We start from the raw sequence: 57,671 nt of genomic DNA on the forward strand, positions 1-57,671 counted from the left end.
GTTCAGCAGGCAATTCTTTAGTAATTTGGGGAATTCTCTCAAATCCTGAAGATAGAATTTCTAAATGACGCGACTCTAATTCTTTTTGTATGGCACCGAAACTTCCAAATGGGCCATAAATTAAGATACCGTCCTCGTCCTCAAAAATTTCTTCTGCGCCAAAATCAATTAATTCTAATTCTAATTCTTCAGGATCAATTCCTTCTTTTGGAATTCGAAAATTGCACGTATGATCAAACATAAATTCGACAGATCCTTGCGTGCCCATAGTTCCATTACATTTGTTGAAATAACTTCTAATGTTGGCAACCGTTCTATTGTTATTGTCTGACGCTGTTTCAATCAAAATCGCAATTCCATGAGGCGCATACCCTTCAAATAGTATTTCTTTATAATTTGCAGTGTCTTTATTACTTGCGTTTTTTATAGCTCGCTCAACATTGTCCTTAGGCATATTTGCAGCCTTTGCATTTTGTATAACTGCTCTTAATCTAGAGTTTGCGTCGGGATTTGGACCACCTTCTTTAACAGCCATTACAATGTCTTTACCAAGTCTAGTAAATGTTTTAGCCATTGCAGCCCAACGTTTCATTTTTCTTCCTTTTCTAAATTCAAACGCTCTTCCCATTTTTTATTTATTTAATTGTGTTGCAAAAATACGTCTAATACTTTTTTTTCAAAGTAAAAGCTGTTCTTTTTTTACGGATTTTTGTCTTCATCGTCAAATTAGCGTGAAGTATTATAATCATTAATAATATTTACTGCTTCATTTAGATATGGATTGTTTTTTAAATTATCTATTTGATATTGGTTGATCGTTTTTTCTGTTGGATAAATTCCTAATAAGAATTTGTTGATTGTCGAATTATATACGTCCAGCGGATTACTTGTAGCGTCATATTTATTTATTTGCTCCCACAAATCTGCCGTTATTAGATTTTGCTTTTGAATTGCCAATAATGTCATTGGTAATTCTGTTTTAGAACGATCCAATAATTCATTTATAGTATGGTTAATACTTTTTATGTTTTTAAAATAGTCGTCGGCTGCAACGCGTTTTGCACTGTTTTGAGCTAAATGATTAATTAGATCGCGCTTTACAAAAGGTTTAAATTTTACAGATGGAATAATGCTGTCATTTTTTATGGCCGTTGGAAAATTATTTTCTTTTTGATAAATATTTTCATAGAATTCCGGTAAAATAACATCTGGGTCTACTCCATTGTATTGATGGCTCTTGCCTGTAATTCGGTAGAACTTGTTGATTGTTAATTTTAAAAAATCTGTCATTTTATTTTCTTCTAAAGGCAATATGGTTTGCATTGTTGCTTTTCCAAGTGTTGAACTGCCTAAAAGTAGAGCGCGATTGTAGTCTTGCATTATTGCAGAGAAGAATTCGCTAGCCGAAGCCGTGTTGCTATTTACTAAAACTACAATTGGTCCTTTGTATAGCATTCCTTTATAAGGATCATTAATTAATAATTGCTTTTGTGTTTTATCAACTACAATAGAAATAATGCCTGTATTAATAAACATTCCAGCTAATTTTATAGCTTCTTCCATTGATCCACCGCCATTATCAATTAAGTCAATTACAAGGCCTTTAATATTGTCTTTTTTTAATTTGTACACTTCTTTAGCAACATCTTCGGCACATCCAGCCGCACCAGTTCCATCAAGGTCTGCATAAAAGGTCGGAATCTTAATGTAACCCACTTTGCTTTCTTCTCCGATAATGAAACTAAATACAGAGTTTTCTTCATCCTTCATTATTTTTTTCTCGACAAAAACATCAAATATTTTACCCGAATTTCGCTGTAAAGAAAGCGTAATTTTTTTGTTACTTTCTGAGGTGATCATATTGGAAATCGCTTGCAAAGAAGAGCATGACACTTCTAGTTTTTCTTTTTGATTAAAAACTGCAGTAATTTTATCACCTTTTTTTAATTTTCCAGTCTCAAAAGCAGGGCCGTTTGGATTGATCTCTGAAATAATTATTTCATTCATTTCATTTAAACTTACAGTCAACCCCATAGAAAAATGTTCTTTGGATAAAGAAGCGACAAAAGTAGATTTTGAATCGTTACTAAAATAGGAGGTGTGTGGGTCAAAGTACAAGCAGAAAAAATTATACAAACTTTCTTCTGGTTTAGACTCAGTGGCTAGTAAAGAATTGGTTTGACAAATTTCATTACTAATAATTTTTTCTTTTGCGGCGGGCTCCAAGGTTATAAAGTTTGCCTGTAAAGAATCTAAATTGCTAGAACTGCTTGCAATTTCATTTAATACTTCAAAACGAATTTTTTTATTCCATACTTTCTCGATTTCATTTTCTTTCATATAAATAGGAAAAGATTTTTTATAAAAGCGAATTGTATCGTTTTGATTGTAATTCAATGTCTTTAATTGCAATTGCTCTAACGCTAGTTTTTTTCTCTCTAACCCATTTCTGTACAAAGAAACCATCTCATTTAAAAACGAACAATCGTTTTTTAAAATTAGGTTGTCAATATTGAGACGGTATTTTTTAGCAAGCAAGTTGTATTCTGATCTTAAGAAAATATTTCTTGAAGGATCGTATTGATCTATTAAATTGTCAAAAACGAAAACAGATAAACTGTCATCAATTGGTTTCGGACTTACATGCTCTTTTTGAATCAGTTTGTTGATTTTGTTGACAACCTCGCAAGCAGTTTTGGAGTTTTGAGCCAAAAGCATTGTGGGCAGTAGAAGAAGAAGTGTATATAATTTTTTCATAAAAGGATAAGCATCGTTTCTACTAAATTTACACTATTTTACGTCAAGAAAGTGCTTTTAAACTACTATTTTTTTAAACGAAAAATGGTAGCGTTGATTACTCAAGCTACCATCTTAATTTTTACAGAAGTTTTACTTCTACTTATATTTTCCTATTTTTTATAAAAAGGTAATTTTACCACCTTAGCAGGAACATCATTTTTTCTAACTCTAATATAAATGTCCGAATCAACTGCACTGTTTTCTTTAGTTACATAGCCTAAACCTATTCCGACATTCATAGATGGAGACATGGTGCCAGAAGTTACAATTCCAATTACAGCGCCAGTTGCATCCACAATTTCGTAGTCATGTCTCGGCACGGCACGTTCTTGCATTTCAAAAGCAACCAATTTTCTTCCGACACCAGCTTCTTTTTGCGCTTTCAAGTTCTCAGAATTTGTAAATTCTTTAGTGAATTTAGTAATCCAGCCTAAACCAGCTTCAAAAGGAGAAGTAGTATCGTTAATATCGTTTCCGTACAAACAAAATCCCATTTCTAAACGTAACGTGTCGCGAGCAGCCAAACCAATTGGTTTAATTCCGTAGGCAGCACCCGCTTCAAAAACTTTATTCCAAATTGCCTCAGCATCTGCATTTTTACAATAAATTTCAAAGCCACCTGAACCAGTGTAGCCTGTCGCTGAAATTATAACATCATCAAAACCTGCAAAATCAGCAACGACAAAATGATAGTTGACAATAGCCGCTAAATCTACAGAAGACAACGATTGCATTGCTTCAACTGCTTTTGGCCCTTGAATCGCTAATAACGAATATTCGTCAGATAGATTTTTCATCGGAACATTCAAATCATTATGTTGTGAAATCCATTCCCAATCCTTGTCAATATTCGACGCATTTACTACTAATAAATACTCTTCTTCTTTCATTTTATAAATGATCAAATCATCTACAATTCCACCATCGTTGTTGGGTAAATACGAATACTGTGCTTTTCCTACAGTTAGCAAACTCGCATCATTAGAGGTTACTTTCTGAATCAAATGCAACGCATTCGGTCCTGTTAGTAAAAACTCACCCATGTGCGAAACGTCAAATACACCAACGCTACTGCGCACTGTTTCGTGTTCAGCATTAATGCCTTCGTATGTAATGGGCATGTTATAACCAGCAAAAGGAAGCATTTTTGCTCCCAAACTTTCATGTATGTGCGTTAGTGCAGTATTTTTCATTGTGTCAAATTATTAGTTTTGAAATACAAATTTATTCAAAAAATAAGATAAGCAAGCATCAAAAATTATAAAATTCGCAATATTTAGGAGCTATTTCCTGCTATCCGCTATATCTTTGTGTTTTTGGAGCAAAAATACAAAGGATGCCGCTTTTATCAGGGCTATAGGTAAGTTTTTCAACTCAACAATTTATTTTTAAAACTGAAGTTAATACCTAAATCCCTTAAAATAATTGATTTCTGATTCTAGTCTCTTTTTTTTAATTTTTGAAGTATAAATTCAAATGAAATATAAGGTACAATTCAATTCTAAAGAATTTTTGTAATTTTAAGCAAAAGTTACTCTTCATGAAAAGTCCTGTTTTAGTTGAAATAAATGATATTCTTCAATTTTATAAGAAAACAAATCCCAAAACACACAAAGGATTGCAAGGGCATGTGCTACTTATTGCAGGCAGTTATGGAAAAATTGGTGCGGCCGTATTAGCATCTAAAGCGGCATTAAAATCAGGTTGCGGATTGGTTACTGCTTATATTCCTAAATGTGGCTACGATATTCTGCAAATTTCGATTCCAGAAGTAATGATCATTACGGATGAAAACGAAAAATTTATTTCTAAAATTGCGGTAGAGTTACAAGTGCAAGCAATCGGAATTGGTCCCGGACTTGGACAAGAAAACGACACTCGAATAGCTTTTCATGATTTTTTAAAAAGTAATAAAATACCATTACTAATAGATGCGGATGCTTTAAATATTTTAGCCCAAAACAAAGCGTGGTTAAATTTACTACAGCGTAAAACCATTCTAACTCCACATCCAAAAGAATTGGAGCGTTTAATTGGTACATGGAAATCTGAAGAAGAAAAGTTTCAAAAAACAATGCAGTTCTCCACACAATTTGATGTTATAATTGTGATGAAAGGAGCACCAACTTTTATAATTGATCAAAACGAAGTGTTTCAAAATACTACTGGTAACGCAGCTTTGGCGACCGCTGGAAGTGGAGATACCTTGACCGGAATAATTACAAGTTTTCTTGCACAAGGTTACCAAGCAGTAGAAGCTGCCAAATTGGGTGTATTTATTCATGGTTTAACAGCCGATTTGGCAATTTCTCAAACAGGCGCGCAAGCTTTTATTGCATCAGATATTAGTGCTTATTTAGGAAAAGCATTTTTACATCTTGAATTATAAAAAAGCCCTTTTTTTTTGATCTTTTAATGTGTCAATTGAGATACTCACAAACGCAATGTTTTTATCTTTATATTGTTTTTCTAATTTCTGAAGACATGGTATTTCTTTAATGCACGGGCTGCACCAAGTTGTCCAAAGCTCTATATAAACGTACTTTCCTTTTAAACTTTCCAAAGAGGTTTTTCCTCCTTTTTGATTTTCATAATCAAATTTTGCAGAGGGTTTTCCAGGCTGCATTATGCTTCTGAGTTAGCTCTTCTTTTAATTCCGAATCTGTTGCAATCGATAAAAAATCATGATTTGTTTTTTCGTAATTAGCATTGCTCATATATATATATATATATATATATTCTATTGAGTTTTCAATTAGACGATTTTTTATGTTTTGACTTTTGAGAGCTTAGATTTCTGGAATTACATCTTTCGCTGTGAGGTTAGATTTGTTATTATCTTTGTTAGTTAATTCGTAGAATTGATTCAGCACAATTTGCTTATATTCATTAGTAAATAAAAAATCAGACTCAGGGTCTAAATCCCATTTCTCATCGGCTTTTGAAAAATTTGCGGCTATTTTGAAATTGTTTAAGCTAGCAAAAAAGAGATGTACTTTTGGGTACTATATTATATACAGTTGTTCCAGAAAAAATATGTTTTTGATTTCTTTTTCTTTGAAATAAGCATTTGTAAATTTTGTTTGATTATGTAAAGTGTGAATGTTATTTTTAATTTCTTTGATTTTCTTCAAAAATTGATTTTCGTCTAGTTTATAAGGATCTTCATTTGAAATTGTAGAAGTTGATTTTTGATACTTCGTTTGCCATTATATTTTAATGTGGTACTGAAGTTTTTATCATCAGCGCTTATCATCATTTTTCATTCTTTTAACAAATAGAGAGGGATGCTATTTTTAGCTATTGCAATCGTATACAGTCCTTCATATTTGATCTTTAAATTTTCTGAAAAACTACGATTAGTTTTTAATTTGATTTCTTTATCAAATGATTCTCCTTTAATTCTAATTTTTTCATCCTCTGTATTTGTGATTTTTCCTAAAACCGTTATTGTTTCTTTTAAAGTTGTGAATGAGGCTAAAAGTAAAATTAGTAATAGATACATGTTTTTTTTATTTTAATTATTTTTTTAGAGTTATTCAAATTTAATTATTCTTAATGCATTGGTTTTAAGTGTTTTGTTTTTAATTGTTCTTTTTTAATCCATAGAACGTTTAATGGCTATTTTCTATAATTTATTTTGAATTTATACAATCGTCAGAAATAGCATCACAGCCGATAAAAACCAACACAGTTATTTGTAAATTTGTAATGGCGGAAAATGCGTCATTAATAGTAGGTTATGAAAAATAATTTTGATCTTAGAGCGGTTACGGTTACTCGATACATCACGCCGCTGCGAGAAGGTGGTTCGCTACCTGCTTTGGCAGAAGCCGATGATGACTTTAAATACGTACTAAAATTTAAAGGCGCAGGTCACGGTGTTAAGGCATTAATTGCCGAATTAATTGGCGGTCAAGTTGCCAAAGCACTGGGTTTGCAATTGCCAGAATTAGTTTTTGCGCACTTAGATGAAGCTTTTGGCCGTACAGAAGCCGATGAGGAAATTCAGGATTTATTACAATTTAGTCAAGGACTTAATTTGGCGTTGCATTTTTTATCGGGAGCAATTACTTTTGACCCTGTTGTAACGCAGGTCGATGCAAAGTTGGCTTCGCAAATTGTTTGGTTAGACGCTTTTATTACCAATGTCGATCGAACATTCAAAAATACCAATATGTTAATTTGGCATAAAGAACTGTGGCTTATAGATCATGGTGCTTGTTTGTATTTCCACCACTCTTGGACAAATTGGGAGCAACATGCTGTTAGTCCGTTTAAATTGATCAAGGATCACGTATTATTACCGCAAGCTTCGGTGTTAGATGAAGTAGATGCCGAATTTAAAAAACTATTATCTGCTACAATTCTAACGGACATTGTCAACACAATTCCTGAGGAATGGTTGCAATGGGAAGATACCGATGAAACGCCAGAAATGCTAAGAAATGTGTATTTGAAGTTTTTGACGACGAGATTAAATCATTCAGAAATTTTTGTAAATGAGGCAAAAAATGCAAGATAATCACTTATATGAATATGCCGTTATTCGTGTCGTTCCAAGGGTAGAACGCGAAGAATTCGTTAATATCGGAATCATTTTATTTTGCAAAAGGGCTAAATTTATTAAAGTGCTTTTTCATTTGAATGGAAATAAAATCCAATCATTATCAGTTGATTTTGATGTCGATCAATTAGCGTGCAATTTGACTTCTTTACAAAAAATAGCAGAAGGGACCAAAGACGGTGGACCAATTTCAGAAATGGATATTCCGTCACGTTTTCGATGGTTAACGGCAATTCGAAGTTCAGCAATTCAAACCTCAAGACCGCATCCAGGATTAAGTAAAGATTTAGACCAAACAATTCAACGATTGTTTGCAGAGCTGGTATTGTAGATTACGGCTTAAAGTTTAAGAGATTCAAAGTTCTTGACCGCAATAGTATGTACTTTACGAGACACTTTTTTCTAAGAAAATAAATTCTAAGGGTTCTTTAGCAATTGAAATGTGAATATCATTTTCAGGAAATGGTTCACGAACCCCTGTATCACTATAACCGTTTCGTTTGTACCATGCGATAAGTTCTTCTCGAACTGAAATTACTGTCATTACAATACTGTTTAATTGTAATGTTTTGGCATGGTTTTCCGCTGCGACTAAAAGTTTTTTACCAATTCCGGTATTTTGTATTTCAGGAGAAACAGTAAGCATTCCTAAATACAATTGGTTCTGTTTTGTTGTCAATAGCACAGAACCAATGATTGAATTTGCATTGGTAAATTTAAGAATGGTATTCTTGTGATCATCGAGAGCTTCTTTGAGCTCAGCCTCAGTAGTTCTTTTTCCCTCCAGAATAAATGCTTCAGTTGTCCATCCTTTTTTGGAAGTTTCGCCGCGATAGGCTGAATTAATTAGAAAAGTTAATTGCGGAATATCTTCTATAGTTGCTATCGTAATCATAAGTGTCGTTGAACCAGTTTTAAACTTTAATTAATTTCGTCAAAAGTAGTTCCTTGGCGAATGTCGCCTGTAGTATATCCTTTTTTAAACCAATAAATTCTTTGTTCTGATGTTCCGTGTGTAAAGGAATCAGGAACAACTTGTCCCTGCATTTTTTTCTGAATGGCATCGTCACCAACCGCATTGGCAGCACTTAAAGCTTCGTCAATGTCACCTGCTTCCAGATTTTCCTTATTATGATGTGCCCAGACACCCGCATAAAAGTCCGCTTGAAGCTCAAGAGCAACCGAGAGTTTGTTGGCTTCTGCTTGACTTTTTCCTTCTTGCATTTGTCTCATTCGATCCGAAGTGCCTAATAAAGTTTGAATGTGGTGGCCAATTTCATGTGAAATTACGTAAGCAATGGCAAAATCACCTCCTTTTGCTCCAAAGCGAGTTTGTAATTCCTCAAAAAAGGCTAAATCCATATATACTTTTTGATCTCCAGGACAATAAAAAGGTCCCGATGCAGACGAAGCTCCACCGCAAGCGGTCTGAACCGACTCTCTAAAAAGAACTATTTCTGGTTGTTTATAATTCATCCCGTTATCAGAAAATATTTTGCCCCAAATGTCTTCGTTGTCCGCAACCACTACACGCACATAATTTCCCAATTCTTCGTCTTCTTTGCTCAAAGCAACTGCTTCTGTTTGCGTTGACTGTTTTCCTTGCAATTGCTCAAGAACTGGAGTGATTAATTGAGCATTATCTCCACCAAAAACATTTACAAGTAAAATGATAATTCCGATAATTCCACCACCAGCAACTAATTTTCCACCAGACACCGATCGTCGATCATCTACATTGCTACTTTGTCTTCTGCCTTGCCATTTCATATTATTTTATTTTTAGTGAGTTTGTTTATAAAACATGTACTAACGAATTTAAAGTATTTTTTTTGTAATTAAAAGCAGTGTCTTATTTTTCTGATTCATTTGTATTGAAAAACTGAATAACGGTGTTCTCAATATGTCCTTTTATAATCGGTTTTGAAATGTAATGGTTCATACCGGCCTTTAAACATTTATTTTTTTCTTCTTTTTCGACCCCTGCAGTAACTGCAATTATTGGTGTTTTATCGCCAAAAGGTAGTTTTCTAATTGCTTTGGTCGCTTCATAACCGTTCATGATTGGCATTTCAATATCCATAAAAACCATATCAGGATTGATAATTTTAAACAGCTCAACACCCTCGTGACCGTTATTGGCGTGAAAAATAATACAATTCACAAACAGGTTTTTAAGTGTAGTTTTAAGCAGTAGCATATTAACATGATTGTCTTCAACAATTAAAAAAGTCATGACGCGATTCGCAGTTCCATTTTTTAAAATGTCATAGACTATTTCAGGTTTATTGCCTTCAAAATTCACGAATTCATCACAAGTACTTAAAATGATCTCAAAATAAAAAGTACTACCAATATCAACTTGACTGTCGAGGTTTAACTCACTGTCCATCAATTTTAGTAATTTATTCGAAATGGTAAGTCCCAAACCAGTGCCACCAAATTTTCTTGTCGTCGAGCTATCTTCTTGAGAAAAAGCCTTAAAAATTTTTTTCTTGTTTTCTTCTAGAATTCCAATTCCGGTATCGGTAACAGCAAAACGCAATTTAAAGTGCTCTGCATCAATTTTCTCCACAATAGCAACCGACAGCGTAATTGTTCCTGTTTCTGTAAATTTTACTGCGTTGGATAGTAAATTAATTAATATTTGTTTGATTCTAACCACATCAAAACAAAAGTAAGTTGGTAAACTGCTGTCAATTTTTAAATCAAGCTTAAGGTTTTTTACTGTTGATTCGTACGAGATTAAATCGATAACCTGACTTAATATTTCTTTTATACTGTATTTGTCAATGTTGAGTTCTAATTTCCCTGCTTCAATTTTAGAGAAATCTAGAATATCATTTATAATTTCGAGTAAAGTTTGAGCCGACTGATTTACCGTCGTTAAATACTTTTCTTGAATACTTTCCAGCTGTGTTTTCAATAGTAAATCGGTAAAACCAATAATTCCGTTCAAAGGTGTCCTAATTTCATGCGACATGTTCGCAAGAAATTTTGACTTTGATTTACTCGCACTTTCTGCTATCTTCTTGGCTTTTATCGCATCTTCTGAGTCCTTTTTGTGTGTGATGTCAAAATAGATCCCACCAACATAATCAATTTCATTACCTCTTTTAATCACATCAGCGTATTCTTCAATCCATACATATTGACCATTTTTCTTTTTGATTTGATATGTAGAATGAACTGGTTTTCCGTTTTTTAAATCGCGTTTTTGTTTTTTTACAACGTTCTCTCTTTGCTGTGGGTGAATCAAAGACAAGAATGATATTTTATTTTCTAGGAAATCAGTTTTACAATAACCAGTCAGTTTTTCTATTTCATCATTTAGAAAAATTTTGGTCGAAAAATCATCATATTTTGAAAGGTAAACGGTGCCAGGAATGTTGTTAGCAATAAGATCAAATTTTTCTTCACTCTGAATGATTCTTTCTTGTCCCTTTATTTTTTCTAAAAAAGTCGAAATATTATTGGTTAAACTTTGAAATACATACAAATCATCACCCGACCAAGTGCGTTCGTTTTTACAATCGTCCACTGCAATAAATCCTGTAAACTCTTCATTAATGTACAAGGGTAAAATTAAAATTGATTTAATTTCATTTTCAAATAATGCCTGCTTTAAATATCCTTCTTCTAATTTGCTTGTTATAATTTGTGAAACTAATTTTTGCTTACCTCTTTCAATAATTCCAGCCATATTTTCCGGAGTATGAAGTCGCAGCGGTCTTACCGCATCTACAATTCCAGGTCTAGTGTATTTTACTTTTTGGGTAATTAACTTAGTTTCTGGATCTTGTTCGTAATAAAAAACATGGTCGGACTTGCTCGCTTTTCCGATAATCGAAAACGTTTGTTTGAACATGTCGATTGGCGCTTTATTCGACAAAAATTTCTCAGTACATAGCGCTAGTGCAGAAAGCAATTTGCTTTTATATTTTAGTTTCTTTTCTCTTTTTAAACTTATTTGAGTAGCAATTGCTAATGAAAGAATGTCTGACACGGTTTTGGCAAAATTTGCAGCATCACCATCCCATTCTTTTTCATTTTTACTTTCAAAGCAGACAATACCGTAAAGCTGTCCGTTAACGTAAATTGCAGAATCAATAAGAGATTTGTTACCGCTTGCATTAAGATAATCATGATCGAACTCAGATGTTTCGTATTTGCTCAAAGAATCATTAACGATAATTTGATTTTTACTTTCTATTGATTTAAAATAGATAGGATAATCTTCTTTTAAGAAAATACTATTTAATCGTTGTTCACTAATTTGGACATTAGCATAAATGTATTTGCACTTAATTTGTTTAGAATTGTATCTCCAAAAACTAACTGCATCGATGGAAGTGCTTTTAGCTGCTTCTTTTATAATGTGCGCTATAACGCTTTTGCTGCTTTGATATGTTTTGTAATTGGTTGTAGAGAGATTTTTTAATGCTTCGTTGTATTGATTGATCTTTATCAAACGCGCTGTATTTTCAGTTTCCTGTTTTCGTTGATTGCTAATGTCTCTTGCGATACCAGAGTAGCCAATTATTTCGCCTTGGTCATTTTTGCGAACAATTACTTTTTGAGAAACCCAGATTTCTTGTCCATTTTTTTTGAGTAAAGGAATCTCGATAATCGGAAAGTCATCTCCAATTTTTTCTAAACCTTCATAAAAATCGTACGTTATTTTTTGATAATTAGCGGGTATCAATAAGTTGTAGTGTAGACCTAAAACTTCAGTAGCCGTATATTGAAGTTTTTTGACAGCAAAATCATTGACAAACGTAAAGTGACCTTTGTCGTCTAGATCAAATATAATGTCGGATGCAGATTGAATTAAATTTTTGAATTGTGTATTCGTTATGTATTGTTCTGTAATATCTTGACCAATTCCAATAATTAGATTCTCGCTAAAACGTTTGTCTTTCCACAGGATGTATTTATACTCGCCATTTTTACATTTTAGTTTTCGAGTGTATAAATTAGTTTCGTCATGATTTTCGAAATATTTTATACCAACGAACTCTGTGTCTTCGGTTAAACGCCAATATTCCATTCCTAAAACTTCGTCAGGAGTATAGCCCAATATTTCTTGAATAGATTCGCTACAGAAAATAAACTCACCTTTTTGGTTGCAAACTACCGTCAGTGAATTGGCTTTTTGTATGATCTCGTTTGCAAAACGAAACTTATCTTTAATATTTAGACTGATAATGTGTCTTATTTGGTTGATTACCAAGATAGTTATGCTAAAATTGAGTAGAATAATGGCCTTGTCGGAAGGTATGACGCCGAAGAGTAAAACAGTAATAAGAAAGAGAAATACAAAGGCAGTAAAAATAAAATAAAGCTTTACAGGTTTTATGAAATTGTAAGCAAAGAAAAATAAAACCAAAAAAGACATGGTCGGAATGACTTCAGTAGTTTTTACAATTAAATTTCGACAGACATACATGAAAAATAGTATGATGCAAAAAGTAAATATTTTTTGAATTCGATCAAAGATAAAAAGATATTTTTGAGAAAGATAATAGATAAAAAACATTGCAGAACCAATTATAGTATTGGTTGCTAACATGCTAGTGCTACGAATGCTAAACACCTCGTAAATTAGTTCAGATAAAACAATTGTAATCGCTATAAACAGAAAATACAATTGATACTCTTTACTCGTAATTTCCTTTTCTTGATACTTCACAAAGTAATTCGCCTTCAGCTCGGTGCTAAGGTGTGAAAATTTATAAAATAACAAAAGGCTCAAGCTAAAAATACCAACTGCTATTATTGCAAAGAGCGGAATATCATAACCATATTTGTTAATAAAGTCATTGATTTCGTGACTTTGCATAAAATCGTACCCGAGAATCGAGTTCCATTTTAAACTAGAAAAAACAAAGTTTTGAATAATAGTTACCAACATATATATGGTAATTTTTAATTTTTATTGATTGAAGTATACTTATTCTTCGATCGTGCCAATAGAATCAATAGGATCTATTTTTATTTTTTTAATAATGTTAGAATAGATGCAGTAAATCATAGAGTAGTTAAAAGGTATTGTAAAGAAAACTCCAATACAAAATGCAAAAATGCCCAACATAGAAGCTAAGAAAGCGGTGATGATTAAACCTAAAATTACTGCGGGTTTTTTAGAGATAATTACTATGCTTCCTTTAATTGCGTCAATTGCTTTTAGATCTCCAAAAATGATTAATGGAACAGCCATGGCGCTGTAAAAAGAAATTAGTAATCCTAAAACCATCGTAGCCGATTGCAATCCTACTTGTTCTAAAATCGTACTAAGCACCACACTTAAAGACGTGATTAATAGTGTAGCAATAAAAATTTGTATGAAATACTGGCTTTTATAGTAATAGAACATTGTTGAAACATTAAATGTTTCGTCATTTTCTGCGGCGTCAGCCATTTTATAGTAACCAGCCCCGATAGGACTCAAAATAGCAGTAATAAACACTTGAGCAGCGAGTACAATTAAAAGTGTTACACCAGTCGGATTCATTTGAGCCAATTCTTGAATAAGGTCGCCACTTAATGCTGCAACACCATATATTGCGATAAGTACGCCAATAACCACAAAAGTAGCAACAATGCTAAAGACTAATAATATTAGCCCAGCGTAAAGCGCTATTTTTTTATAATTCTGAATAGCATGATTAAAGACGGTAGAAAAGTCTAATTCGTAACCATTGTTTTTAATGTTTTCAATCTGGTTTTGTGTAGTAGGTTGCATGAGTAAGAGTATATTTTTTAAGACATTAGGGCATTTAGGCCGTAAATATACTATTTTTTAAAATACTATAAAGTGTTTAAAATGAGCGCGCTTTTTATTTAAAAGAAAAGTCATTTTTTGTGAATAAAGCAGTTTTTTTATGAATCGTGGACTGTTTTTAATTCTAAATCCAGTCGAGTATTTTTTTTATAAAAGCAAGTTTATCTTTGTAAGGTGCGTAGCGTAACGGTAAATCAAGCCAATTTCCTTTTTTTACAATTGCTTTATGGTGCGAAAACAATTCAAAACTCAGTTTGCCATGGTAAGCACCAACACCGCTGTGACCTACTCCCCCAAAAGGCAAACGTTTATTTGAGAAATGAATAATAGTATCGTTAATGCATCCGCCGCCAAACGAAAATTTTGCAATCATTTTTTCTGCAAATTCCCTACTATCGCTAAAAACATATAAGGATAGTGGTTTTTCGTACTTTTTAATAATTGACTCGAGATCGGCCTCTGTTTTGTATGTAAGGATAGGAAGTAAAGGACCGAAAATTTCATCCTTCATAATTAACGAATCTAAATGCTCTTCATTGATCAAGGTCGGAGCAATATATAAATCATTTGCATCGCTTTGTCCACCAAAAATCACTTTATTTTCATCTATCAGTTCGATCAATCGCAACCAGTTTTTGGTATTAATAATTCGCGTATAATCAGGTGATTTCTCCGGCGAAATACCGTAAGCTTTGGTTATCTCTTCTTTTAAAAAACCAATTAAATGATGCTTCATTTCTTTTTGAACCAAAATATAATCTGGTGCAATGCACGTTTGACCCGCATTTATAAATTTACCCCAAACAATTCGTTTGGCTGCTAGTTTTAAATTGGCTGTTTCATCAATAATACACGGATTTTTTCCCCCTAATTCTAATGTTGTTGGGGTTAAATGCTCTGCAGCAGCTTTGGCTACTATTTTACCAACAGCGACACTTCCGGTAAAAAAGATATAATCCCAACGTTTTTTTAATAATTCTTCAGAAACTTCAACACCACCTTGAACAACTTCTACATGATTGATATGAAAAGTTTCCTGAATTATTTTAGCAATAATTTTAGAGGTATTTGGTGTTAATTCGGAAGGTTTTAAAACCACTTGATTTCCTGCGGCGACTGCTGAAACCAATGGTGTCAATGCGAGCTGAAACGGATAATTCCAAGGAGCAATTATTAGTACTTTTCCGTAAGGTTCTTTATAAATATAATCGGAAGAAGGAAAATTAACTAGAGTAGGAGTAACTTGTTGGACTTTTGACCACGACCGAATATTTTTAATGGTGTCTTTTAGTTCGCTAATGACGTAACTCGTTTCGGTAAGAACAGCTTCAAAAGCGGGCTTTTTAAAATCATCATACAAAGCTTTAATAATTAAATCTTCGTTTTGTTGTACAGAAAATAGTAACTTTTTGAGTGTTTCTTTTCTGAATTTGATGTCGTTTTTATAATCCATTGTAAAAATTAGGGTTGGTCTCTATGCAAGTTAATTTTTAAAATCGGTATTATTTGTAAATTCATCATAAAATTAGACCGCGTTCCAAATAGGATCTTCAGGCGTCGGTGCGACTATCGTAAGGTTTTCTTTAGTAACAGGATGCACGAAGGAAAGTTTGCGGGCATGCAAGTGAATTCCGCCATCTGGATTACTACGATCAGCTCCGTATTTTAAGTCTCCTTTTATAGGAGATCCAATTGCAGAAAGCTGCGCTCTAATTTGATGGTGGCGCCCAGTATATAAGTTTATTTCTAAAGCAGCGTAATTTTGAAGTTCCTTAATTACAGTATAATCCAATCGTGCTAATTTACTTTCAGGAACTTCTTTTACATGCGCTTTTGAGGTATTGTTTTTTTCGTTTCTTTTTAAGAAATGCACTAATTCATCACTACTTTTGGTTGGTTTGTTTTTTACAACTGCCCAATATGTCTTTTTTGTTTCTCGATTGCTAAACAATTCGTTCATACGACTTAAAGCCTTGCTTGTTCGGGCAAAAGCTACAATTCCGCTAGTTGGTCTGTCTAGACGATGAATAACACCCAAGAAAACTTCGCCAGGTTTATTGTACTTTTCTTTAATATATTCTTTTACAATATCCGATAATGGTTTGTCTCCCGTTTTGTCTCCTTGAACCAAATCGCCTACACGCTTATTAACCACAATTAAGTGATTGTCTTCGTGCAGGACTTGTAAATTATTTTTGTCTGAAAGTATTTTCATTAATCTAAAAATTCGGTCTAGTAGTAAGAGTATAAAAATAAAGCACTGTATTGGCGGATCGCTTTTGTCCGTTCAAAAATAAATTAATACTGTTCGTTTTCGTTCGGGAACTCTTTTGATTTTACATCACTAACATATTGTCCGATTGCAGTTGTCATTCCTTCGTATAAATTCATGTAGCGACGTAAAAAGCGTGGACTAAATTCATTATTCATTCCTAACATATCATGAATAACAAGTACTTGACCGTCAACACCGCCACCAGCTCCAATACCAATTACAGGAATCGAAATACTTTCGGCTACTTTTTGTGCTAGATGTGCAGGAATTTTTTCTAAAACAACCGCAAAACAGCCAACGTTTTCTAGCATTTTGGCGTCTTCGATTAATTTATCAGCTTCTTCCTCTTCTTTAGCGCGAACTGTATAGGTACCAAATTTATATATCGATTGTGGCGTTAAACCCAGATGTCCCATAACCGGAATGCCTGCATTTAATATTTTCTTGATCGATTCTTTGATTTCTTTTCCACCTTCTAATTTCACGGCGTGACCACCACTTTCTTTCATGATTCGAATAGCAGAACGCAACGCTTCCTTAGGATCAGATTGATAGCTTCCAAAAGGTAAATCAACAACAACCAAAGCACGTTGTACCGCGCGAACTACAGAGGAAGCATGGTAAATCATTTGATCTAACGTAATTGGCAAGGTTGTTTCATGACCCGCCATTACATTAGAAGCCGAGTCACCAACTAATATAACATCAACACCAGCAGTGTCAACAATTCCGGCCATGGTGTAATCGTAAGCAGTTAGCATCGAAATTTTCTCACCATTCGCTTTCATATCGATTAATGACTTAGTAGTGATTCTTTTATAGTCTTTTTTAGCTACTGACATGGAGGATTTTTTAAAAAGTTATGGCTTATGCCGAATTAAAAATAATCAAGCTGCAAAATTAATTAAATATTTGTTAACAATCGGCCATATTTACAGCAATTGCTAGTCCACCTTCTGAAGTTTCTTTGTATTTCGAATTCATGTCTTTAGCAGTTTCCCACATGGTTTTTATCACTTTATCTAAAGGGACTTTTACATTTTTTGCATCGGTCTCCAAAGCTAGTTCTGCGGCATTAATCGCTTTTATAGCTCCCATAGTATTTCTTTCAATACAAGGAATTTGAACTAAGCCACCAATTGGATCACAGGTGAGTCCCAAATGATGTTCCATAGCAATTTCGGCAGCTATTAAAACCTGTGCAGGACTTCCACCCATTAATTCGCACAAGGCAGCGGCAGCCATGGCAGATGAAACCCCGATTTCTGCTTGACAACCTCCCATTGCGGCAGAAATTGTCGAACCTTGTTTAAATAAACTTCCTATTTCGCCGGCAACCATCAAAAATTGTTTGATTTCTTTGTCGCCTGCATCGTGATTCTCAATTACCAAATAATACATTAAGACAGAGGGAATCACGCCAGCACTTCCGTTGGTTGGCGCTGTAACTACGCGTCCTAACGCCGCGTTAACTTCATTTACTGCCAATGCGAAACAACTCACCCATTTTAAAATTTGACGAAATTTCACTTCTGTTTTTCGAATTTCTTGTAACCAGGTTTGAGGTGAGTCGTAATTGGATAATCCGATTAGGTTTTGGTGCATGTCAAACGCGCGTCTGCGAACATTTAGTCCGCCAGGTAAAACGCCTTCCGAGTGACAGCCAATGTACATACATTCTAACATCGTATCCCAAATGCGCATTAGCTCCTTATTAATTTCAGATTCAGCTCGCATCGACTTTTCATTTTCATATACAATTTCAGAGATCTTTTTGTTTTCCTCAATAGAATAACGAAGCAAGTCGTCGGCGTTGTTAATCATAAATGGGAAAGCACACTTAATTACTTCCTTAATATGCGCGTTACCTCGGTCTTCGGTAACGACAAATCCACCTCCTATAGAATAAAACGTAGAACTGTATTCTTGACCATTTTTCGCGTAAGCCGTAAATTTCATTCCATTGGCATGAAAAGGCAAGAACTCTTTATTGAATACAATATCTTGAAGAAAATGAAACGGAATGACAATTTCGTTTCCTAATAGTAGTTCGTTTTTTTCTTCAATTTTTTTAATAATTGAAGCAATATTTTCGATGGGAATGTATTCTGGGTCTTGTCCGCTCAAACCTAACATTACGGCCAAGTCACTAGCATGTCCTTTTCCTGTTAAAGAAAGAGAACCGTACAAGTCAACTTTTACTCGTTCGAGGCCTAAAAACAAATTAGCTACTTTTAGTTCTTTCAAAAAGCGTTCTGCTGCGCGCCAAGGACCTAATGTGTGGGAACTCGAAGGACCAACACCAATTTTTAACATGTCAAAAACTGAAATACATTCTTCCATTTCTTATAAATTTTAAAATACAAAGATAGCCGAATAGTGCAAGGAGTTTGTGAAATACATTGTTAATTGTACGGTTTTATTAGAATAATCTAAAAAAAATAATAATTTGGCAATTCTAATGAAGAAAGTGTCATTATTATAATGGTAGTGTTTTTAGAACTCTTGAATTTTGGAAGTTATACTGTACTAATTATGATTTTCGGATGGTTAGAAATCAAAGTACAATACTTGTCTGTTACTTTTGCTAACAGTTTATGCTGATTTATTGTTCAGTATTTAAAAAGATGGACCTATTTAAGATACCAGTAGCAAATTGTAGTAACGTACTAGTAATCTCAAAAGGAACTAATAGTACTACTGATTTGTATTTGAAAGTAAATTGGCGCACAAAATCTAAATTTCATGCGCCAACGTAATAAGACAATTTGTAGCAAAGAGCTTAAATAAAATAACTACAAATGCACTTTAAATTTGTACCGTTAAAGCGCAAAAAGACTTTTGGGAATGGCGTTAAAACCAACGTTATTCACTTTTTCTTCCACTGCCTCTACTTCAATCAACTTCGTAGTGTAAATCGTAAATTCTTTAGGGAAGATGTCATTGTTTAAAATCACTTCGCTTATTCCTTCTAGCGTTAAAATTTCATTTTTAATTCGCTCTAAATCTTCAACTGTATTGGCATTCGTACCAAAGATTTTTCCGTGATTACCTGGGATTATATTTTCTGATAATAGACTCATGTTTATTTGTTTTAAATTGTTAAATACACTCTAAGTTACTACTTTAAAACAATATTTTTTCATGTTTTCATGCTATTTTAACGAAAACAGAAAAAACATAAAGCGCGAAGTTTACTATTTAATGGATAACAGGACTAACGACTCAATTTTTTTTGTAAAAAATTAAAAGGCTAAGTCTGTATAAATTAATTTGTTAGGCGGATGACTTAGTAAAGTAAGTATCTAGAAGTTGTAATTTCCACTTTTATCAACCGTGTAAGCAAGTTCTTGTTTGTCATTCATAAATTTATCATAACCTACTTTCAGATTAGACCAAAAAGCAACCAATTCTGGATTGTCTGCATATTTAAGTTTGTACAAATCAAAATGAATATCCGTCATTTTATAAGGAAAAATGTAAACAGGAATTTTGGTTTGACCGTCATTTTTAGCATTAATAGCATATAAATACAGTTCTTTGATTTTGTCATCAGTCATGGGTAAACAACCTACTGTCACATTTGATCCGTGAATATAAATATCTCCACCTAGTTTTTTTTCGGTACTTTTTTTGCGATCTGCTTGATTTGGGTAGTTAATTCCTAAAGAAAGATGGTATTGACTGGTAGGGTTAAAAGTGTCAATGTAATAAATGCCTTCTGGAGTTTGAAAATCGCCTTCCATTCTTTTTGGGCCTAATTTTCCAGAACGTGCACGAATTTTATAGGTATCTATCTTTTTATACGTTGTTTCGGTCGTTTTTTTACCATAAACTTCTAACTCGCCGCAATCTTTGTACGCAACAAAAACCAGATTCAGATCGTCTATTTCGAGACCGTTGGAATGTAATTTTTGTTGAATGATTTGAGATTTTTCAATGATTGCTGCACGTACGCGGTCAAACTTTTTTTGTTCAGCCATAAAAGCTGTTTCGGCAGCGAAATTACCTAAAAGAAATGTTAAAAGAAGGTAGGTTACTCTCATCAGTATAAATCATATTAAGGTTTGCGAGAAAACGTATTAACATTTGGGACGTTAATATCGAGCAAGTTAAAAATATTTTGCTAAAAATTTGTGTGATTGAGTTAAAATTTTAATTTTTTTATCACTACAGTTATGTTACAATAAATTTTAACAGTATTATTATTAGCAATAAAATTAATACTACTTGTTTTTAGGTTGGTTTTGCTCTATAAGTTGCTGTGTTGAATTTATCTCAATTTTTTTTAATTGTAGTTGTTGTATTAGGTTAGAATTATCTTCCAGGTTCACCGAGCGAGTAGCATCAAAAATAAAGTGAGTATCGAAACCTAATGATTGCCCATCAATCGCAGTATATTTTACGCAAAAATCGGCAGCTAAGCCAACTAAGTAGATAGAGCTTATTTTCTTGCACAAAAGAACTGCATGTAATTGTGTTTTCTCTAAATGATTATTATCGAAAAAAGCAGAATAACTATCCACTTTTGAATTTTGCCCTTTCAGAACAATAGCGTCAAATAAGGAAGAGTTTATTTGATCGTGAATTTCGGAACCTGTAGTGTTTTGAACACAGTGATCGGGCCACATAACTTGTTCGCTCTGATCATCTAAAGTTATAGTTTCAAAGGCGTTTGCATGAGAATGATTGGATGCAAAAGAAATATGATCGGATGGATGCCAGTCTTTTGAAGCTGCAATAAGTCCCCAGTTTAGTGTCATTAACTTGTTTATGTAAGGAATGAGTTCATTTGCTCCTTGAACTTCTAGCGAGCCGCCTTGCATGAAATCATATTGCATATCAATAACCAACAAAGCACTATTTTTTAAAGACATTTTATTTTATTTAATTTGCCTGTAAGTTATATAGAAAAAACAGGCGAAGGAAATAAAACTTGAGGCTAATTTAATAGAAAAAGGTGTGCTTATCATTGATAAGATTTAATAATACGTTTGATTGCTTTCTAATTTCTTATCGCAAAAAGCTTCTTAAAATAGAGACAGGATGTTGTGCTTCGCGTTTCGTTCCATCAAAAATTTGGTGGCGACAACTGGTTCCCGCGGCAGCAATAGAAACGTTTTCAGCTGTTTTTCTTATTTTAGGAAATAAAGTATCTTCTCCCATTTGCATACTTACGGCGTAATGTTCTTTTTCATAACCAAACGAACCGGCCATACCGCAGCAGCCCGAATTATAGATCGTAACGATATTATTTTTTGGTAAACTCAGCATGGCAAAAGTAGCTTCAATGCTACTAAGTGATTTTTGATGGCAATGTCCGTGAATTTTAATTTCCCGTTTTTCGGCTGAAAAAGAATTGGATGTGATGTTTCCTTTTTCTGATTCATTTTTGAAGAATTCATCGATGGTAAAAACATTTTTAGATAATTTTTCGGCAGCCTTCTTATCATCGGCTAATCGAATGTACTCGTCTCTAAAAGTTAATATTGCTGAAGGTTCTAGTCCAATAAGTGGCGTGCTTTCCGAAATTAAATCTTGAAAAATATTTATATTTTTATTGGTGATTACTTTAGCTTCTTCTAAAAAACCCTTCGATAAATATGTTCTTCCGCTTTCTTCATGATCAACAACTAGAACTTCAAATCCTAATTTTGTGAGGAGTTCGTAGGCATCAATTCCGATAGTAACATCATAATAATTAGTGAATTCATCATTAAATAAATAGATTTTTCCGTGTAATGTATTGGCTTGTTTGGGTTGTTTACTGTACCAGCTTTTAAAAGTGAAGGCCGCTAATTTAGGAACATTTCGCTGCGATGCAATTCCCATTGATTTTTTCATCAAGGAAGAATTGGAAATAAAATTGGTTAAGGCAGGAAATAGGCTTCCCAACTTATTCAGTTTGGCATTTTTGGCAAAAATGGTATTTCGTCTAGAAAACCCGTTTGCTTTTTGATATTGGTATAAAAATTCTGCTTTTAAAGTGGCTACATCCACGTTGCTAGGGCATTCGCTCGCACACGCTTTACAACTTACGCACAATTCAAAAACTTCGTACAATTCTTTAGAATCAAATTTATTTTCTTTTTCAGAATAGGTCAAATATTCGCGCAAAGCATTGGCTCGTGCTCTAGTAGTTTCTTTCTCATTTCTAGTAGCGCGATAGCTTGGGCACATCGAGCCACCTGCTGAAGGTAATTTGCGACAATCGCCAGAACCATTGCATTTTTCGGCAGCGCGTAGAATTCCCATACTGTCTGAAAAGTCCTGAAAAGTTACTATTTCAGGTTCCTCTCTTCCTGAAATAACCCGATGATTCTCATCCATTTTTGGAGTGTCGGTAATTTTTCCGATATTAAAAACAGAATTAGGGTCAAATGCTTTTTTGATCCGTTTGAGTAATTCATAATTCTGTTCGCCAATCATAAACGGAATAAATTCGCCGCGAACAATTCCGTCTCCATGCTCGCCACTTAAAGAACCTCGGTATTTTTTTACCAAAACAGCAACTTCGGTAGCAATGGTTCGGAATAAAACTAAATCTTCTTTTTTCTTTAAATTCAATTCTGGGCGCAAGTGCAATTCTCCCGCACCAGCATGGGCATAATAGATCGCTTTTTGACCGTATTTTTCCATCATAGCAGTAAAATCCGCGATATAATTAGGTAGATCACTCAGTTCTACCGCTGTATCTTCAATCGAGTCAGCGGCTTTATCATCGCCCACAATACTTCCTAAAAGTCCGAGACCTGCTTTTCGCAAATCGTTCACTTTATTAATGTCGTCGCCATATATTTTAACCGATGCATATCCAAAATGGTGTTGCTTTAAATCGGCAATTAAATCATTGGCTTGTCTTTCGGCATCGGCCATGTCAACTGCAGATGCCAATTCGAACATCATAATTGCTTTAGGTTCTCCGACTAAGAAAAATCTATTTTTGGATTGCTCCCGATTAGTTTTAGTACACTCTAAAATGATATCGTCTATCATTTCGCACGTATACAAATAGTGTTTCATTGCAATAACAACCGATTCTAAAGATTCCTGAATCGAATTGTAATGTGCGACAACCATGATATTATGAGGTGGTTGTAAATCGTCTACTTTCAACGTTACTTCAGTTGTAAAAGCGAGAGTGCCTTCGCTTCCACATAATAATTTACCTATATTAATTGTCGGCTCGTTTCCTCCAAATAAATCCGATTTTAATAATAAATCTACAGCATAACCCGTATTTCTTCTGTGAATTTCTGGTTTTGGAAATTCCTTTATGATTTCCTTCTGATTTGCCTCTACAGAAAGCTCATCATATAAAGCTTTATAGATTTTATTTTCTAAAGTTTCTCCTTTTGTTTTTTGAATGAATTCAGCGGAAGTTATTTCTTTAAAAATTGCTTTGGAACCGTCGCTTAAATAACAACTAATTGAAACAATCTTGTCACGAGTAACGCCGTATCGAATAGAAGTTGTCCCCGAAGAATTATTCCCGACCATACCGCCAATCATGCAGCGATTAGAAGTGGAGGTGTTTGGGCCGAAAAACACACCGTGCGGTTGTAGAAATAAATTTAATTCGTCACGAATCACTCCAGGTTGAACAGTTACCGTTTTTTTAACGGCATCAAAGTCGATGATCTTGGTAAAAAATTTGGAAACATCGACTATAATTCCGGTTCCTACTGTTTGTCCAGCCAAAGAAGTCCCAGCAGTTCGAGGAGTTAGAGATATTTTATGCTGGACCGCAAACCGAATTAAGCGTTTAATATCGGCTTTAGTTTCTGGAATCGCAACAGCGATAGGTTTAAGTCGATAAACAGAAGCATCTGTCGCATACAAGGTTTTGTATAATTCATCAAAGTGAAGTTTTCCTTGTAGCGATTGGGCCAATTGCTTTAACTCTTTATTTATTGACATTGTGTGTTTTATTTGTGACAGAATGTTTGTTGTTCTGTTTTACAAAAATATGGCGCTATTTACAACGTTTCATTTTTTTTGCAATGTTTATTTTATATAAATATTAATTATTTAGATGCAGCCATTACTAAGTTCTACATCATGAAAATAAGAATACCTACTTAAATATTGGTACTAAATTATTTAAAAATTCTCTGAAAGTAGTTGACAAAAAAGACGATAAATTTTAGTACTATACGCTATTATCTATAAAACATGCAAAAACATGCATTTCTTAGAAGCATGCCATCATTCTACAAAATAGAAACTCCAGATTTCCAGTACTCGTCAAGTCTTGGGTCTTTTGGATTTAAATCGGTAACAATAGTACTGAGTTGGCTTAGTTCACAAACCACGTGTGGTACTTTTGTGTTTAACTTGTTGCAAGCGAACATGGTAACTACTTTGTCGGAAGCTTCCATCATTGCTTTTTTCACAATCGAAACTTCGTAATCAATTTCTGTTAGTCCTTGTTGGATATTAATTCCACTTGCGCCAATAAAGCAAATATCAGCTTTTATTTTAGAAACCACTTTAATAACATCCATGCCAATAGTTACCATTGCGTTTTTCTGCATTTTACCGCCGATAAAGATAATATCGATATTTGGATGTTGAGATAGCTGCATAGCAATTCTTAAACTATAGGTGTAAATGGTAGCTCTTAAACTGGGCGGAATCAGTTTTGCAAAAACTAAGTTGGTGCTTCCGCCACTCATAATAATAACTTGACCATCATGTAGTAATGGCAGGGCTTTAGTTGCTATTTTTATCTTTTCATCTTCGCTCGTAATAATAAAATCGAAAATAGTAGGGTGATTGTCAGTGATTTGAATACCGCCTCCGTAAACTTTTTTTAAGAATTTTTTGCCATTTAATTCATTTAAATCTCTTCTGATTGTGTCTTCTGATAAATCTAAATGCATTGCTAAGTCTGTCGTGATGACCCTAGAGTCTTCCTTAAGTTTGCTGAGTATGTATTTGTGTCTTTCTGCTTTTAGCATTTTTCAAAAATTAGTATGGGAACGCAAATATATTAAATAATTACATTCAATAACAGTCATTTACAAGTTTATTAAATAAGTAATTAGGCCCTTTTTTTTAGTGTAAATAAAAATATAAGGATTAAAATTTGCGTTTTTATGCGTTTTTATGATGATTTGATGAAATATATGTAAAATTTATGCAGAGGTATGCAATTATAAAGTACATTTGCTTTATAACCATAAAAACCAAACGATTATGAAGAAATTATTTCTTATTTCTTTATTGCTTTTGTTTGTGCAGGTAGTATTTGCACAAATTAAAACAATATCAGGAACAGTAACAAATAAAGTAGACGGTATACCAATACCAGGAGCTACTGTATTAATTAAAGGTACAAGCGAGTCCACAAGCACCGATTTTGATGGGCGGTATACTATAAAAGCTGCTGCAGGACAAATACTAAGTTTTAGCTATGTTGGTTTTGCAACTAGAGAAGTAGCTGTAAGTACACAACAAATAATAAATGCTGATTTATCAGAAAGCGCGATGAATTTGGATGAGGTTGTTGTCGTAGGATTTGCATCTCAAAAGAAAGTAAATTTAACTGGTGCTGTTGCAAAAGTAGATGTGGATCGTGCTTTAGGAAGTAAGCCTATTTCGGACATTAGCAAAGGACTACAAGGTACTACGCCTGGTTTAAATATTTCTTTCAACTCAGGAAATATTGGACGAAGTTCCGATATCAATATTCGTGGCGCGGGAACTATTATAAATGGTAAAGCTGCTGGGACTCCTTTGGTTTTAGTGGACGGTGTTCCTTCGGATATGTCACTAATCAATCCAGAAGATGTAGCTTCGATGTCTATTCTTAAAGATGCCGCGTCAGCTTCTATATATGGAGCTCGTGCAGCTTTTGGTGTGATTTTAATTACTACCAAAAACGGAAAAGATGCGAAGGGTAAAGTGCGATTTGCCTATAGTAACAATGTAGGTTGGAGCAATCCCATTTCGTTAGTTGGTTTTAATGATCCAACAAATGAGCTTCCTGCTATGATCGACGCACAAGCGAGAGCAGGAAACGCTAACCCAGAATCATTTGGAATGAATTACAAAACGTTACTTCCTGGAATAGTTAATTGGAAAGAAAAATATGCTTCTACTCGAAGTGATCAAGATAAAAACATGGTTTTTGGAGAGGATTTTGATGTGATTGGAGGCAAGCTTTATTTTTATAGAGTATGGGATCCACATGCAGAAATGTTAAAGAAAAATGCAATTCAATCGTATCATAATTTCTCTGCTCAAGGTTCTTTGGGTGAAAAAAATTCGTTCATTGTTTCCTTGGGAGTTTCGAATCAAGAAGGAGTTATGAAAATTAACAACGAAAGCAATCAAAGAGTGAACTTAAATATGGGTATGTCGACAGAATTTACGGAGTGGCTTACGGGTGATTTCAAGGTATTGTCGTCTATTCAAGAATACGATTCTCCCTTTAACTATTACAATAGTGGAGTGGATACCGAAGGAAATGGATATTTTGGATATTACATGCGTTGGGGTTCTTATTTTCCTTATGGAACATATAAAGATATTAATTTCCGTCACGCACCAGGATACATGGCTAATGCGTCCATGAATGAAAAATTAAATAATGATACTCGTTTAAGTGCGAAGCTTACTGCTCAAATTACCAAAGATTTTAATATTATTGGAGAATACAGCATCAATAATAACTTTTCTAGTTATAAAATGAATGGTGGACAAATTCCGCTTTGGGATTGGTGGTCTGGTTCTGCTGATCTTGTTTCGGGAAAGCCAACAATGATGGAGTCGGGTAACGATTTTGTAGCACAAACCAAATCATCGTATGTTCGAAATGTTGCCAATCTATATGGTAATTATTCTAAAACGTTAAATGAGGTACATAATTTTAAAGCTTTAGGAGGTTTAAATTCTGAGTGGTATGATTTCGAAAGAACGTACGGTCGCAGAAACACACTTTTAGATAAAACTAAACCTGAATTTAATTTAGCGATTGGAGACCAGTTTACTTCTCCACTTTCATCAAATTCAATTTTAAATCCAGGTTTATCTCAATACGCAATTGCTGGATTTTTTGCTCGTGTAAATTATGATTATGACGGCAAATATTTGCTTGAATTAAACGGTCGTTACGATGGTTCTTCTAAATTTCCAACTAACGAACAATGGGGCTTTTTTCCATCTGCTTCTGTAGGGTATAGAATTTCTAAAGAAAAGTTTATGGAAAGTACTAGTGGTTGGTTAAATGATCTTAAAATTCGCGCATCCATTGGTTCTATCGGAAATCAAAATATTGCAAACAACGCATTTTTGCCCATTATGACTAGTAGTAACCCTTTCTGGTTAGGTGGTGGAGCCTCAATTCCGCCGTCAGTATCGCAACCGAGTAACGTTGATCCCACATTAACTTGGGAAGAAGTGACTACTCAGGATATTGGTGTTGATTTAAGAATTTTCAGTATGCTGTCCATGACGTTTGATTATTACCAACGAGATACCAAAGGAATGTTAGCGCCAGGAAAGTCTCTTCCGGGTTCATTTGGACAAGCAGCAGCAAATACGAATTCTGGAAATTTAAGAACAAGAGGTTGGGAAGTTGCTCTTAATTTTAATAAAGAGATTACAAAAGACATTAATGTATATGCAGATCTTACGCTTTCTGATTATACAACTGAAGTGACGGAGTGGAATAACTCATCAAAATTATTAGGTTCTTTTTATGCAGGCCAAAAAATCGGTGAAATTTGGGGACTAAATTCAGATCGATTAATTCAGTCGACTGATGTGGTAGATGCAACGGGATTGATCGTAAATGGTGTTGATTATAAAAATATACGTACAGGCGCTTTTAAATACGGAGCGGGAGATGTAATGTATACTGATGTCAATGGCGACGGTGTAATTTCTAGAGGAAAAGGAACAGCAGACGATTCTGGAGATTTAAGTGTTATTGGTAATACAACGCCTCATTATCAATATGGTGTTCGTTTAGGTGGAGTTTTTTACGGATTTGATGTAGATGCATTTTTTCAAGGTGTTGGTGAACGTCAATATTGGGCAACATCAGATTTAGTTTTGCCGTTTTATAACAGAACAGATGCAATGTATGCACACATGAACGATTATTGGACTCCAACTAATACCGAAGCGTATTATCCAAATCCTTATCCGAATCATGCAGCGAGTGCTTTTGGAGCCTACGCGCCGGGATCGAACAACTTTGTAGCGCAATCAAGATATTTATTAAACATGTCGTATTTAAGATTAAAAAGTGTAACTGTTGGTTATACTTTACCAAAGACAATAAGTCAAAAAATCGGAATGGATAAAATTAGACCATACGTTTCAGGCTTGAACTTATTGACTTTTAAAGATGGTAAATTACCTGTTGACCCAGAAATTGACGATGCAGAATCAGCTTGGGGAAGAACTTTTCCGTTTTCTAAAACATGGTCTGTAGGTATTCAACTTGCATTTTAAAAATTATTTAAAAATTAAAAAATCAATTAAAATGAGAAAATTAATAATAAACTCTAAGATAAAGATATCGATTGTCTTGCTTTCTATGGCAGGGCTGTCTTTTAGTTGCTCAGATTTTTTGGATACTCCTCCCGAAGATATATTCACTGATACAAATTTTTGGACTTCAGAAAATAATGTAAAAACATATTCTTGGCTTAATTATGATACCTTTTATGGCTACGGAAATAATGCTAGTATAACATCTGAATTTTATTTTCATACTTCGTCTGATTTAGATGACAATTTAGCGATGAATGTTTTTACCAACTTCAATACAACCGCAAACGCCATCAATAAAAATTGGAACGATTATTATACTTTGATACGCCGTTGCAACTTAATGCTAGAAAGAGTCCCAACGGTCCCAATGGATGAGGTAAAGAAAAAGCATTATACAGGTGTTGCAAAATTTTTTAGAGCTTACACTTACTTTCGTTTGGCACAACAATTTGGAGATGTTCCTTACACAGATATGTATTTATCTCAAAGCGATGTAAACGTGTATAAACCAGCTTTAAGTAGAGCCGAGGTGATTGATAATGTTATAAAAGATCTAGAAGAAGCTACTGCTTTACTTTTAGATATTGATGATAAAAATGTTACGGTTAACAAGTACACGGCTTATGCTTTATTAAGCAGAGTTTGTGTTTATGAAGGAACGAGCAAAAAGTATAATTTTTCGCAAAATGGGAATGAATACCTTCAGAAAGCAAAAACAGCCGCTTTGGTTGTTATGAATAATCCTGCTTATGTATTAAAGCCAGATTGGCAGTCGCTTTATAATTCGGTAGAATTATTGGGTAATTCAGAAGTAATTTTGGCCAAAAGATACTTAAAAGGAGTTCTAGGTAATTCAATTCAAGCCTATACAAATACTTCAACAGTTCAAAACGGATTAACAAAGTTCGGAGCAGAAAGTTACGTGACAACTAATGGTTTGCCAATTAAACAAATCGGTGGGAATGCACAATATTTAGGCGATGACAATATTGCAAACACATTTGCAAACAGAGATCCTCGTTTTTCGAAAGCTTTTGGAAAACAAGATTATGCTTATTCAGACAAGCCTTTAACGGGGTTAACATCTATTACAGGCTACGTATTTCAGTTGTTTAACAATCCTACTACTTCGGGAACGGAAGTTACCACAATTGGACAAAACCAAATTGATGCACCTGTATTTACATTAAGTGAAGTATATTTGAATTATGCAGAGGCTTGCGCCGAATTAGGAACAGTTACTAATGCTGATTTGGATATGTCGATTAATAAAGTTCGTGCACGTGCTGGAATAGCTGCTTTAACAACTGATGGAATCAATGCAACAGCTGCTGGAGTGCAGATAAACGACGCACAACGGGTTACTGCTCTAGAACAAATTTCTGGAATCGTAAGCCCAATTATTTGGGAAGTGCGTCGCGAACGCAGAATTGAATTTATGAGTTGGACAGCCCTGCGTAAAGCCGATATTTTACGTTGGAAAAAAGGGGATTATTTAGATACTACAACTAATCCAGATGTGGCGTTAGGAGCAAGAATACCTGCCTTGATAGGTACAAGTTCTAAAACAAAAGTAAATGCCAGCGGATATGTAATTCCTTATGCTGCTGGTGTTAGCAGAGCATTTGTTTCTCCAAAAAATTACTTAACAGCTATTCCTACAAACGACATCAGTTTATATGCGGCTGAAGGAGTAGAATTGAAGCAGAATTCGGGCTGGTAGCAGCCGGTACTTAAAGATTATTAATGTTTGTTTGTTAGTAAGCTACCTCTGAATAATTGTTATTTCAGAGGTAGTATTTTACTATGATAATGCCTAAATTGAAAAAATAATTTTGAACTTTTTTCAAATCTAAAACCTTAAATAATTTTTTGAATGAGCCATTTTTTTAAAAAGCAACTCGTTGTAGCGCTGTTATTTCTTTGCAGCACATCTTATTCTTGTCAAGGAGTAACTAAAACTACAGCGGAAAAAAGCACTGACAACCGAATAAAAACAGGAGCTGATCACTTTGAAAAATACCTTCCTTTATTAGAGAATAAAAAAGTCGGAATTGTAACCAATCAAACCGGAATTTTAACGAATAAAGTTCACTTGGTCGATTTTTTAATGGAGAAAAAAATTAAAGTACAAACCATTTTTGCTCCAGAACATGGTTTTAGAGGTACTGCAGATGCAGGCGAACATGTGGTTGACGGTAAAGATGCTCAAACCGGAATTTCGATTATTTCAATTTATGGAGATAATAAAAAACCAAAAAAAGAGCAATTGGCAAAAATTGATATTATGATTTTTGATTTGCAGGATGTCGGTGCTCGTTTTTACACCTATATTTCATCGCTGCACTATGTAATGGAAGCTTGTGCAGAGCTTAATATTCCTTTAATTATCTTAGACAGACCCAATCCGAACGGAGGGATTATCGACGGACCTTTGTTAGAAAAAGAGTGTACAAGCTTTGTGGGTATGCACCCAATTCCGCTACTGCACGGAATGACAATTGGAGAATACGCCCAAATGATTAATGGCGAAAAATGGTTAAAAAATGGTATGCAATGCAAACTAACGGTAATTGAGTGTTCTAATTACAAAAGGAGTATGAACTACAGTTTACTGGTAAAACCTTCACCAAATCTTCCGAACGATCAGTCGATAAATTTGTATGCCAGTTTGTGCCTTTTTGAAGGAACAAATGTAAGTGTGGGTAGAGGAACAGAAAATCAATTTCAAATATACGGATCGCCATTTTTGCCAGAAACTACTTTTTCATTTATACCAAAAGCAAATTTTGGCGCCAAAGATCCGCTTTACAATGGTAAGAAATGTTACGGTGAAGATTTGACAAACTATCCAAAATTAAACCAATTGGAATTAAAGTGGCTGATTAAAGCGTATGATAATACTGCTGATAAATCAAAATTTTTTAATGCTTTTTTTACCAAATTAGCAGGGACAAAAAATCTGCAAAAACAAATTGAAGAAGGTGTTTCTGAAACAGCAATTAGAGATAGCTGGAAACAAGACTTGATAGGTTTTAAGAAAATGAGAACTCCGTATTTATTATATTAAAGTTATTTGTAGTTAATTCTCCTATTTCAAAATAATGATTTAAATCGAAAAAAAAATGACAAACAAAAATCCTGAAACAGAGCAAGAGTCGTTGTATAAAAATTTAGATCAAATGACCGTGAAAGAATTACTCACGAGCATTAATGCTGAAGATACAAAAGTGCCTCAAATTATAGAAAAGCAAATTCCTAAAATTGAGAAATTAGTAAAGGATATTGTTAAAAAAATGCAATTGGGTGGCCGATTATTTTACATTGGAGCAGGAACTTCGGGTCGTATCGGAATTTTAGATGCCTCTGAATGTCCGCCTACTTTTGGGGTTTCACACGATATGATTATTGGAATTATTGCCGGCGGCGATACGGCAATAAGAAAAGCGGTAGAGAATGCCGAAGACGATACCGAGCAAGCGTGGAAAGATCTAAGTAAATTTGAAATTTCTAGTTTAGATTTTATCATAGGAATTGCGGCCTCTGGAAATACGCCCTATGTGCTTGGAGGTCTTAAAATGGCAAAAGAACACAATATTAAAACAGGAAGTATTTCCTGCATTAGCAACGGACTTATTGCTCAAGTTGCCGATCATCCGATTGAGCTGGTGGTTGGTCCAGAGTTTTTGACAGGAAGTACTAGAATGAAAGCTGGGACTGCTCAAAAGTTGGCCTTGAACATGATTTCGACTTCGGTAATGATCAAACTTGGAAAAGTAAAAGGAAATAAAATGGTCGACATGCAATTGTCTAACGAAAAATTAGTGAAACGCGCCATAAAAATGATCACAGAAGAATTGCATATTGAATCTGAGGAGGCCGCTGAATTACTTCAGAAATATAAAAATGTGAGAGCAGTTTTAGCCGAAAAAAGCATTAAAAAATAAATTTATAATAAAACACGAAACCGCATGTCTTCAAGTACAATTTTGATTTTCATATTTGTCTATTTTGGAATTTTACTGCTGATTTCGCAAGTGATTAGTAGAAAAGGAAATGATAATGATTCGTTTTTTAAAGCAAATAAAAATTCAAAATGGTATTTGGTTGCTTTTGGAATGATAGGAACGGCTTTATCTGGCGTGACTTTTATTTCAGTGCCGGGCGAAGTAGGATCTCCAAACGGAGAACAATTTAAATATTTTCAGTTTGTTTTAGGAAATGCAATTGGATTTATAATTATTGCAAAAGTGCTGCTTCCCTTGTATTACCGAATGAATCTGACGTCAATTTACAGTTATATAGAACAGCGGATGGGTGTTTTTAGTTATAAAACTGCTGCCACTATTTTTTTAGTGAGTAGAACCATAAGCTCGGCTTTTCGTTTGTATTTGGTCGTAATTGTTTTGCAACGTTATGTATTCGATTTTTATTCCATTCCTTTTCCAGTTACTGTATTTTTGGCGCTTACTTTAATTTTTTTATACACCTATAAAAGTGGTTTAAAAACGATCATTATAACTGATACTTTGCAAACTTTTTTCTTGGTAAGCTCTGTTTTAATTACGATTTATTTCATCTGCGACAGTTTAAATTTAACAGTGATAGAATCGATAACTACTGTTCGAGAAAGCGACTACTCTAGAATATTTTTCTTTGACGATTTTATGACCAGCAAGTATCATTTTGTTAAACAAATATTGGGCGGAATGTTTGTTACTATTGCCATGGTTGGACTCGATCAAGATTTAATGCAGAAAAATTTAAGTTGTAAAAACATTGGTGACGCACAAAAAAACATGTTCACTTTTACAGGAATTTTTGTTTTAATAAATATTATATTTTTAAGTTTAGGTGCTTTATTGTATATCTATGCAGAAAAAAACGGAATCTCAATTCCGCTCGATGAGGTAACTGGAAGACCGAGAACAGACTTACTTTTCCCTGAAATTGCACTCAACCATTTAGCCATAATTCCTGCTTTTATTTTTTTACTAGGAATCATAGCTGCCACCTTTGCAACGACCGATTCGGCACTGACTGCTTTAACCACTTCATTTTGCGTCGATTTTATGGGAATGGACAAAACCGGAAATTTGGCCAATAGCAATAACGTAAAAAAGAGACATTGGATACATTTAGGATTTTCATTTTTACTATTTCTAGTGGTAATTATTTTAAATTCATTCAATGATGCTTCTGTTGTAGCGCTAATTTTTAGAGCAGCCTCGTATACATACGGACCATTATTAGGATTGTATGCATTTGGCTTGTTACAAAAATCGAGATTGGTTACCGATCGTTTGATTCCGATTATTTGTTTGCTATCTCCGCTTGCTACTTATTTTTTAAGTGAATATTCTGGTGTGTTATTCGGTTATACTTTTGATAATGAATTGATCATCATCAACGGATTATTTACCTATATCGGTATTTATTTTACAAGCACTAAATCGGTACACAAAATTAACTTCTAGTGTAAAGAAACAGCCAAGTAGGGTATTAAAAATAAACAAAGTAACTTTTAGAGTTTAACTTCATAAAATAACTATGAAATGAAAAACAGCATTATAAATAAAAGTGTAATATTGCTTTCCTTTTTCGGAATTACAAGTTTTACCGTCTACAAAAACAACAACACTCCGTTTAGTTCTATTGTTTCGATAGTTGAGGTGCCAAAGAAAACTTCCTTTACACTTGATCCACCTTCAAAAAAAGGAGATGACAGCGCAGGGAGTCGAGAAAAGAAATGGGTTGACAGTATTTACAAGAATATGACGATAAATGAAAAGTTGGGACAGCTTTTTATGGTCTCAGCCTATTCCAATAAAGACGCTACTCACACTGCTAAAATTCAAATCTTAATAGAAAAGTATAAAGTGGGTGGAGTGATATTCTTTCAAGGCGGTCCAGTTCGTCAGGCGCAGTTGACCAACTACTATCAGTCAAAAGCAAAAATTCCGTTGTTTATTGGTTTAGATGCCGAGTGGGGCTTGAGCATGCGATTGGACTCGACTTATGCTTATCCCTGGAACATGACTTTGGGAGCTATTCAAGATTTAAATTTGATAGAAGAGGTTGGTAAAAACATGGGAAGCGAGTGCAGGCGAATGGGAATCAATTTCAACTTTGCTCCAGTTTTAGACATTAACACCAACCCTTCAAATCCAATTATCGGAAACCGTTCTTTTGGCGAGAACAAAGCAAATGTTGCCAATAAGGCCATCGCGCTAATGAAAGGAATTCAGAGTCAAGACGTTTTGTGCACGGGAAAACATTTTCCAGGTCACGGAGATACCGCGTCCGATTCGCATTATACCCTTCCAACAGTTAATTTTTCAAAAGAGCGTATTGAAGACGTCGAATTGTATCCTTACAAAAAAATTTTCAAAGCGGGTTTGGCTTCCGTTATGGTGGCGCATTTAAATATTCCCAGCTTGGAGCCAGAACCCAATGTTCCTGTTTCGGCTTCTTACAATGTGGTGACCAATTTGCTTCAAAAAGAAATGAATTTCAAAGGTTTAATTTTTACCGATGGCTTAGGAATGAAAGGGGCAAGTGAATTTAAAAATAATGGAGATTTAGAAGTGGCTGTTTTTCTTGCTGGAAATGACATTTTGCTTTGTCCAAACGATGTGCCTCTCGCTTTTGAAAAACTGACGGAAGCGTATAATAAAACCCAAATTACCGAAGAACGATTGGCGCATTCAGTAAAAAAAATATTGCGATACAAATACAAAGCAGGTTTGAACAATTATAAGCCAATTAAATTGCAAAACTTGCAAAGCGATTTAAATGCACCACAAAAAGAAGCGCTTCAATACCAATTATATGCAAATGCGATTACCGTTTTAAAGAACGACAATGATATTTTACCCATTAAGAATCTCAATCAAAATATTGCTTACGTAAAAATGGGTGACGACGTAAATAGTGCCTTTGTTACTACCTTAAAAAAATATACCACTGTTACTGAAGTTTCGGATTCCAATATTGATAGTTTAAACCTTCAATTGAAAGAATACGATACGGTAATTATCGGTTTTCATAAAAAAAATACAGCATGGGCTCCGTACGATTTTAGTGCGGAAGAATTAGTTTGGCTGCAAAAAATAGCCGAAAACAATAAAGTAATTGTTGATGTTTTTACTAAGCCGTATGCATTGCTGCCAATAACTAATTTTGATACTGTTGAAGGATTGGTTGTTTCGTATCAAAACGCTGATGTTGCACAAATAGTTTCAGCCGAAATTTTATTTGGATCCGTTGGAGCGAGAGGGAAATTACCTGTTTCCATTAATTCTAATTTTACGCTTAATCAGGGTTTAAATACAGAGAACATTGATGTTTTAGGATTTGCAGTTCCAGAAAATCAAGGAATGAACTCTTCGGTTTTATCAAAAATTGATTGGATTGCCGACAAAGCAGTCAAGGGAAGAATGACACCAGGAATGCAAGTGTTAGTGGCTCGAAACGGTAAAGTGGTATTTCAAAAATCATATGGTAATCATACCTATAACGGAACTGAAAAAGTAACAAATACGGACTTGTACGATGTCGCTTCTCTTTCTAAAATGATTTCGACTTTACCTAATGTAATGCAAGTCTACGACCAAAAGAAGGTGAAGTTAGACAGTAAATTGGGAGCGATGTTGCCTCTTTTTGCAAAAACAGATAAAAGAAATATCACTTTTAAAGAACTCCTGTCACATTACGCAGGACTCGAAGCATGGAAGCCTTTTTATAAAAAAACATTAGACTCTTTAAACAGACCTTCACCAAAATATTACCGAAAAATGTACGACGAACAGTTTTCGAGAAAAGTAGCAGATAGTCTTTTTATTCGGAATGATTATCACGATACAATTATGAAAATAATTGCCGATTCTCCGTTAGCAGCAAAAAAAGTATACCGCTACAGCGATTATACCTTTATTATTCTAAAAGAATATTTAGAAACTGTAACGCATCAAAAATTGGAAGTGTTGAGTCAGCAAAATTTTTACAACGGAATGGGTATGAATTATACAGGATACAATCCGTTGAACCGATTCAAAAAAAACCAAATCGCACCTACAGAAATAGATAGGTACTACAGATACCAAACCATTCAAGGATACGTACACGATATGGGTGCTGCAATGGATGGTGGTGTTGCCGGTCATGCCGGAATTTTTTCGAATGCGATGGATGTGGCCAAAATGATGCAATTGTTTTTACAGAAAGGCAGTTATGGCGGAAAACGATATTTCTCTGAAGCTACTTTTGATACCTTTAATACCTGTTATTTTTGTGCAAAAAATGTACACCGCGGACTCGGTTTTGATAAAAGGTTAGAGGAAGGTGGTCCAACATGTGGCTGCACTTCGAGTGTTAGTTTTGGACACACTGGCTTTACTGGCGATATTGCGTGGGTAGATCCTGAAAAAGATTTAGTGTATGTTTTTCTGTCCAACAGAACCTATCCAGAAGTGACGGAAGAAGGAAATAAATTAGCTAAAAATAATATTAGAGAAGACATTCAAAAAATAATTTACGAGTCGATAACGGATTAATTTTTTGTTTTAGAATTACAATTTTATAGCCTGATAAAGAATGAAAGATCGTATTATATCTGTTGATGTTCTCAGAGGATTTACCGTGCTGATGATGACTGTTGTTAATAATCCAGGAAGTTGGAGTTATGTCTATCCTATTTTAGATCATGCAAAATGGAATGGCTGCACGCTTGCCGATTTAGTTTTTCCTTTTTTTATCTTTATTTTAGGAATTGCGATTCCCCTGGCGATGCCTGTCAAAAAAGACGATTCAGAAACTGTTCTTAAAATAGTAACTCGTTCGCTGCGCATTTTTTGTTTGGGGTTGTTTCTTAGTTTTTTTTATAAAATTCAATTTTTTGATCTGGCATCATATGTACCACTTTTGCTAATTCGCTTGTCAATTACGGCTTTGGTTGGTTATGCTTTGTTAGGAAACTTCAGTCTCAACGTCAAAGCGATTAGCGCCGTGGTTATTTTTTGTATTCTGGTAGGCTTAACCTTTAGCGGAATCGAACACTTTGACAACGTTAGATTATTAGGTGTTTTACAACGCATTGGAATTGTGTATTTGATAGTTTCACTTCTATATGTAAAAACAACAATTAAATGGCAAATCATTTTAAGTCTTATTATCCTATTAGGGTATTGGGCACTAATGACCTTCGTTAATGTTCCGGGAGTGGGTTACCCAAATCTAGAACCTGCAACCAATTTTGCATCTTGGTTGGACAGTGTTTTATTAGAAGGGCACATGTATGTAGAAACTAAAACTTGGGACCCAGAAGGAGTTCTAAGCACAGTTCCTGTTATTGCAAACGGATTATTAGGCGTTCTTGCTGGACAATTATTGAATAGCAAATCGCTTTCAAAAATAAAAATCGCTCAAATTATGGCAGGTACTGGTGTAGTGCTAGTTTGTTTAGGATTGCTTTGGTCTGTTTCTTTTCCTATTAACAAGTCAATTTGGAGCAGTTCGTATGTGTTATTCACGTCAGGAATTGCACTTTTTATTTTAAGCATTATTTACTACTTGATCGATATTCTAAGCCATAAAAAATGGACCACCTTTTTTGTTGTTTGGGGCGTCAATCCAATGATTGTTTTCTTTCTTTCGGGCATTTTACCTCGAGCATTTACAATGATCAAAGTACAAAACCCAGATAATGCTGGAGCAGTAATTAATATTCGAGAGTATGCTTATACATTTTGGATTAGCTCAAATTTCGAAAATCAAACGCTTGCATCACTGATGTATGCTGTTATTTATGTTTTATTGTGGAGCTGTTTATTGTGGTATTTCTACAAAAAGAAAATGTTTTTTAAGGTATAATTATTGTTTGCAAATAAGGCACAAGAATTTTACGTTATAATCCAATAAATTAGCAACTATAGTCAATCAAAAAAACTATTTTTGGTTTCCTTTTAAAGCCTTTAAAAATGCACAAAAATCAACGTTTTCATATCTTTTTCACAGTAGTATTTATTTTTTTTGGATGGAATAGTCAAGCCCAAAAAAGAGAAATGCATCCCAAAACCGAATTTAGAGGGGTTTGGATCGCAACGGTAGTCAATATCGACTGGCCCAAGACGAGTAGCGATATGGTTGAAAAAGAAAAATCGGATTATTTGGAAATTTTAGATACGTACAAAAAACTGAATTTTAATGCAGTAATTGTACAAATTCGTAGTGTTGGTGATGCGTTTTACCCAAGTAATTTCTCGCCTTGGTCACGATTTTTGACTGGCAAAGAAGGGCAGGAGCCACAGCCGTATTATGATACACTTTCGTGGATGATTGATCAAGCACACCAAAGAGGCTTTGAGTTTCACGCATGGATGAATCCGTATCGCGCGACTTTTGATTTAAATAAAACGCAATTAAGCCCGAAACACGATGCATTGATACATCCCGAATGGATGATCGAATATGCAGGTAAAATATATTATGATCCAGCTTTACCAGAGGTGCAATCGCATTTGACTAGAATTGTAGAAGAAGTGGTGGAAAATTATGACATAGATGCCATTCATTTTGACGACTACTTTTATCCGTACACGGTTCCTGGAAAGTCATTTAATGATTCTGCTTCTTTTAAAAAGTTTGGAAATGGAATGAGCTTAGCCGACTGGAGACGTTCGAATGTAAATAATTTTGTACACAACATTTCGACGACAATTAAGGCGTGTAAACCTTGGGTACAATTCGGAATTAGTCCTTTTGGTGTTTGGAGAAATAAATCAATGGATCCCAAAGGTTCGGATACCCAATCTACATCAAACTACGACGATTTATACGCAGATCCGCTGTTATGGATGGATCAAAAATGGATTGACTACATCTTACCACAATTGTATTGGAGTATGAATAATCCAAGAGCTTCTTATTCAAAATTGGTAAAATGGTGGTCAGATAATTCCAATAATACAGCGGTTTATATTGGTCATGCTACGTATAAAATAAAAGCCGATAGTGATAAAAGCTGGAATTATATTAATGAAATTCCAACTCAAATTGATTTCTCTAGAAACTATCATAATGTGCAAGGAAATGCATTTTACAGTGCTAAAATGTTCGTCAATAAAAACATGGATGTCGTTCGGTTGTTAGAAGAAAATCAGTTTAAATATCCGGCATTGCCTCCTGCGGTTCCTAATCTTAAAAAGAGCGTTACCGATATTCCGATGATTAACGAATTTATGAAAGACGACGGTAAATATTATGTAACAATCAAAAATCCACTGAATACAAAAGTGCGATACATTGCACTTTATAGCGCCAATACTGCCGGGAATGTTAATTATAATGATCCGACACAGTTAATAGATAAAATTGCTGTCGAAGAAAAATACGGAAATATTTATCTAGTGCTTCCCGTAGAAAAATTTGAAGAAAATAGAGGCTGCGCTTTTACTTTTATCGATTATGCTGCAAACGAAAGCAAACCAATAACCATTGATTTAGCCACAGCTTTTAAAATCAAATTACCTCAAATAATAAATGAAAACAGATAATCAACCGTGGTTTTGGATACCGTTATTAAATTTCGCTTCTGGATTTCCGTACGTAATTATTATTTCGGTTTCGGTTTTAATGTACAAGAATCTTGGAATCAGTAATGAAGATATCGGACTGTACACTAGTTTATTGTATTTGCCATGGGTAATTAAACCGCTGTGGAGTCCGTTTATTGATTTGCACGGAACCAAGCGAAAGTGGTTTTTAAGTATGCAGTTGTTTATCTCTATTGCCTTTTTAATAGTTGGATTTATCATTCCAACCAGCCATTTTTTTATATTGAGTTTAGCTATTTTCTGGGTGGCTGCCTTTGCGTCGGCATCCAATGATGTGGCGAGTGATGGTTTTTATATGTTGGCTTTGCGAAAAGAGCAGCAATCTTTCTTTTTAGGAATTCGCAGTACTTTTTATAGAGCTTCTATGCTTGCCGGAAATGGATTAATTATTTTACTGGCGGGTTATCTAGAACACAAATACGGCGACAATCAAAAGGCCTGGTCCTATACTATGGTTTTTGTGGGATTAGTAATGTCGATTTTGACCGTTTACAACTATTTTGCCACGCCAAAAACAGAGTTGCCAATTGCTGAAGGAGCAAAAGAAGAGAAAAATTTTGCCACCGTATTTGCCAGTTTTTTTAAGAAAAAACAAATTGGACTGATTTTAGCCTTCATTCTTTTATTTCGTTTAGGAGAATCACAATTGCTCAAAATGCTGACTCCGTTTTTAGTAGATGAGACTGGAGTTGGCGGTATGGGATTGGAAACCGAAGATGTTGGTATTATTTATGGCACTTTTGGGTTAATTGCACTGACTGTTGGTGGAATATTAGGAGGTATCGCAATCTCCGCACACGGTTTAAAAAAATGGATGTTACCGATGATTTTAACAATGCACTTGCCTATTATTGGTTTTGTTTTATTGTCGCATTTTCATCCAAGCTCCATTTATTACATTTACGCTGTAGTTATCTTAGAACAATTTGGTTACGGATTCGGATTTGCAGCTTTTATGATGTACTTAATTTATGTTGCCGAAGGCGAATCAAAAACATCTCATTATGCCATTGCAACTGGTTTTATGGCATTAGGAATGATGTTGCCCGGAATGTTAAGTGGCTATATTCAGCAATATTTAGGGTATGGTAATTTCTTTATTTGGGTATTTATTGCTACAATTCCCGGAATTATTTTATCTCGTTTTCTAATCTTTCCAAAAAATTACGGAAAGAAAGAAGAAACTAATTAATTCCTCTTTTTGATTTAATTGTCTAATATTAACAGTATAAAAATGAACTTCGAACTTACTTTAAAACAAAAAATAGGACAATTCTTTTTTCCAGCTGTTTTTATAAATGACTCAGAAGAAAATATTCTGGCGACCGAAGCACTAATTAAAGAACATACCATTGGTGGCTTAACTTTTTTTCACAGTCGCGCCAGTGCTGCAACCAATTATGAAAGTAAGAATAAAATTGTTTTTAATGACGACAGCTATGACCGTTTGAAAGAACTGGTAACCCGTTATCAAAAATGCGCTAAAGTGCCACTTTTGATCAGTATTGATGCCGAATGGGGTTTGGCTATGCGTGTCGAAAAAACACCTCAATATCCATATGCAATAACCTTAGGCGCGTTGCCGCTTAGTCAAAAGTACTTGGTATACGAAGTTGGGAAACAAATTGGCTTAGATTTAAAGTCGGCTGGCGTACATTATAATTTAGCGCCTTTGGCGGATGTAAATAACAATCCGAACAATCCTGTAATTGGATACCGCTCTTTTGGTGAAGACAAAGAAAAAGTAGCGATTTTTGCTTTAGAATATTTACGAGGAATGTCGGATGTTGGTGTTTTAGGCTGTTTAAAACACTTTCCAGGACATGGTAATACCAATGTCGATTCGCATTTAGGTTTGCCTGTTTTACAAGAAACGTTGGATGATTTGATGCAAAACGAATTGTATCCTTTTATAAAAGGAATAGAAAACGATGTTGACTCAATCATGATCGGGCATTTGGCCGTTCCTGCTTTAAACGCTGGAAAAGATACCTCGGCCACGTTATCGAAACCAATTATCGAAGAACTTTTGCGTGAAAAGTTGGGCTACAACGGTCTGGTTATTTCTGATGCACTAAACATGCATAGTGTTTCCAATTTATACGATGAGAAAGGACGATTAGAATGGGAAGCATTTAATGCGGGTAATGACGTTTTGTGTTTTGCCGAAAATGTTTCGGAGGGTATTCAACAAATTCTTAAAAATGCGACTCCAGAACGAATTGATGAAAGTTTCAATCGAATTGTGAGATGCAAAGAAAAGGTTGGCATTTTGCAGTCAAAAATTGAAAATACAGGAGGTTTAAATTTCGCTAAAGCTTCAGCACTAAACACGGAAATTGCTAAATACTGTAGTACTCAAGTAATTGATACGGTTGACTTCAAAACCATCCAAAAAGCCAATGCAGATCAAAAACTAGCCAAATTATCTCTATATAAAAGCGCAGAAAATGATTTCTTTACGACTATTAATTCGGAATTAAATTCTCCAGAATTTGAAATTTCCGCTCTTGATACTGCTGATGTAGAGACAATTGGCAATGATCTGAAACCATTTCAATATGTGATTATTTCTTTGTTCGTACCGAAAGCAAAACCAGCCAATAATTTTGAAATTGATGTCCAAATATTTGATTTACTTTCGAAGCTATTGCTAACTAAAAAATGCATCATTTATGTATTCGGAAACCCATATGTTTTACCTTTAATTCCGAACTTAAATAAAGCCGCAAGACTTATTCAAGTGTACCAAGATTTTTTAGAATTTCAAATAAATGCAGGACAGCAATTAATTACTAATGCCGCTTGCTCGGGTACTTTACCAGTAAAAATAGTACTATTATAAACTTTTTCTCCTCGATTTTCTCTGTTTTTAGTCCAATAAATACAAATTATCTATATTGCAGACTGAAAAAAATAGTATTAGATGTCAATAAAAATTATTAAAAATAAAGAGCTTTCTATTTGGGAGGCTTTACTTCCTGTTGTTATTTTGGTTACAATGCTCGCGATTAACGTATATGTGTATGGCGATGATGCGTTGGGAGGTAGCAACCAGTTTGTTCTTTTATTGGGTGGAGCAGTTGCTGCAATTGTCGGTTTTTGTAACAAGGTTCCATTTGCTCGAATGCTCGAAGAAATTAATGAAAATATTAAATCTACGGCTGGAGCAATTTTAATTTTATTAATGGTTGGTGCTTTGGCTGGAACTTGGTTAGTGAGCGGAATTATTCCTTCGATGATTTATTATGGGTTGCAAATATTAAGTCCAAGTATTTTTTTGCCGGCAACTTTAATTATTTGTTCTATTATTTCTATAGCCACAGGTAGTTCATGGACTACAAGTGCTACGGTCGGAATTGCATTAATTGGAGTAGGAGGAGCACTAGGATTTGATTTAGGGATGGTTGCAGGAGCTGTAATTTCGGGAGCGTATTTTGGAGATAAATTATCACCGATGTCCGATACTACAAATTTGGCACCTGCTATGGCTGGTACCGATTTGTTTACGCACATACGATATATGACCATAACCACGATACCGACGTACATAATGACCTTACTGTTATTTATTATAATGGGTTTAATGGTGGAAACCAATGGAAACGTTGATATTGGGACCTTATTAATTGATATTGAACAATCGTTTACGGTTTCTGCTTGGCTGTTTGTTGTGCCCGTTATTGTTATTGGTCTAATTATAAAAAAGACAGAGCCTTTAATTGCTCTATTTGTGGGGACAATATTAGCAGCAGTCTTTGCTCTAATTTTTCAACCTCAAGTTTTAAATCAAATCGCAGGAGTAGATCGAATGACGGCAGAGTCTGCTTATCGAGGAATTCTAGATGCAATTACAACGGATGTAGTTATTCCGACCGAAAATAAAACGTTAACTGATTTATTTACTTCGGGAGGAATGCAAAAAATGTTAGGTACCATTTGGTTGATACTTTGTGCCATGGTATTTGGAGGAATTATGGATGCCATTGGAGCTTTATCAAGAATTAGCTCTTCTTTATTGAAGATGGCACACAGTACTTTCGGTTTATTTGCCTCGACAGTAGGTAGTTGTTTGGCCTTAAATATTACGGCATCCGATCAATACTTAGCGATTGTGGTTCCTGGTAAAATGTTTGCAAAAGCATATCATAAAAAAGGATTAGCACCCGAGAATTTAAGTAGAACACTAGAGGATTCTGGAACGGTAACTTCAGTTTTATTTCCGTGGAATACTTGTGGTGCATATCATGCAGGAACACTTGGTGTGTCAACGCTAGATTATTTGCCGTATGCGTTCTTTAACATTATAAGTCCAATTGTAACTTTGATTGTGGCCGCTTTTAATATTAAAATTAGACAGTTGATAAGTACTCCAAATGGAGGTGTGGACATTTAAGTTTAAGAATAGTACACTCAAGGAACTAAAAGCATCCCCGATAGTTAAAAGCTATTACTTAATAAATATTAATAATCAAACACAATACTATTAAACGCTTTTTAAGTCTTATTTTTGCAGTAACAAAATTAATAACATTTAAAACAAACAATATGTCTTTAGTAGGTAAAAAATTTCCAAGTATTGCAGTTGACGCCATTTCTGAAATGGGTGATAATTTAAAAATTAACATCTTCGAAGAAGCAGTAAACAATAACAAAAAAGTGCTTTTGTTTTGGTACCCAAAAGATTTTACTTTTGTTTGCCCAACAGAATTGCACGCTTTTCAAGCAGCTTTACCTGAATTTAATAAAAGAAATACAATTGTAATTGGTGCATCTTGCGATACCAATGAAGTGCACTTTGCATGGTTAAATACTCCAAAAAACAACGGTGGAATCGAAGGAGTAACATACCCAATTTTAGCAGATACCAACAGAAATTTATCTAACATTTTAGGAATTTTAGATATTGATTCTACAGAATACAGCGAAGAAACAGATTCAGTTATTGTTGAAGGTTCAAACGTTACTTTTAGAGCAACATACTTAATTGATGAAACAGGTAAAATCTTCCACGAAAGTGTGAACGATATGCCTCTTGGTCGTAACGTAAACGAATATTTACGTATGGTTGATGCGTACACACACATTCAAGAAAAAGGAGAAGTTTGTCCTGCAAACTGGGAAGCTGGTAAAGAAGCAATGAGTGCTGATAGAAACAGTACTGCTGAATACTTAAGCGCAAACTAATTTTTATAGAGTAACAAAGGTTCAAAGGTTAAAAGCAGTAAATAATTTTTTGCTGCGCAGGCAAATTTTAATAATTTTGTCACTTTGAACCTTTGCAACTTTTAACTTTAAAAATAACAAAATGTTAATAGAATTAAACGAAGATACTTTAGCTGATTTAGTCGCTAAAGACCAAAAAGTAGTAGTACAATTTTCGGCTTCTTGGTGCGGAAACTGCCGTATTATGAAACCAAAGTTCAAAAAATTAGCTGCAGAAAACGAAGCAATTACTTTTGTTTTAGTAGATGCCGAAAATTCTCCAGAATCTAGAAAATTGGCTAATGTGTCAAACTTACCAACATTTGCAACTTTCGTAGATGGAAAATTGGTTAACGAAACACAAACAAACAAGCAAGAAGTTTTAATTGATTTGGTAAAGGAAATTGCTTAATTATTTTTGATTAAGTTATTTACAGCTGTTGATTTTTGATGTATTATAAATTTCAACTGTTTTTATTCAATTCGAAAATCGTTATTCAAATATTTTAAATCAAAAATCAAATGAAATTACCAGTAATAAAACAGCTTACTCAATTTATTGAGGAAAATGACCAAGATTACATCATAGAAACTATTGAAGTTTTGGAAGCAATGACTGAAATTCCATCTCTTAAAGATGAAGAGTTAGATGTTATTGGAGAATTAATTTCAAATATGTACGGCGCCTTAGAAGTGCATAAAATGACAAAAGATGGAGTGGATAAAAAAGAAGCTTTGAACGCGTTTATGAAACGTGTAATGGGTTCAATTGATAAATAATCAATTTCTTTTTTAATATTATATAGAAAAAACGCAGACTAATAGGCTTGCGTTTTTTTGTTTTTATAAGAACCGTGATACTTACAAAAAGCACCAAAATCTTATACTTTAGGATCCATCCTTATAAATAAATTTCATACTTTTGAGGTTCATAAAAAAAAACAAATTATGGCTTCAGTAACATTAGGCGGAAACGCAATACATACTTCTGGTGACTTACCAAAAGTAGGATCTCAATTGGCTGATTTTAAATTAGTACAAAACGATTTAGCAGTAGCTTCACTAAGCTCATTTGCCGGAAAAAAATTAGTTTTAAATATATTTCCAAGTGTTGATACAGGAACTTGTGCAGCATCAGTTCGTAAATTTAACGAGCAAGCAAGTGGTTTAGAGAACACAACAGTTTTATGCATTTCAAGAGATTTACCATTTGCTCAAAAACGTTTTTGTGCAGCTGAAGGATTAGAAAATGTAATAAACTTATCTGATTTTAAAGAGGGTGCATTTGGAAAAGCAAATGGATTGGAAATTCTAGACGGACCTTTGGCTGGTTTGCATTCAAGAGTAATTATAGTTGCAGATGCTAACGGAACAATTACGCACACTGAGCAAGTTTCGGAAATTGCAAACGAACCGAATTACGAAGCAGCGCTAGCGGCACTTTAATACTTCATTAAGTGGAATTTCAAAAAGACAATACTTTTGTAAAAGGAAGACTGAAGAGCGTAACTTACGCTTATAAAGGAATGTTTAAACTCCTTCGTACCGAGCACAGTATTATGGTGCAGTTTTCTATCGGAATTATTTTGACAATAATTGGATTTGTCATGGATATTTCACAAACTGAATTTTTGTTTCAAACCATGGCTATCGGTATGGTGCTTAGCATCGAAGGATTGAATACTGCTATTGAAAAAATGGCCGATTTTATTCACCCCGATTACCATGAACGAATTGGATTTATCAAAGACATTGCGGCGGGTGCAGTATTTTTTGCAGCTTTAACCGCAATTGCAATCGGTTTAATTATTTACATTCCAAAATTTATATAGCATCCCTTAAAAAGAATGGCAAAATCTACAAAAAAAGTAACTGCAGACAAAAAAGATAAACCAAAAACAGAAACGAAAAGACCGTGGAAATTGAGTAAACAAAACAAAATGGTTTTGGGTGTTCTTTTGGTGTTGTTTTCAGTTGCCTTAGCTGTTGCTTTTGTCTCCTTTTTTATAACAGGACAAACAGATCAAAGTGCTGTCGCTGCTTTAGGCGACAGAACTGAGACTGTTACAAACTGGTTGGGTAAATTTGGTGCGTATGCAGCCGATTTATTTATTTATAGAGGCTTCGGATTGGCGTCGTTTATGTTTGTGCGTTTGTTTTTCTTAACAGGATTGTTTTTGTTTCTGGATTTTCCATTGAAGAAATTAAAAAATAGTTGGTTCTGGGATTTGTTTGCAATTGTTATCATCTCCATTTTGTTTGGTTTTTTTGCAACTTCAGCGCCAGAATTAGGAGGTACTATTGGGTATGAAATGAATTTATTTTTACAAGATTATATCGGAAAAACAGGAACTTTATTAGTATTGCTTTTCGGATTAGTGGTGTATTTAATATTTAAAATTAAAATTTCTCCCGAAAAAATTCAGTCGTTTTTTGATTCTAGTAAGAGAGTGTTAAAAACGACAGATTCAGTAGCGGATAACGCTGGAGACGCTTATAATTTGGAAGAATTTGCGATTGATGAGCAGGAAGAAGTAGAGGATACCATTCATATCAAATCAGATAAATCTAAATTCGAAATTAATAAAGAAGCGTTAAAGCCCACGATAGCACATTCATCAGAAATTAACAGAGAACCGGGTAAACCAGTAGAAATGGAAATTAAACCTGTTTCGAAACCAGCTGTTATTCCGGTAGAAGAAAATTTTGTAATACAACAAGCGGCAGAAGAAGATATTGTAGAGGAAAATTTAGCTTCGCGTTTGGTTGCTGATTTTGGTTTATTTGATCCAACATTAGATTTGTCTAATTATAAATATCCAACAATTGATTTATTAAAAGAATATTCGACTGGTGGAATTACGATCAATCAAGAAGAATTAGAAGAAAATAAAAACAGAATTGTTGATACACTTCGCAATTATAAAATTGAAATTGCTCAGATAAAAGCAACTGTTGGACCTTCGGTTACTTTGTATGAAATTGTGCCTGAGGCTGGTATTCGTATTTCTAAAATTAAAAGTTTAGAAGATGATATTGCACTTTCACTTTCGGCACTAGGCATTCGCATTATTGCGCCAATTCCAGGAAAAGGAACTATTGGTATCGAAGTACCAAATAAGAATCCAACTATGGTTTCGATGAAGAGCGTGATTGGTTCGGCTAAATTTCAAGAAGCTGAAATGGAACTGCCTATTGCGTTAGGAAAGACAATTTCTAACGAAACGTTTGTTGTCGATTTAGCGAAAATGCCACACTTATTAATGGCAGGAGCCACGGGGCAAGGAAAATCAGTTGGTTTAAATGCTGTTTTAACTTCTCTACTCTATAAAAAACATCCAGCAGAAGTAAAATTTGTGTTGGTCGATCCTAAAAAAGTAGAATTGACTTTATTTAATAAAATCGAAAGACATTATTTAGCCAAACTTCCTGATACCGAAGATGCAATTATTACTGATAATGCAAAAGTGGTAGCTACTTTAAATTCGCTTTGTGTAGAGATGGATAATCGCTACTCGCTACTTAAGGATGCAATGGTTCGTAATATTAAAGAGTACAATGATAAGTTTAAAGCACGAAAATTAAATCCAGAAAATGGACATCGTTTTTTACCTTATATCATTTTGGTTGTAGATGAGTTTGCCGATTTAATAATGACTGCTGGTAAAGAAGTTGAGGTTCCTATCGCTCGTTTAGCCCAGTTGGCGCGTGCTATTGGTATTCACTTAATTATTGCTACGCAGCGTCCATCAGTAAATGTAATTACTGGTTTAATTAAAGCGAATTTCCCTGCTCGTATTGCCTTCAGAGTAACCTCAAAAATAGATTCCCGCACGATTTTAGATACACAAGGTGCAGATCAATTGATTGGTCGAGGAGATTTATTATACAGTAATGGAAACGATGTAGTTCGTGTCCAGTGTGCATTTGTTGATACGCCCGAGGTAGAAAGAATAACTAATTTTATTGGCGCTCAAAAGGCGTATGCTACGGCATATTTGCTTCCAGAGTTTGTTGGAGAAGATAGTGGCATTAATCTTGATGTAGATATTTCTGATAGAGATACCTTATTTAGGGAAGCCGCCGAAATTATTGTAAATGCACAACAAGGTTCTGCTTCGTTGTTGCAACGAAAATTAAAGTTAGGTTACAATCGTGCTGGTCGTTTGATCGATCAACTGGAAGCTGCAGGAATTGTAGGTCCGTTTGAAGGAAGTAAAGCACGAGGCGTTAATATTCCAGATATGGTTGCTCTTGATCAATTTTTTAATAATGAACAAAATTAAATTATCAATCATGAAAGCAATTCAGCAAGAAATGAATCTTAAAACTACTTTTTTTACACCGGCAATTCGTATAACTCTTATTACGCTATTGACGTTATTATTAGTTAGTTTTTCGGCAAATGCTCAAGATAAAAATGCTAAAAACTGGTTGGATCAAGTAACCGCCAAAGTAAAAAGTTATAACAATATTGCCATCGATTTTAAGTACTCTTTAAATAATGCCAAAGAAAACATTAACCAAGATAGTAAGGGAAATGTTATTATGAAAGGCAATGAATATGTTTTGAATTTTATGGGTGTGACCAAAATTTTTGATGGTCAAAAAACGTATACAATAGTTCCGGAAGACGAAGAAATCACCATCGCTAAAGTAGATGAGAAAGATGATAGCGCAATTACACCTTCAAAAATGTTGACGTTTTTTAATTCGGGCTACAAATACAAAATGGACATTGTTCAAAATGTAAAAGGCCGTAAAATACAATATATCAAATTAACGCCTACTAATGCTAAAGATGCTCGTAAAGAAATTCTTTTAGGAATTGATAGCCAGACCAAACACATCTATAATTTGATTGAAATGGGTAAAAATGGAACAAAAACTACTTTAACCGTTAATTCTTTTAAAACCAACCAACCTTTATCAAAAAATCAATTTACCTTTGCACAAAGTAAATATCCAAATTACTACATCAATAAACTAGATTAATTGCAAGGTTGAAAATCTTAGACAAATACTTATTAAAAACATTCTTGATTACATTTGCTACGGTATTTGTAATCTTGTTTTTTATATTCATACTTCAAACTGTTTGGCTTTTTATAGCCGAGCTAGCAGGTAAGGATTTAGATTTCTTTTTAGTTATCAAATTCTTACTGTTTTCAATGCCTCGAATCATTCCTTTGGTGTTGCCGCTTTCTGTGCTTTTAGCTTCCATTATGACGTTCGGATCTTTGTCTGAAAATTACGAGTTTGCAGCTATGAAATCTTCTGGAATTTCACTGCAAAGAGCCATGCGTAGTTTAATTGTTTTTATCTCTATTTTGTCTGTGGTTGCTTTCTTTTTTGCCAATAATGTGATTCCTTTTGCGGAGTATAAATTTATTAATTTTCGAAAAAACATTGCCCAATCTAAACCAGCTATGGCTATTGCCGAAGGCCAGTTTAGTGATATTGGTGATTATAATATTAAGGTAAATAAAAAGTCGGGAGCGAACGGGAATATATTAACTGGAATCACGATTCATAAAAAGTCGAATACTGGTAACGGCGCTCGCACCGTAATTAAAGCGAAAGATGGCGAATTAATTAGTAGCGAGAAATCAAGCATTTTAAAGATGGTTTTAAATGACGGCTACTATTATGAAGATGTTATTCCGAAAAAATACGAAGATCGAGCCAAAATGCCTTTCATTAAAAGTTATTACAAAAAACAAATTGTAAACATTGATCTTTCTGAACTTACGAATATTGATCTAAACGACTCCAGTGTAACGAACACCAACAGCATGTTGAATGTTAACGAACTGCGGTATACACTAGATTCTTTAAATAAAAATTTAGATAATGATATTATTTCTTTTTCAGAAAACATAAATCAGCGCGTTAGACTAAATCAAAGAACTCTCAAAGGGAACGAGAAGGAAAAGATAAAAGCTTTGCCTAATGATATTATGTCGGTTTTTGATGCTACTGAAAAAGCAACTATTTATAAAATGGCAGACAGCAATCTTAGTAGTACACTGTTTTCGATTGAAGCATCCAAAAATGAATTAAAAAATAAAGAACGAAACATCAGTAAGCATTTAATGGCATTGTACGAGAAATTTGTAATTGCTTATGCCTGCTTTTTAATGTTTTTTATTGGCGCTCCCTTGGGTGCGATCATACGTAAAGGAGGTATTGGTTTACCGATAGTATTTGCGATTCTTATCTTTATAACCTTTCACTTTATAAATACATTTGGGAAGCGATTGTCGCAAGAAGGCGGAATGACGTCGTTTATGGGTGCTTGGATGTCGTCGTTTATCTTAACTCCCTTGGCAATATTACTCACTTATAGAGCAACAAATGATATCGGATTAATTAATTTTGATTCTTTATTTGCTCCCATTCAAAAACTAATTCAAAAACTGACTCAAAAGTTTTTACCCAATACAAACAAAAATTAGCCATGGCTACAACTACACACAACATACAACTCAATACTATTGAGGAAGCAATTGAAGACATTAGACAAGGAAAAATTATTATCGTCGTTGACGATGAAGATCGCGAAAATGAAGGAGACTTCTTAGCAGCTGCCGAAAAAGTAACGCCAGAAATGATAAACTTTATGGCAACGCATGGTCGTGGACTAATATGTACACCGCTTACTGAAAGCCGTTGTCGTGAATTGGATTTGAAACCAATGGTAACCAATAATACCGATCACATGGAAACTGCTTTTACTGTTTCTGTTGATTTAAAAGGAAGAGGTGTTACCACAGGAATTTCAGCATCTGATCGTGCGATAACAGTTAAAGCTTTAGTAGATGCTGATACAAAGCCACACGATTTGGCTCGTCCTGGACATATATTTCCATTAGTAGCAAAACAAGGTGGAGTTTTAAGAAGAACAGGACATACTGAGGCTGCTATTGACTTTGCTAGACTTGCAGGGTTTAAGTCTGCGGGTGTAATTTGTGAGATTCTAAATGAAGATGGAACAATGGCGCGCTTGCCGCAGTTGGTAGAAGTGGCAAAGAAATTTGATTTGAAGTTGGTTTCTATCGAAGATCTAGTAGCGTACAGAATGCAACATGATAGTTTGATTGTTAAAAAAGAAGATTTTGACATTGAGACTCGTTTTGGAATCTTCCGTATGCGTGCGTACGAGCAAACAACAAACAAGCAAATACATATTGCGCTTACAAAAGGGACTTGGAGTTTAGGAGAATCGATTTTGACTCGTATCAATTCGTCGCAAGTAAATAATGATTTATTAGGTACACTAACTAATAACGCCGACCAGCAGTTGGATGATATGTTTAGAGTAATTAATGAAAATGGTAGAGGAGCCGTTATTTTTGTGAATCAGGATATGTCTGCAGTAAATTTATTGAACCGTATTTCTGAATTGAAAGAATTACAAGCTAACGGAACTATGAAAGCTCCAAAAGTTGTGATTGATACTAAAGATTATGGAATTGGTGCGCAAATATTGCATGACATTGATATCTCAAAGATTCGTTTAGTTTCTAATACAGAACAAACCAAACGAGTTGGAATGATTGGCTACGGTCTTGAAATTACTGATTATGTAAGCTATTAATATGGGAACATTAGAAGAACGAATTGCAAAATCGGAAACGCATATATTCAAGGCTGTTTTTCCAAGTACGACCAACCATTACGATACGTTATTTGGAGGAACAGCGTTACAACTAATGGATGAAGTATCTTTTATTTGTGCGACTCGTTTTGGCCGAAAAAAAATGGTGACTATTTCAACGGGACAAATCGATTTTAAAAAAGCGATTCCAGCCGGAACATTAATAGAATTAGTTGCAAGAATAATAAATGTAGGGAATACTAGTTGCAAAATACATGTAGATATTTTTATGGAACAAATGTATTCGGAGCAGCGCGAAATTGTTGTTTCAGGAACTTTTTCCTTTGTTGCGGTGGATGAAGATAAAAAACCGGTCAAGATTTTAGATTAATTTCTGACACAAAGACTTTTTGGCTTTTACATAAATACTGATTATGAAGTAGTTGAAAATTACTTTAAAAAAAACAATAAAAAAGCACTAAAAAAGTTTTTATAACCGAAAAAGCTCATTATATTTGCACTCGCAATCAGCAACTGATAGCAATAGACTGGAGAAATGGCAGAGCGGTCGAATGCGGCAGTCTTGAAAACTGTTGACTGTAACAGGTCCGGGGGTTCGAATCCCTCTTTCTCCGCCAGTCGAAGTTTCAAAAGAAACTTTAAATATAAAAATCCTTTAAATACTAGTATTTAAAGGATTTTTTCCTTTTAGGAAGTAGTCAAATTACGCTTACTTTAGCAATGTAAAGTATACCTATAGGTGTACCTATAAAATTTGACCTTCTTTATTGAATAAGTATACTGGTATATGGGATTACATCGTAATTAATCTTCAATCAGGAATTTGAATTTTGAAGTATAGGTTTCTACTTTTTATTAAAGTAGTTATGATTGCGGAATGTTTTACTTACAATGATTGCCAAAATAAAGCATAGCTCGCATACAATGGAAGTAGGCTACTTATAGTTAGACTTATAATCTAAGGTTAGATCTCTTACCCTCTAAACAAAAAGAAATCATCTTTCATGTCTTCGATCAAAGAATCTTCGTTGGTTATAATGTAATTAATCGCTTTCGTTGTAAATTCATTGCCTTTTTCTGTTAATGAAACTATATCATTGTCAATCGTTACTAAATTATTTTTCAATCCTAAGTTTAAGACCGCTTTACTTCGTACTTTTTGCCAATTGATGTGTTCGTTTAAATGATTGACATGTCTTTCTTCTATTTCATTGTGGTTTTTAAGATGCAGAATGAAAGTGATTAAAGAAACTTCTATCCGTTGTTGTTTTTCACGATATAAAACTGCTATTAAGCCTTTGCTTGGCGCAAATAAGTATACCAGTAAGAATACTATTCCAAGCATGGTTGCAATACTTCCGGCAATCGAAGCATCTAGATAATTAGCAGACCAATAGCCAGCGATCGCGCTAAAAACTCCAAAGAAACAAGCCAATGTAATCATTTTTGTTAAGTTCGTAGTAAGCAGATAAGCAGAGGCCGCAGGAGCAATCATTAAGGCGACAACCAAAATAGCACCCACCGCATCAAAAGCACCCACAGTTGTAATGGAAGCTATACTCATTAATCCATAATGTAATATAACTGGCGAAAAACCTAGCGAAGTCGCAAGTCCTGCATCAAAAGTGCTCATTTTAAGTTCTTTGTAGAAAGCAAATAAAAGTGTTAGCGTTACTACTAAAATACTGCCAATTACCCACATTGATTTGGGACCTAAATCGATGTCGTTATAGTACAGTCGGTCAAAAGGTGTAAATGCGAGTTCACCTAAAAGAACAGCGTCGATGTCGAGATGTACGTCATTTGCATACTTGGCAATCATAATTACGCCAATACTAAATAGTGCAGGAAAGACTAAACCTATAGCTGTGTCTTCTTTAACTAGTTTTGTTTGCTGGATTTTTTCCACTAAAATAACAGTAAGAACTCCCGTCATTGCAGCTAATAAAATTAATAAAGGCGAATTTAAATCTTGAGTAATAAAAAAGCCAATAACGATTCCTGGTAAAATCGAGTGGCTGATCGCATCACTAATCATTGCCATCTTTCGAAGTACTAAAAAGGTACCCGGAATTGCGCAGGCAATCGCCACTAAACTGGCTATAAGTTGTATTTCTAATTGTGCGTTAGTCATCCTTCAGGTTTTGATTGTACATATTTTTAGCAGCTTCAACACCTTCGGCTGTCAAGCTCCACATATTGCCTTGTAAAGTCACATACTTTTTATTGACCAAATCTCTAAGTCCTTTGCGACTGTAGCCCTGAAAATCATTCAAAATTTTAATCGCGTGTGGATGTGAAATATCTTCGTGATTTTCGACGATGTGGTACATAAAAGTAAGCGTTTTCTGAAATTCTAAATCGTTTCGGTTTTGAATCAGTCTAATTTGTCGAAATAAAAGTCCTCGCTTTGGCGAGAAAATAAAGGAGAATAATACAAATACTGACGCCACTAAAACAATTACTGGTCCCGTTGATAAATTATTCTGAGTGGAGCTAATCGCAGTTCCGAAAACTCCAGCACTTGCGCCCAAAATTGCCGCAAGAAAAACCATGGTACTCAAACTATTAGTCCATTGACGTGCTGCTGCAGCGGGAGCTAAAAGCATTGCGCTCATTAATACGACACCAACGGTTTGTAGTCCTAAAACAATAGCAAGAACAATAAAAGTTGTGATCAGTATATCGATCAGTTTGGTGTTAAAGCCTAAAGTTTGTGCGTAATCTTTGTCAAAAAGTAAGATTTTAAATTCTTTCCAAAAGAGTAGGAGCACAATTAAGCACAGCCCTGTAACAATGCTCATCAACCAAACATCGCTTTCGACCAAAGTTGCCGCTTGTCCAAATAAATATTTATCTAACCCAGCTTGATTGGCATTGGGCTGTTTTTGTATAAATGTTAACAGTAGCATTCCGAAACCAAAGAATACAGAGAGTATTAATCCTAATGCTGTGTCTGATTTTAAATGCGTTTTTGTGGTAATTCCACGAATCCAGAACGTCCCAAGAAGTCCACTAATTAAAGCGCCGATTAATAATACATTGGTATCTTTAGACCCAGTTATTAAGAATGCCAATGCAATTCCGGGCAACGCAGCGTGCGAAATGGCATCTCCTAATAAGCTTTGCTTCCGTAGTACGGCAAAACTACCTAACATTCCTGTTACACCACCCAAAATGGCGGTTCCAAGCGTTATGGTCCGAAGGGTATAATCGTTAAAAACGAGTTTTATGTATTCAAGTATATCCATATTATTTCTGAATACTTACTTTGTAATTTATTCCGTACGTCTTAGTGAGATTCTCATCATTGAAGATGTCTTTTACAGGTCCTGTCGCAATTTTCTTTACATTTAAAAATGTCACCCAATCAAAATATTCAGGAACGGTTTGCAAATCATGGTGCACTACGACGACCGTTTTGTTTGCTTTTCGAAGTTCTTTTAGGATATTGATAATCGCTACTTCAGTAGTCGCATCCACTCCTTGAAAAGGCTCGTCCATAAAATAAATCTCTGCATCTTGTACCAAAGCACGAGCTAAGAAGATTCGTTGTTGTTGTCCTCCCGAAAGCTGACTAATTTGTCTTCCCTTAAACGCGAGCATTCCAACTTTTTCCAAAGCTTCTAAAGCACGTTTCTTTTCGTTTTCACCAGGACGTTTAATCCAGCCTAGACTTCCATAAGTCCCCATTAGTACTACATCAAGCGCTGTGGTTGGAAAATCCCAGTCCACACTTCCTTTTTGAGGAACGTAAGCTACTTTCTTCCTTTGACTCTTGTAAGGTTTGCCAAATATGGTTACACTGCCAGCAATCGGATTCAGTATTCCTAAAATGGCTTTGATCAGAGTTGATTTACCAGCACCATTCGGACCGACAATCGCCATTAATACTCCTTCAGGAATTTGTAAGTCGATGTCCCAAAGTACAGGTTTGTAATTGTAAGCTACTGTAAGATCGTCTACTTTAACTGCTATTTTTTCCATTATTTAAGAGAGCTAACTATGGTGTGTACATTAAATTTGAACATTCCGATATAAGTTCCTTCCGGAGTTCCAGGATTTCCCAACGCATCAGAGAATAAAGTTCCGCCAATTACAACCTCCTGCTTTTTTGAATTAACAGCTGCCTGCAAAGCTTCGACCGTGCGTCTAGGTACAGAACTTTCTATAAAGACCGCTTTCACTTTATGCTCAATTATATACGAAGCTGTTTTTTGAACATCTTGCACGCCAGCCTCCGTCGCAGTCGATAGTCCTTGTAAGCCAACGACATCAAAGTTGTAGGCTTTGCCGAA

The 57,671-nt window shown here is 34.6% G+C and carries 46 protein-coding genes and 1 tRNA gene (2 of these 47 running past the window's edge); 25 read left to right on the forward strand and 22 right to left on the reverse strand.

What is annotated here, in order from left to right; genetic code table 11:
* From ACRASX_RS08210 to gcvT, 3 genes are all read right to left on the reverse strand, one after another.
* A protein-coding gene (locus ACRASX_RS08210) for a YebC/PmpR family DNA-binding transcriptional regulator (protein ID WP_432223048.1) crosses the window boundary here: on the reverse strand, nt 1-628 show its 5' portion. Its footprint begins 89 nt before the window's first position; 628 of the gene's 717 nt are visible here — the first part of the coding sequence; it begins with the start codon at nt 626-628; its stop codon lies beyond the left edge, outside the window.
* A gap of 98 nt (nt 629-726) precedes the next feature.
* Nucleotides 727-2,757: a carboxy terminal-processing peptidase gene (locus ACRASX_RS08215; RefSeq protein WP_432223049.1), complete on the reverse strand. Its 2,031-nt coding sequence runs from the start codon at nt 2,755-2,757 to the stop codon at nt 727-729.
* Nucleotides 2,758-2,909: 152 nt separating this feature from the next.
* A complete protein-coding gene (gcvT, locus tag ACRASX_RS08220; protein WP_066307686.1) occupies nt 2,910-3,992 on the reverse strand; it encodes a glycine cleavage system aminomethyltransferase GcvT in 1,083 nt (360 codons plus the stop codon).
* A 347-nt stretch (nt 3,993-4,339) separates the two neighbouring features.
* On the opposite strand from gcvT, the gene ACRASX_RS08225 reads away from it, so the two are divergent.
* Complete coding sequence (locus tag ACRASX_RS08225; protein ID WP_432223050.1) at nt 4,340-5,188, forward strand: NAD(P)H-hydrate dehydratase; 849 nt, start codon at nt 4,340-4,342, stop codon at nt 5,186-5,188.
* On the opposite strand, the gene ACRASX_RS08230 is transcribed toward ACRASX_RS08225, so the two are convergent.
* The gene (locus tag ACRASX_RS08230; RefSeq protein WP_432223051.1) at nt 5,183-5,425 is read right to left on the reverse strand and encodes a TlpA family protein disulfide reductase; all 243 of its coding nucleotides are present in this window, start codon (nt 5,423-5,425) and stop codon (nt 5,183-5,185) included. The two genes, ACRASX_RS08225 and ACRASX_RS08230, sit on opposite strands and share 6 nt — an antisense overlap.
* A 636-nt stretch (nt 5,426-6,061) precedes the next feature.
* Nucleotides 6,062-6,304, reverse strand: coding sequence for a hypothetical protein (locus tag ACRASX_RS08235; protein ID WP_432223052.1), 243 nt, complete (start codon nt 6,302-6,304; stop codon nt 6,062-6,064).
* 237 nt (nt 6,305-6,541) lie between these two features.
* On the opposite strand from ACRASX_RS08235, the gene ACRASX_RS08240 reads away from it, so the two are divergent.
* Nucleotides 6,542-7,324, forward strand: coding sequence for a HipA family kinase (locus ACRASX_RS08240; RefSeq protein WP_432223053.1), 783 nt, complete (start codon nt 6,542-6,544; stop codon nt 7,322-7,324).
* The gene (locus ACRASX_RS08245; protein ID WP_432223054.1) at nt 7,314-7,697 is read left to right on the forward strand and encodes a DUF3037 domain-containing protein; all 384 of its coding nucleotides are present in this window, start codon (nt 7,314-7,316) and stop codon (nt 7,695-7,697) included. Before ACRASX_RS08240 ends, ACRASX_RS08245 begins: the two co-directional genes overlap by 11 nt.
* Before the next feature lie 54 nt (nt 7,698-7,751).
* On the opposite strand, the gene ACRASX_RS08250 is transcribed toward ACRASX_RS08245, so the two are convergent.
* The 13 genes from ACRASX_RS08250 to ACRASX_RS08310 all read right to left on the reverse strand — a co-directional run bounded on the left by ACRASX_RS08250 (nt 7,752) and on the right by ACRASX_RS08310 (nt 25,388).
* A complete protein-coding gene (locus tag ACRASX_RS08250) occupies nt 7,752-8,261 on the reverse strand; it encodes a GNAT family N-acetyltransferase (RefSeq protein WP_432223055.1) in 510 nt (169 codons plus the stop codon).
* 26 nt (nt 8,262-8,287) lie between these two features.
* On the reverse strand, nt 8,288-9,136 hold the full coding sequence (gene ypfJ / locus ACRASX_RS08255) for a KPN_02809 family neutral zinc metallopeptidase (RefSeq protein WP_432223056.1): 849 nt from the start codon (nt 9,134-9,136) through the stop codon (nt 8,288-8,290).
* 82 nt (nt 9,137-9,218) lie between these two features.
* Nucleotides 9,219-13,280, reverse strand: coding sequence for a PAS domain S-box protein (locus ACRASX_RS08260; protein WP_432223057.1), 4,062 nt, complete (start codon nt 13,278-13,280; stop codon nt 9,219-9,221).
* Nucleotides 13,281-13,319: 39 nt separating this feature from the next.
* The gene (locus ACRASX_RS08265) at nt 13,320-14,111 is read right to left on the reverse strand and encodes a hypothetical protein (protein ID WP_066307673.1); all 792 of its coding nucleotides are present in this window, start codon (nt 14,109-14,111) and stop codon (nt 13,320-13,322) included.
* A gap of 163 nt (nt 14,112-14,274) precedes the next feature.
* Nucleotides 14,275-15,603: an aldehyde dehydrogenase gene (locus tag ACRASX_RS08270; protein ID WP_432223058.1), complete on the reverse strand. Its 1,329-nt coding sequence runs from the start codon at nt 15,601-15,603 to the stop codon at nt 14,275-14,277.
* A 72-nt stretch (nt 15,604-15,675) separates the two neighbouring features.
* Nucleotides 15,676-16,365: an RluA family pseudouridine synthase gene (locus tag ACRASX_RS08275; RefSeq protein ID WP_432223059.1), complete on the reverse strand. Its 690-nt coding sequence runs from the start codon at nt 16,363-16,365 to the stop codon at nt 15,676-15,678.
* Nucleotides 16,366-16,448: 83 nt separating this feature from the next.
* Nucleotides 16,449-17,267 carry a 3-methyl-2-oxobutanoate hydroxymethyltransferase gene (gene panB, locus ACRASX_RS08280; RefSeq protein WP_066307668.1) on the reverse strand — a complete coding sequence of 273 codons (819 nt, stop codon included), beginning with the start codon at nt 17,265-17,267 and terminating at the stop codon, nt 16,449-16,451.
* 73 nt (nt 17,268-17,340) lie between these two features.
* The gene (locus ACRASX_RS08285) at nt 17,341-18,768 is read right to left on the reverse strand and encodes an L-serine ammonia-lyase (protein ID WP_066307667.1); all 1,428 of its coding nucleotides are present in this window, start codon (nt 18,766-18,768) and stop codon (nt 17,341-17,343) included.
* A gap of 479 nt (nt 18,769-19,247) precedes the next feature.
* Nucleotides 19,248-19,508: a hypothetical protein gene (locus tag ACRASX_RS08290; protein WP_066307665.1), complete on the reverse strand. Its 261-nt coding sequence runs from the start codon at nt 19,506-19,508 to the stop codon at nt 19,248-19,250.
* 222 nt (nt 19,509-19,730) lie between these two features.
* On the reverse strand, nt 19,731-20,471 hold the full coding sequence (locus ACRASX_RS08295) for a L,D-transpeptidase family protein (RefSeq protein ID WP_432220854.1): 741 nt from the start codon (nt 20,469-20,471) through the stop codon (nt 19,731-19,733).
* Nucleotides 20,472-20,651: 180 nt separating this feature from the next.
* On the reverse strand, nt 20,652-21,302 hold the full coding sequence (pncA, locus tag ACRASX_RS08300) for a bifunctional nicotinamidase/pyrazinamidase (RefSeq protein ID WP_432220855.1): 651 nt from the start codon (nt 21,300-21,302) through the stop codon (nt 20,652-20,654).
* A 136-nt stretch (nt 21,303-21,438) separates the two neighbouring features.
* Nucleotides 21,439-24,345, reverse strand: coding sequence for an FAD-binding and (Fe-S)-binding domain-containing protein (locus ACRASX_RS08305; protein ID WP_432220856.1), 2,907 nt, complete (start codon nt 24,343-24,345; stop codon nt 21,439-21,441).
* A 293-nt stretch (nt 24,346-24,638) separates the two neighbouring features.
* Nucleotides 24,639-25,388 carry a DeoR/GlpR family DNA-binding transcription regulator gene (locus ACRASX_RS08310; protein WP_432220857.1) on the reverse strand — a complete coding sequence of 250 codons (750 nt, stop codon included), beginning with the start codon at nt 25,386-25,388 and terminating at the stop codon, nt 24,639-24,641.
* Nucleotides 25,389-25,626: 238 nt separating this feature from the next.
* On the opposite strand from ACRASX_RS08310, the gene ACRASX_RS08315 reads away from it, so the two are divergent.
* The 22 genes from ACRASX_RS08315 to ACRASX_RS08420 all read left to right on the forward strand — a co-directional run bounded on the left by ACRASX_RS08315 (nt 25,627) and on the right by ACRASX_RS08420 (nt 53,990).
* The gene (locus ACRASX_RS08315) at nt 25,627-28,893 is read left to right on the forward strand and encodes a SusC/RagA family TonB-linked outer membrane protein (RefSeq protein WP_432220858.1); all 3,267 of its coding nucleotides are present in this window, start codon (nt 25,627-25,629) and stop codon (nt 28,891-28,893) included.
* Nucleotides 28,894-28,924: 31 nt separating this feature from the next.
* Nucleotides 28,925-30,658 (forward strand): RagB/SusD family nutrient uptake outer membrane protein, encoded by a 1,734-nt coding sequence (locus ACRASX_RS08320; RefSeq protein ID WP_432220859.1) that lies wholly within the window; start codon nt 28,925-28,927, stop codon nt 30,656-30,658.
* A 153-nt stretch (nt 30,659-30,811) separates the two neighbouring features.
* Nucleotides 30,812-32,005: an exo-beta-N-acetylmuramidase NamZ family protein gene (locus ACRASX_RS08325; RefSeq protein WP_432220860.1), complete on the forward strand. Its 1,194-nt coding sequence runs from the start codon at nt 30,812-30,814 to the stop codon at nt 32,003-32,005.
* A gap of 55 nt (nt 32,006-32,060) precedes the next feature.
* A complete protein-coding gene (gene murQ, locus ACRASX_RS08330; RefSeq protein ID WP_432220861.1) occupies nt 32,061-32,882 on the forward strand; it encodes an N-acetylmuramic acid 6-phosphate etherase in 822 nt (273 codons plus the stop codon).
* Nucleotides 32,883-32,906: 24 nt separating this feature from the next.
* Complete coding sequence (locus ACRASX_RS08335; protein ID WP_432220862.1) at nt 32,907-34,412, forward strand: sodium:solute symporter; 1,506 nt, start codon at nt 32,907-32,909, stop codon at nt 34,410-34,412.
* 78 nt (nt 34,413-34,490) lie between these two features.
* A complete protein-coding gene (locus tag ACRASX_RS08340) occupies nt 34,491-37,490 on the forward strand; it encodes a glycoside hydrolase family 3 N-terminal domain-containing protein (protein WP_432220863.1) in 3,000 nt (999 codons plus the stop codon).
* Nucleotides 37,491-37,530: 40 nt separating this feature from the next.
* The gene (locus ACRASX_RS08345) at nt 37,531-38,805 is read left to right on the forward strand and encodes an acyltransferase family protein (protein WP_432220864.1); all 1,275 of its coding nucleotides are present in this window, start codon (nt 37,531-37,533) and stop codon (nt 38,803-38,805) included.
* A gap of 107 nt (nt 38,806-38,912) precedes the next feature.
* A complete protein-coding gene (locus ACRASX_RS08350) occupies nt 38,913-40,487 on the forward strand; it encodes a glycoside hydrolase family 10 protein (protein WP_432220865.1) in 1,575 nt (524 codons plus the stop codon).
* The gene (locus ACRASX_RS08355) at nt 40,474-41,739 is read left to right on the forward strand and encodes an MFS transporter (RefSeq protein WP_432220866.1); all 1,266 of its coding nucleotides are present in this window, start codon (nt 40,474-40,476) and stop codon (nt 41,737-41,739) included. Before ACRASX_RS08350 ends, ACRASX_RS08355 begins: the two co-directional genes overlap by 14 nt.
* Nucleotides 41,740-41,781: 42 nt before the next feature.
* Nucleotides 41,782-43,392 (forward strand): glycoside hydrolase family 3 protein, encoded by a 1,611-nt coding sequence (locus ACRASX_RS08360; protein WP_432220867.1) that lies wholly within the window; start codon nt 41,782-41,784, stop codon nt 43,390-43,392.
* Nucleotides 43,393-43,473: 81 nt separating this feature from the next.
* Complete coding sequence (gene nhaC, locus ACRASX_RS08365) at nt 43,474-44,943, forward strand: Na+/H+ antiporter NhaC (RefSeq protein ID WP_432220868.1); 1,470 nt, start codon at nt 43,474-43,476, stop codon at nt 44,941-44,943.
* A 152-nt stretch (nt 44,944-45,095) separates the two neighbouring features.
* The gene (locus tag ACRASX_RS08370) at nt 45,096-45,734 is read left to right on the forward strand and encodes a peroxiredoxin (RefSeq protein WP_066307634.1); all 639 of its coding nucleotides are present in this window, start codon (nt 45,096-45,098) and stop codon (nt 45,732-45,734) included.
* Nucleotides 45,735-45,855: 121 nt separating this feature from the next.
* Nucleotides 45,856-46,164, forward strand: coding sequence for a thioredoxin family protein (locus ACRASX_RS08375; RefSeq protein ID WP_066307632.1), 309 nt, complete (start codon nt 45,856-45,858; stop codon nt 46,162-46,164).
* 110 nt (nt 46,165-46,274) lie between these two features.
* Nucleotides 46,275-46,532, forward strand: coding sequence for a DUF6952 family protein (locus tag ACRASX_RS08380; RefSeq protein WP_066307630.1), 258 nt, complete (start codon nt 46,275-46,277; stop codon nt 46,530-46,532).
* Between the two features lie 168 nt (nt 46,533-46,700).
* Complete coding sequence (gene tpx, locus ACRASX_RS08385) at nt 46,701-47,198, forward strand: thiol peroxidase (RefSeq protein WP_432220869.1); 498 nt, start codon at nt 46,701-46,703, stop codon at nt 47,196-47,198.
* Between the two features lie 11 nt (nt 47,199-47,209).
* Nucleotides 47,210-47,584 (forward strand): diacylglycerol kinase, encoded by a 375-nt coding sequence (locus tag ACRASX_RS08390; protein WP_066307625.1) that lies wholly within the window; start codon nt 47,210-47,212, stop codon nt 47,582-47,584.
* 15 nt (nt 47,585-47,599) lie between these two features.
* Nucleotides 47,600-50,038, forward strand: coding sequence for a DNA translocase FtsK (locus ACRASX_RS08395; protein ID WP_432220870.1), 2,439 nt, complete (start codon nt 47,600-47,602; stop codon nt 50,036-50,038).
* A 10-nt stretch (nt 50,039-50,048) separates the two neighbouring features.
* The gene (locus tag ACRASX_RS08400) at nt 50,049-50,747 is read left to right on the forward strand and encodes a LolA family protein (RefSeq protein WP_082706589.1); all 699 of its coding nucleotides are present in this window, start codon (nt 50,049-50,051) and stop codon (nt 50,745-50,747) included.
* A gap of 8 nt (nt 50,748-50,755) precedes the next feature.
* A complete protein-coding gene (locus ACRASX_RS08405; RefSeq protein ID WP_432220871.1) occupies nt 50,756-52,210 on the forward strand; it encodes an LptF/LptG family permease in 1,455 nt (484 codons plus the stop codon).
* A 2-nt stretch (nt 52,211-52,212) separates the two neighbouring features.
* Nucleotides 52,213-53,352, forward strand: a complete 1,140-nt coding sequence (gene ribB, locus ACRASX_RS08410) for a 3,4-dihydroxy-2-butanone-4-phosphate synthase (protein WP_066307619.1) — start codon at nt 52,213-52,215, stop codon at nt 53,350-53,352.
* 1 nt (nt 53,353) lies between these two features.
* A complete protein-coding gene (locus tag ACRASX_RS08415; protein WP_432220872.1) occupies nt 53,354-53,743 on the forward strand; it encodes an acyl-CoA thioesterase in 390 nt (129 codons plus the stop codon).
* 159 nt (nt 53,744-53,902) lie between these two features.
* Nucleotides 53,903-53,990: transfer RNA gene (locus ACRASX_RS08420), tRNA-Ser, on the forward strand.
* 356 nt (nt 53,991-54,346) lie between these two features.
* Here the strand turns inward: ACRASX_RS08420 and ACRASX_RS08425 are convergent.
* The 4 genes in view from ACRASX_RS08425 to ACRASX_RS08440 are tightly spaced (at most 1 nt apart) and all read right to left on the reverse strand, a layout consistent with a single transcriptional unit that may run on beyond the window.
* Nucleotides 54,347-55,507 (reverse strand): metal ABC transporter permease, encoded by a 1,161-nt coding sequence (locus tag ACRASX_RS08425; protein WP_432220873.1) that lies wholly within the window; start codon nt 55,505-55,507, stop codon nt 54,347-54,349.
* Complete coding sequence (locus ACRASX_RS08430) at nt 55,500-56,624, reverse strand: metal ABC transporter permease (RefSeq protein ID WP_432220874.1); 1,125 nt, start codon at nt 56,622-56,624, stop codon at nt 55,500-55,502. Before ACRASX_RS08430 ends, ACRASX_RS08425 begins: the two co-directional genes overlap by 8 nt.
* 1 nt (nt 56,625) lies before the next feature.
* Nucleotides 56,626-57,360: a metal ABC transporter ATP-binding protein gene (locus ACRASX_RS08435; protein ID WP_066307610.1), complete on the reverse strand. Its 735-nt coding sequence runs from the start codon at nt 57,358-57,360 to the stop codon at nt 56,626-56,628.
* Nucleotides 57,360-57,671 carry the 3' end of a metal ABC transporter solute-binding protein, Zn/Mn family gene (locus ACRASX_RS08440; RefSeq protein WP_432220875.1) on the reverse strand. 600 nt of this gene lie beyond the right edge of the window, so 312 of the gene's 912 nt are visible here — the last part of the coding sequence; its start codon lies off the right edge, out of view; the stop codon is at nt 57,360-57,362. The genes ACRASX_RS08435 and ACRASX_RS08440 overlap by 1 nt, the downstream gene beginning before the upstream one ends.

Source organism: Flavobacterium sp. TMP13 (assembly GCF_050847115.1).
Taxonomy (GTDB): domain Bacteria; phylum Bacteroidota; class Bacteroidia; order Flavobacteriales; family Flavobacteriaceae; genus Flavobacterium.

Bases quoted from the DNA above. Each gene is read 5' to 3' on its own strand.
- ACRASX_RS08215 (WP_432223049.1), bottom strand. From the start codon at position 2,757: ATGAAAAAATTATATACACTTCTTCTTCTACTGCCCACAATGCTTTTG.
- gcvT (WP_066307686.1), bottom strand. From the start codon at position 3,992: ATGAAAAATACTGCACTAACGCACATACATGAAAGTTTGGGAGCAAAA.
- ACRASX_RS08225 (WP_432223050.1), top strand. From the start codon at position 4,340: ATGAAAAGTCCTGTTTTAGTTGAAATAAATGATATTCTTCAATTTTAT.
- ACRASX_RS08230 (WP_432223051.1), bottom strand. From the start codon at position 5,425: ATGCAGCCTGGAAAACCCTCTGCAAAATTTGATTATGAAAATCAAAAA.
- ACRASX_RS08235 (WP_432223052.1), bottom strand. From the start codon at position 6,304: ATGTATCTATTACTAATTTTACTTTTAGCCTCATTCACAACTTTAAAA.
- ACRASX_RS08240 (WP_432223053.1), top strand. From the start codon at position 6,542: ATGAAAAATAATTTTGATCTTAGAGCGGTTACGGTTACTCGATACATC.
- ACRASX_RS08245 (WP_432223054.1), top strand. From the start codon at position 7,314: ATGCAAGATAATCACTTATATGAATATGCCGTTATTCGTGTCGTTCCA.
- ACRASX_RS08250 (WP_432223055.1), bottom strand. From the start codon at position 8,261: ATGATTACGATAGCAACTATAGAAGATATTCCGCAATTAACTTTTCTA.
- ypfJ (WP_432223056.1), bottom strand. From the start codon at position 9,136: ATGAAATGGCAAGGCAGAAGACAAAGTAGCAATGTAGATGATCGACGA.
- ACRASX_RS08260 (WP_432223057.1), bottom strand. From the start codon at position 13,280: ATGTTGGTAACTATTATTCAAAACTTTGTTTTTTCTAGTTTAAAATGG.
- ACRASX_RS08265 (WP_066307673.1), bottom strand. From the start codon at position 14,111: ATGCAACCTACTACACAAAACCAGATTGAAAACATTAAAAACAATGGT.
- ACRASX_RS08270 (WP_432223058.1), bottom strand. From the start codon at position 15,603: ATGGATTATAAAAACGACATCAAATTCAGAAAAGAAACACTCAAAAAG.
- ACRASX_RS08275 (WP_432223059.1), bottom strand. From the start codon at position 16,365: ATGAAAATACTTTCAGACAAAAATAATTTACAAGTCCTGCACGAAGAC.
- panB (WP_066307668.1), bottom strand. From the start codon at position 17,267: ATGTCAGTAGCTAAAAAAGACTATAAAAGAATCACTACTAAGTCATTA.
- ACRASX_RS08285 (WP_066307667.1), bottom strand. From the start codon at position 18,768: ATGGAAGAATGTATTTCAGTTTTTGACATGTTAAAAATTGGTGTTGGT.
- ACRASX_RS08290 (WP_066307665.1), bottom strand. From the start codon at position 19,508: ATGAGTCTATTATCAGAAAATATAATCCCAGGTAATCACGGAAAAATC.
- ACRASX_RS08295 (WP_432220854.1), bottom strand. From the start codon at position 20,471: ATGAGAGTAACCTACCTTCTTTTAACATTTCTTTTAGGTAATTTCGCT.
- pncA (WP_432220855.1), bottom strand. From the start codon at position 21,302: ATGTCTTTAAAAAATAGTGCTTTGTTGGTTATTGATATGCAATATGAT.
- ACRASX_RS08305 (WP_432220856.1), bottom strand. From the start codon at position 24,345: ATGTCAATAAATAAAGAGTTAAAGCAATTGGCCCAATCGCTACAAGGA.
- ACRASX_RS08310 (WP_432220857.1), bottom strand. From the start codon at position 25,388: ATGCTAAAAGCAGAAAGACACAAATACATACTCAGCAAACTTAAGGAA.
- ACRASX_RS08315 (WP_432220858.1), top strand. From the start codon at position 25,627: ATGAAGAAATTATTTCTTATTTCTTTATTGCTTTTGTTTGTGCAGGTA.
- ACRASX_RS08320 (WP_432220859.1), top strand. From the start codon at position 28,925: ATGAGAAAATTAATAATAAACTCTAAGATAAAGATATCGATTGTCTTG.
- ACRASX_RS08325 (WP_432220860.1), top strand. From the start codon at position 30,812: ATGAGCCATTTTTTTAAAAAGCAACTCGTTGTAGCGCTGTTATTTCTT.
- murQ (WP_432220861.1), top strand. From the start codon at position 32,061: ATGACAAACAAAAATCCTGAAACAGAGCAAGAGTCGTTGTATAAAAAT.
- ACRASX_RS08335 (WP_432220862.1), top strand. From the start codon at position 32,907: ATGTCTTCAAGTACAATTTTGATTTTCATATTTGTCTATTTTGGAATT.
- ACRASX_RS08340 (WP_432220863.1), top strand. From the start codon at position 34,491: ATGAAAAACAGCATTATAAATAAAAGTGTAATATTGCTTTCCTTTTTC.
- ACRASX_RS08345 (WP_432220864.1), top strand. From the start codon at position 37,531: ATGAAAGATCGTATTATATCTGTTGATGTTCTCAGAGGATTTACCGTG.
- ACRASX_RS08350 (WP_432220865.1), top strand. From the start codon at position 38,913: ATGCACAAAAATCAACGTTTTCATATCTTTTTCACAGTAGTATTTATT.
- ACRASX_RS08355 (WP_432220866.1), top strand. From the start codon at position 40,474: ATGAAAACAGATAATCAACCGTGGTTTTGGATACCGTTATTAAATTTC.
- ACRASX_RS08360 (WP_432220867.1), top strand. From the start codon at position 41,782: ATGAACTTCGAACTTACTTTAAAACAAAAAATAGGACAATTCTTTTTT.
- nhaC (WP_432220868.1), top strand. From the start codon at position 43,474: ATGTCAATAAAAATTATTAAAAATAAAGAGCTTTCTATTTGGGAGGCT.
- ACRASX_RS08370 (WP_066307634.1), top strand. From the start codon at position 45,096: ATGTCTTTAGTAGGTAAAAAATTTCCAAGTATTGCAGTTGACGCCATT.
- ACRASX_RS08375 (WP_066307632.1), top strand. From the start codon at position 45,856: ATGTTAATAGAATTAAACGAAGATACTTTAGCTGATTTAGTCGCTAAA.
- ACRASX_RS08380 (WP_066307630.1), top strand. From the start codon at position 46,275: ATGAAATTACCAGTAATAAAACAGCTTACTCAATTTATTGAGGAAAAT.
- tpx (WP_432220869.1), top strand. From the start codon at position 46,701: ATGGCTTCAGTAACATTAGGCGGAAACGCAATACATACTTCTGGTGAC.
- ACRASX_RS08395 (WP_432220870.1), top strand. From the start codon at position 47,600: ATGGCAAAATCTACAAAAAAAGTAACTGCAGACAAAAAAGATAAACCA.
- ACRASX_RS08400 (WP_082706589.1), top strand. From the start codon at position 50,049: ATGAAAGCAATTCAGCAAGAAATGAATCTTAAAACTACTTTTTTTACA.
- ribB (WP_066307619.1), top strand. From the start codon at position 52,213: ATGGCTACAACTACACACAACATACAACTCAATACTATTGAGGAAGCA.
- ACRASX_RS08415 (WP_432220872.1), top strand. From the start codon at position 53,354: ATGGGAACATTAGAAGAACGAATTGCAAAATCGGAAACGCATATATTC.
- ACRASX_RS08425 (WP_432220873.1), bottom strand. From the start codon at position 55,507: ATGACTAACGCACAATTAGAAATACAACTTATAGCCAGTTTAGTGGCG.
- ACRASX_RS08430 (WP_432220874.1), bottom strand. From the start codon at position 56,624: ATGGATATACTTGAATACATAAAACTCGTTTTTAACGATTATACCCTT.
- ACRASX_RS08435 (WP_066307610.1), bottom strand. From the start codon at position 57,360: ATGGAAAAAATAGCAGTTAAAGTAGACGATCTTACAGTAGCTTACAAT.